Annotated in this window: 23 protein-coding genes; 13 read left to right on the top strand and 10 right to left on the bottom strand. The window is 70.8% G+C overall.

From position 1 onward, the window contains the following. Positions 1-160: 160 nt before the first annotated feature. The 3 genes from EJK15_RS33925 to EJK15_RS73095 are packed head-to-tail and all read right to left on the bottom strand — an operon-like array spanning position 161 to position 3,574. Positions 161-2,101 carry a N,N-dimethylformamidase beta subunit family domain-containing protein gene (locus tag EJK15_RS33925; RefSeq protein WP_138714574.1) on the bottom strand — a complete coding sequence of 647 codons (1,941 nt, stop codon included), beginning with the start codon at positions 2,099-2,101 and terminating at the stop codon, positions 161-163. After that, positions 2,098-3,342 (bottom strand): condensation domain-containing protein, encoded by a 1,245-nt coding sequence (locus tag EJK15_RS33920; RefSeq protein WP_138714573.1) that lies wholly within the window; start codon positions 3,340-3,342, stop codon positions 2,098-2,100. The genes EJK15_RS33925 and EJK15_RS33920 overlap by 4 nt, the downstream gene beginning before the upstream one ends. Next, entirely contained in the window at positions 3,335-3,574 is a 240-nt protein-coding gene (locus EJK15_RS73095; protein ID WP_240777387.1) for an acyl carrier protein, read from the bottom strand. Before EJK15_RS73095 ends, EJK15_RS33920 begins: the two co-directional genes overlap by 8 nt. 143 nt (positions 3,575-3,717) lie before the next feature. Here EJK15_RS73095 and EJK15_RS33910 point away from each other — a divergent pair, with 143 nt between their 5' ends. The 4 genes from EJK15_RS33910 to EJK15_RS33895 are packed head-to-tail and all read left to right on the top strand — an operon-like array spanning position 3,718 to position 18,306. Continuing rightward, complete coding sequence (locus EJK15_RS33910) at positions 3,718-5,157, top strand: class I adenylate-forming enzyme family protein (RefSeq protein WP_240777386.1); 1,440 nt, start codon at positions 3,718-3,720, stop codon at positions 5,155-5,157. A 2-nt stretch (positions 5,158-5,159) separates the two neighbouring features. Beyond that, positions 5,160-6,662 carry a condensation domain-containing protein gene (locus tag EJK15_RS33905; protein ID WP_138714570.1) on the top strand — a complete coding sequence of 501 codons (1,503 nt, stop codon included), beginning with the start codon at positions 5,160-5,162 and terminating at the stop codon, positions 6,660-6,662. Next, on the top strand, positions 6,659-12,859 hold the full coding sequence (locus EJK15_RS33900; RefSeq protein ID WP_138714569.1) for a non-ribosomal peptide synthetase: 6,201 nt from the start codon (positions 6,659-6,661) through the stop codon (positions 12,857-12,859). The genes EJK15_RS33905 and EJK15_RS33900 overlap by 4 nt, the downstream gene beginning before the upstream one ends. Further along, positions 12,856-18,306 carry a non-ribosomal peptide synthetase/MFS transporter gene (locus EJK15_RS33895; RefSeq protein WP_138714568.1) on the top strand — a complete coding sequence of 1,817 codons (5,451 nt, stop codon included), beginning with the start codon at positions 12,856-12,858 and terminating at the stop codon, positions 18,304-18,306. The genes EJK15_RS33900 and EJK15_RS33895 overlap by 4 nt, the downstream gene beginning before the upstream one ends. Here the strand turns inward: EJK15_RS33895 and EJK15_RS33890 are convergent. The 4 genes from EJK15_RS33890 to EJK15_RS33875 form a co-directional block, all read right to left on the bottom strand. Then, the gene (locus EJK15_RS33890) at positions 18,280-19,374 is read right to left on the bottom strand and encodes a 2-oxo acid dehydrogenase subunit E2 (protein ID WP_138714567.1); all 1,095 of its coding nucleotides are present in this window, start codon (positions 19,372-19,374) and stop codon (positions 18,280-18,282) included. The two genes, EJK15_RS33895 and EJK15_RS33890, sit on opposite strands and share 27 nt — an antisense overlap. Continuing rightward, entirely contained in the window at positions 19,367-20,347 is a 981-nt protein-coding gene (locus EJK15_RS33885) for an alpha-ketoacid dehydrogenase subunit beta (RefSeq protein WP_138714566.1), read from the bottom strand. Before EJK15_RS33885 ends, EJK15_RS33890 begins: the two co-directional genes overlap by 8 nt. After that, positions 20,344-21,222: a thiamine pyrophosphate-dependent dehydrogenase E1 component subunit alpha gene (locus tag EJK15_RS33880; RefSeq protein ID WP_138714565.1), complete on the bottom strand. Its 879-nt coding sequence runs from the start codon at positions 21,220-21,222 to the stop codon at positions 20,344-20,346. Before EJK15_RS33880 ends, EJK15_RS33885 begins: the two co-directional genes overlap by 4 nt. 305 nt (positions 21,223-21,527) lie before the next feature. Next, on the bottom strand, positions 21,528-22,442 hold the full coding sequence (locus tag EJK15_RS33875; protein ID WP_138714564.1) for an AraC family transcriptional regulator: 915 nt from the start codon (positions 22,440-22,442) through the stop codon (positions 21,528-21,530). A 102-nt stretch (positions 22,443-22,544) separates the two neighbouring features. On the opposite strand from EJK15_RS33875, the gene EJK15_RS33870 reads away from it, so the two are divergent. Then, positions 22,545-23,336, top strand: coding sequence for a phytanoyl-CoA dioxygenase family protein (locus EJK15_RS33870; RefSeq protein WP_138714563.1), 792 nt, complete (start codon positions 22,545-22,547; stop codon positions 23,334-23,336). 331 nt (positions 23,337-23,667) lie between these two features. Here EJK15_RS33870 and EJK15_RS33865 read toward each other — a convergent pair whose 3' ends face one another. Both EJK15_RS33865 and EJK15_RS33860 read right to left on the bottom strand, forming a co-directional pair. Next, on the bottom strand, positions 23,668-26,466 hold the full coding sequence (locus EJK15_RS33865; protein WP_138714562.1) for a heparinase II/III family protein: 2,799 nt from the start codon (positions 26,464-26,466) through the stop codon (positions 23,668-23,670). A 119-nt stretch (positions 26,467-26,585) separates the two neighbouring features. Beyond that, positions 26,586-27,692 carry an epoxide hydrolase family protein gene (locus EJK15_RS33860; RefSeq protein WP_138714561.1) on the bottom strand — a complete coding sequence of 369 codons (1,107 nt, stop codon included), beginning with the start codon at positions 27,690-27,692 and terminating at the stop codon, positions 26,586-26,588. Between the two features lie 111 nt (positions 27,693-27,803). Between EJK15_RS33860 and EJK15_RS33855 the strand changes: the two genes are divergently transcribed. After that, positions 27,804-28,277 (top strand): MarR family winged helix-turn-helix transcriptional regulator, encoded by a 474-nt coding sequence (locus EJK15_RS33855; RefSeq protein ID WP_138714560.1) that lies wholly within the window; start codon positions 27,804-27,806, stop codon positions 28,275-28,277. Between the two features lie 320 nt (positions 28,278-28,597). Here the strand turns inward: EJK15_RS33855 and EJK15_RS33850 are convergent, their stop codons facing one another. Continuing rightward, positions 28,598-29,620 carry a serine hydrolase domain-containing protein gene (locus tag EJK15_RS33850; RefSeq protein WP_138714559.1) on the bottom strand — a complete coding sequence of 341 codons (1,023 nt, stop codon included), beginning with the start codon at positions 29,618-29,620 and terminating at the stop codon, positions 28,598-28,600. Between the two features lie 583 nt (positions 29,621-30,203). On the opposite strand from EJK15_RS33850, the gene EJK15_RS33845 reads away from it, so the two are divergent. The 7 genes from EJK15_RS33845 to EJK15_RS33815 all read left to right on the top strand — a co-directional run. Then, the gene (locus EJK15_RS33845) at positions 30,204-31,646 is read left to right on the top strand and encodes a thioesterase domain-containing protein (protein WP_171074683.1); all 1,443 of its coding nucleotides are present in this window, start codon (positions 30,204-30,206) and stop codon (positions 31,644-31,646) included. Beyond that, complete coding sequence (locus tag EJK15_RS33840; RefSeq protein WP_138714557.1) at positions 31,643-36,271, top strand: non-ribosomal peptide synthetase; 4,629 nt, start codon at positions 31,643-31,645, stop codon at positions 36,269-36,271. Before EJK15_RS33845 ends, EJK15_RS33840 begins: the two co-directional genes overlap by 4 nt. Further along, positions 36,268-41,637 carry a type I polyketide synthase gene (locus EJK15_RS33835; RefSeq protein ID WP_138714556.1) on the top strand — a complete coding sequence of 1,790 codons (5,370 nt, stop codon included), beginning with the start codon at positions 36,268-36,270 and terminating at the stop codon, positions 41,635-41,637. The genes EJK15_RS33840 and EJK15_RS33835 overlap by 4 nt, the downstream gene beginning before the upstream one ends. Next, the gene (locus EJK15_RS33830; protein ID WP_138714555.1) at positions 41,634-41,825 is read left to right on the top strand and encodes an MbtH family protein; all 192 of its coding nucleotides are present in this window, start codon (positions 41,634-41,636) and stop codon (positions 41,823-41,825) included. The genes EJK15_RS33835 and EJK15_RS33830 overlap by 4 nt, the downstream gene beginning before the upstream one ends. Next, on the top strand, positions 41,818-44,958 hold the full coding sequence (locus tag EJK15_RS33825; RefSeq protein WP_276615450.1) for a non-ribosomal peptide synthetase: 3,141 nt from the start codon (positions 41,818-41,820) through the stop codon (positions 44,956-44,958). Before EJK15_RS33830 ends, EJK15_RS33825 begins: the two co-directional genes overlap by 8 nt. After that, on the top strand, positions 44,955-48,095 hold the full coding sequence (locus tag EJK15_RS33820) for a non-ribosomal peptide synthetase (RefSeq protein WP_138714553.1): 3,141 nt from the start codon (positions 44,955-44,957) through the stop codon (positions 48,093-48,095). The genes EJK15_RS33825 and EJK15_RS33820 overlap by 4 nt, the downstream gene beginning before the upstream one ends. Continuing rightward, positions 48,088-50,765: non-ribosomal peptide synthetase (locus tag EJK15_RS33815; RefSeq protein ID WP_138714552.1), on the top strand; the 2,678-nt coding region annotated here is incomplete at its 3' end. The genes EJK15_RS33820 and EJK15_RS33815, both read left to right, overlap by 8 nt.

The following is a 50,765-nucleotide window of genomic DNA, read 5'->3' as shown; positions in this document are numbered from 1 at the left end:
TGAGCTGCCATCCTTGTAAGTGCAGACATTGGGTATTCTTGGCTTTCTTTTTTCAAGCAGAAGACGGCATACGAGGTGTCTTAGGGTCTCGTGGGCTCGGATATTTATATAAGAGACAGGATCTCGACTACGGCCTGCACACGTGTGCGCAGTGGCTGGCCTACGAGAGCGATCGCCAGTAGAGCCGCCATTGGAGTCGTGCGTCAGGAGCCGCGATGACGAGCCGTCCTGAGGCGGCGGCCAGCGCGACACGGCTCCCGGCGAGAGCCGGTCCGGGGCCGCCGCTCCCGGAGGGTGCCGATGCGGGGACGGTCGTGGTCCAGGCCGGGCCGAGGTCGGTCCACTCGATGTCCTGACGGTCGACCGTTCTCGTCAGGACGCGGTCGCCCGCGATGGCGAACAGGCGCCCGTTCATCGCCGTCAAGCGCGTGGCCCCTCCCCCGCCGCCCATCCGGGCCCAGGCGGCGTCCGCGAGCCGGCGGATGGGGAGGTACCAGAGCTCGTTGTCCGAGGTGAGGGCGAACAGGGCCTCGTCGGCGGCGGCCAGGTCCGTTGTGCGCTCCGGAGCTCGGCTCACGTCCGTCCACGGGGCCGAGGAGAGAACGGGGTCTCGGTAACGGATGGCGCCGTCGGAGGCCAGGCCGTACAGGCCCGCCGGTGGGCCGCCGTGGGCCTCGCGGGGGGCGGCCAGCGCCTGGGCGTCGGTGACGTCGATCGGGCGCCAGGGCAGGTTCTGACCGGACAGGTCGCGCGTGCTCAGCACTCCGCCGGACCCGGCGGCGAAAAGCCGGTTCTCGCACACGACGAGCGCGACCGGCTGGGCTTCCGCGGCCAGGAGCGGCGGGGCTTCCGGTGGGAGCCGCGGGGTTTCCGAGGCCGGGCGCAGTGGGCCGGCCAGGCCGATGTCCTCCCACTGCGGTGGGCCAGGAGGGCGGGAGAGACGGTCCAGGACGTTGCGGGTGACGCGAGCCAGGACCGGGTCGGTGGCCAGGGTGTTGCCCCAGTTGATGGTGCCCGCGTTGAAGATCGTCCCGGCCCCCAGCCGGTGCACGCCCATGGTGGCCGCGCCACCCCTGCCGTATCTGCGCCAGTGCGACAAGTCGGCCGTGGCGAGGACGACGAACGACGGTGGGGTGCCGTCGCGGCCGGTGGCCCGGGGGACGCCGTCCAGCCACTCCAGGTCGGCGGCGTCCGTCTCGTAACCGAGCGCGCCCCTGCCGAACGTGTCGCCGTCCCGCAGGCCGGTGCCCGCGTAGACCCAGTGGTCGGTGAAGCAGGCCGTGTAGGACTCCTGGGACATCACCCGCGAGTCGACCCAGCAGCCGGCGCCGTTGCGAAAGGTCAGCCCGGTGAGGGTGTTCTCGGGACGGTTGACGGGGTCGCTGGGCCACTCGACGGTGGTGCGGCCGGGGTCGGTGCGCGAGAGGGGGTCGGCGACGGCGTCGCGGTAGCAGACCATGGTGCGAAGGTCGTCCTCGAAGCGGACCTGCCACCAGCAGGTGTTGCCAGAGAATATGGCGATATTTCCACCGCCCCGCGCGAACGCCTCCACCGCGTCCCGCATCTCCCACGACCAGTACTCGTCGTGTCCGTTGATCACCAGCAGCCGGTAGCGACTCAGCAGGTCGAGACCGTCGTGCAGGTCCAGCCCCGAGCAGTAGTCGACCGCGTACCCCGACGGCCCGAGCCACCGCAGCAGCCCGAGCTCCCACTCCTCGACCTGCGGCCCCGCCCCCGGCCGGTCGAAGCTGACCTTGACCGCGCGATCGGGCTGCTCGGACTGGTAGAGCCCCTCGCCGGGGACGCCGGGCCGGTTGTACGCCTCCCAGGTGGGAAAAGGAATCGCCACCACCACCGACGAAGCAGGCACACTCCCCCGTACGACGAAATATGCTGACCCGTCGCCCAGGACGGCGCGATAGAGCGAGCTGGGCCAGTCCGAGCCCACCTTGAGCGTCCAGGTGTCGCCGTCGGCCGTGTCCCGGAGCACGACCCGCCCTGACGGCACGTCCTCGACGCTGATCGCGCCCCCGTCCCCGAGCAGGTGGAACCGGAGGGTCTCGCCCTGTGCGCACGACGTGGTCGCCGCGTACAGGCTCATGCGACCGCCGCCTCGACCAGCATCGACTCCATGTCGAGCAGGAACCGCTCGATCCCCGGCGGTGCGAGCAGCGCGGTGTCGGCGTACAGCGACACCTCCATACGCCCCGGCTCGCCGCCGAGGTGCAGCCGGAAGTCGCAGATGTTGCGGTCCATGGTGTCCGTCCAGGCCAGCTCGGTGCGCTCCATCGAGGCGCGGACGGCCCGCTCGTCCAGTCCTGTCGCCCCGTCGCGCTGCACCAGCCGCTGGTCGTTGAAGCAGCCGAACGACCTGATCCCCGGCCCCACGCCCGACACCGCCGCCTCCATCGCGTACGGATCGAACTGGGCCTGCCGGTACGCCCGCAGGGCCACTCGCCAGCCCTGCCGCACCAGCTCCCCGAAGTCCGAGGTGTGCAGGTCGAGGAGCACGAGTCCCTCCTGCGAGATCGTGGAGACCACGTCGCGGCGATCGGCCGCGAACCGGTTGTTGACGATCACCCGCATGCCGCAGAACCGCTGGCCCGTGAGCCGCCCGGCGAGCCGGACCGCGGCCGTGAGCAGCACCGTCGAGGAGCTCACCCGCTCGCGGGCCGCCACGGCCTGCGCCGCCGCGGCGATCGCCGTGGAGGTCATCGTGGCTTCCCAGAGCCGCGGGCGCCGGGGGACGTCCGAAAGGATCACGGGGTCCATGCGACGGTATTCGGACAGCCAGAAGGACAGGGCCTCGTCCGACATACGCCTGCCCTCGGCCGAGCACTGCCACTGGGCGATCTCGCGCGGCGTGGCAGTCTCCACCGGCGGCAGCGAATCGCGCAGCAGGAGCAGCCGGAAGTCCTTCACCAGGAGTTCGGCCGCGTGCCCGTCGGCGGCCAGGTGGCAGAGGACCAGCACGACATGCCGGACATGGTCGCCGGCCACGAGGAACGCCACCCGCAACGGCCACTCCTCCCAATAGTCGAACGGCTTGGCCGACAACCGGTCGCACACCACCTGCGCGGGTTCGTCCGTCACCTCGACGTACGGCCGGGCGATGGGCGAGATCCGCTGCCGGGGGCGGTCTTGGGGCCCGCTGAGCCGGGTACGCAGCGCCTCATGCCTGGCGACGAGCCCGTCCAGGGCTTTGACGGCGCGCTCGACGGTCACGGGCCGCTTCGGCGCGGCGAAGATCCGGCCGATGTTGAGATAGTGCTCCTCCGGCCGCGCCGCCACGACGGCCCGCCAGATGTCCTGCTGCCCCCAGGTGAGCGGCGACTCAAGCATGGAGCCGTAAGTAGTCCACCAGCTCGTCCAGGCTGCCGGCCGACGCCAGGTCGAGTTCGACGCCGAACTCCGCCTCCACCGCGTCGATCAGCCTGAGATAGCCGAGCGAAGTGACGCCGAGATCGGCCAGCCTGGCCTCACCCGTCAGCACCTCGGCCGCCTCGACCTCGCCGTCGGTGGCCTTGGCGACCATGTCGGCGAGCCGTCCGCGTAGCTCCTCGTCCGTCTGCACCTGGAAAAGCCCTCCCGTTTCAGGGAAATCCGGGGCGAGTGTGTCATGCGGGACCTGATGGCGGCAAGCGTCTGCCGGGAAGGGGTTGACGCAATTGTGCATTTTTTCTAGCGTCTTGCGGCAGCCCGATAATAATTTTGGGGGTGGTTCAGTCGGCCCTTCCTGTCCCTGCTCTGCTGAGCTCACGAGCCGCCACCGCCCCCGACCACGAAGCCCTCATCGTCGCCGGAACGGGCGGCCTGACACTCGGCGAGTGGGACGAACGCTCCAACGCCGCCGCGCACGGCCTGCTCGACCATGGCGTACGCCGAGGTGACCGGGTCGCGCTGGTGTTCGGCGGCGGTGACTGGCTCGACTACGCCGTGAGCTGGATGGCCGTGCTGAAGGCGGGTGCCGTCGCGGTCCCGCTGTCGGACCGCTTGGCCGCGCCGGAGCTGGCCCGCCTGATCGAGCACTGCGGCGCGACGACGACCATCCGGCGCGACGACGAGCTCTATGACGCGTCCGGCCCGAGCGCGTCCGGCCCCGTCCAGTCCAACGCGGTCCCGTTCAAGGCCGATCCGCTCGACCTCGCCCAGATCCTCTACACCTCCGGCACCACCGGACAGCCCAAGGGCGTGGCCGCGAGTCACGCGAATCTCACCTCCCCGCCTGTCCACCCCAAACGCCGCCCGTTCTCTCACTCCAGGCATCTCGTGCACGCGTTCCCCATCGGCACGAACGCCGGCCAGGTCATGCTGCTCCACGCGCTGACCGCCGCGCCCACCGTGGTCACCCTGCCGCTGTTCACGCCGGCCCGCTTCGCGGCGCTCATCGAGTCGTACGCGGCGGGGACCGTGTTCGTCGTGCCCGCGATGGCCATCGAACTGCTCGGCGCACGCGTCCAGGACCGCCACGACCTGTCGAGCGTGCTGCTGCTCGGCTCGGCCGCCGCCGCGCTGCCGCCGAAGGTCGCGGCCCAGCTGAGCGAGGCGTTCCCGAACGCGACGGTCGCGAACTACTACACCTCGACCGAGGCGGCCCCGGCCCAGACCATCATGATCTACGACCCCGACCGGCCGAGCGCTCTCGGGCACGCGGCCGGCGGCCTGAAGATCGCGGACGCCGACGGGAACCCGGCCGGGCCGTGCGAGACCGGCGAGGTGTGGCTGCGCACCCCGGCGCACTCCCGTGCCTACTACGGCGAGCAGCGGAACGACACCTTCCGGGACGGCTGGGTACGCATGGGCGACCTCGGCTACCTCGACGACGAGGGCTACCTGTACCTCGTCGACCGGGAGAGCGACGTGATCAAGTCGGGCGCGTTCAAGGTCTCGACGCTCCAGGTCGAGGCCGCGCTGCACGAGCATCCGGCCGTGTCCGAGGCGTCGGTGTTCGGCGTGACGCACCCGGTCATGGGCATGGCGGTGGCGGCGGCCGTCGTGTCACGCGAGCCGGTGACGCTGGCCGGCCTGCGAGCCTTCCTGTCCGAGCGGCTCGCCCAGCACGAACTGCCCACCCGGCTGCTGTGCGTGGAGGCGCTGCCCAGGAACACCGCCGGAAAAGTGATCAAGCGAGAACTGCGCGGTATGGCAGAGGAGTGAACATGGTCCTGGCGTCGCAGGCGCAGCACGGGATGTGGATCACCGAGATGATGCACGGCACCGGCACGGCCTACCACATGCCGTTCGCCATGTGGTTCGACGGCCCGCTGGACCGGGAGGCGATGCTGGCGGCGTGCCGGGCGGTGGTCGCGCGGCACCCGGTGCTGGGCTGCGCCTTCGAGGAGCGTGACGGCTCGCTGCACCTGGTGTCCGCCACGGGCGTCCCACCGATCGCGTTCGTCGTGGAGCCGGACCCGCAGACCCTGATCGAGCGGGAGATCGCGCTGCCGTTCGAGCTGTCCACCGGGCCGCTGGCCCGGTTCACGCTGGTGGAGATTTCGCCGTCCCGGCACCTGCTGCTGTTCGTGGGTCATCACCTCGTCTTCGACGGCATGTCGAAAGACCTGCTCGTACGGGATCTCGCCGCCGGCTACTCCGGAGCCCCCTCTCCGCCCCTGCCCATGCCGTACGGGACTGCGGAGAAGCCCTCGCTGGAGGCGCAGGCGTACTGGCGGGCGCGCTGGCGGGAGGTGCCGCACGTGGTGATCAACGGGGTGACCAGGACACCGCAACTGGCCGAGCGCGGCGAGACCGTGCTGCGCGACCTGACTCACGACATGCCCGACCTGCCCGGCGTGACCAGATTCCAGGTGTTCCTCGCCGCCGTGCACGCCCTTCTTCACCGGTACGGCAACGCCGACACGTCCGTGGCCGTGGCCATGTCGACCAGGACCGCCGAGACCCGGGACCACATCGGCCTGTTCGCCACCGAGCTGCCGGTGTTCTCTTCGTTCCCGTCCGGAGGCTCCTTCCGCGAACTGGCCCTGGGCATCAGGAACGAGGTACGCGAGCTGAACGCTTTCCGCGAGGTGCCGGTGGCCAGGGCGGTGGGCGGCATCAAGCCGAGGGTGGCGCTCGCACCGGTGTCCATCAGCTTCCGGCGGCGCGCGCCCGACCAGGTCTTCCCCGGGCTGAGGCTGTCGGTGGAGTGGAAGATGTCCAACCACATGGTGAGGAACGCCCTCCATCTCCAAGCCGTCGACGGCGCCGACGGCCTGCGCCTTACGCTGCACTACAGCCCGGACGTCATCTCCCGGCAGGACGTCGAGCTGGCCGCGGACCACCTCGCCGCGGTGCTGCGCGCGGTCTCCGCCGATCCAGAGGTGCGACTCGCCGACCTGTCGCTCCCCGTCGCCCACCTGGACGCCACCCTGGACTCCACAGGGGCCACGCCGGAGGCCGGGCCCGCGCACGCCGAAGCCGGCGCCGAGCCGATCGAGGAAGAGCTGATCGAGCAGGTGCGGCTGATCTGGATGGAGGTCCTGCGGATGGACCACATCGCGCCGGACGAGGACCTCTACGACCTCGGCGGACATTCCCTGACCATCACGCAGATCAGCGCGCGGATCAGGAAACGGCTCGGGGTGGAGGTGCCCTTCGACGTGTTCCTCGACGATCCGACGATCACCGGGGTGGCCGCGGCCATCGACGGGCTGCGGCCATGATCTCTTTAGGCCAGGAGCGGCTCTGGTTCCTGCAGCGGCTCGACCCGTCCGACGCGGCTTACCGGGTGGCGGTGGTACGGCGGTTGCGGGGGACACTCGACGTCGAGGCGCTGACGAGGGCGTTCGGGGATGTCGTGGAGCGGCACGAATCGTTGCGCACGAGGTTCCCTGACCAGGACGGGCTGCCGGTCGCGGTGACCGACCCGCCGGGGGTGGTCCCGGTGGAGCTCGTCGCGTTCGAGCGGGCGGGCCCGGAGGGGCCCGTGCTCGATCAGGTCGTGCGGCTGCTCGGTGAGCGCGCCAACACGCCCTTCGATCTGGCCTCCGCCCCACCCCTGCGGATCACGCTGGTCCGGCTGGCAGACGACGACCACGTGTTGTGCGTGGTGCTCCACCACATCATCGGCGACGGCTGGTCCCTGAACGTGCTGATGAACGATCTGGCCGCCTTTTACCTCGCCCGCACGGAAGGCGTACCGGTCTCCCTTCCCGACCTGCCCGTCCGCTACGCCGAGTACGCCGACGCCCAGCGGACCTCCGACGCCGGCGCCGACATCGACTACTGGACGAGCCGGCTCGCCGGGGCGACGCCGCTGGAGTTGCCCACGGACCGGCCGCGTCCCGCCCAGCGGAGCAGCGCGGGCGACGACGTGGGCTTCGACCTGCCGCCCGAACTCGCCGACGCGCTCTCCCTGCTGGCCAGGGCCGAGCGCTCGACGCTGTTCATGGTGCTGCTGGCCGCGTACCAGGTGCTGCTGGCCAGGCATGCCGGTCAGGACGACATCGTGGTCGGCTCGCCCACCGCCGGTCGCGATCGACCGGAGCTGGAGCCGATGGTCGGGCTGTTCGCCTCCACACTGGTGCTCCGGGGGGATCTGTCAGGGGATCCGCCGTTCGCCGAGCTGCTGCGCCGTACCCGCCGTACGGTGCTGGAGGCGATGGCGCACCGCGAGGTGCCGATCGAGCGGGTGCTGTCCGCGCTCGACATCGAGCGCGACCTGTCACGTACGCCGCTGTTCCAGGCGATGCTGGCGCTGCACAACTCCGCGGTCGGCTACGGCGAGGCGGAGTCGTTCGCCGGGATGGAGAGCCTGCCGTTCGCGCACGGGGCCCCTCCGGCCATGGTGGACCTGCGGATGGATCTCTGGCCGTCGGACAAGGGCTGGCACGGGGCGTTCTTCTACAGCACCGAGCTGTTCGACCGGGAGACGGTGACCCGGCTCGCGGCCCGCTTCCTGACCTTGCTCGCCTCGATCGTCGCCTCTCCCGAGGCTCGGCTGTCGGAGCTCGACCTGCTTCCCGCCGCCGAACGCGCGCTGCTCGACCGGGCCTCGAACGGCCCGCCCCTGGAGGTGCCGGCCGCGACCGTGGTGGACCTGGTCATGCGGCAGGCCCGGCTGCGTCCGGACGCGACCGCCGTCTCGTGCGGCGACCACCACCTCTCCTACGCCGAACTCGCCGCCCAGGCCCTGCGGGTCGGGGGCGAACTGCGGGAGCGGGGCGCGGGGCCCGGAGCCGTGGTGGCCGTCCGCCTGCGGCGGTCGGTGGAACTGCCCGGGACGCTGCTCGGCGTGATGCTGACGGGAGCCGCCTACCTGCCGATCGACCCGGCGCTTCCGGCGAGCCGGATCGCCTACGTGCTGGCGGACTCGGGAGCCCGGTTCACCCTGGGCGACGACGTCCCACCCTCGGCCGTCACCTCTGCACCCGCCACCGCCGGGTCCGACGGCGGGGCTGCCGCCTATGTGCTCTACACCTCCGGCTCGACCGGCCGCCCGAAGGGGGTGGCCGTGCCCCACTCGGCGCTGGTGAACCTGCTGGCCGGGATGGAGCACCTGCTCGGGGCCCGACCGGCGGATGTGTGGCTGGGCAGCACCTCCCTCTCCTTCGACATCGCGGGGCTGGAGCTCTATCTGCCCCTGGTGACCGGCGGGCGGCTGGTGCTGGCCGGCGACGAGACCGTGCGCGACGGCACCGCGCTGGCCGGGCTGATCTCCGCGGCGGGCGTCACCCACGTACAGGCCACCCCGTCGGGCTGGAACATGCTGCTGTCCGCCGGACTCGACGCGTCCGGGCTGGTGGCGCTGACGGGTGGCGAAGCGCTGCCGCTCGCGCTGGCCAGGCGGTTGCGACGGAGGGTGGCGCGGCTGTTCAACATGTACGGCCCGACGGAGACCACGATCTGGTCCACCGCCTGGGAGGTCCCCGCCGAGCCCGGCCGGGTGAGCATCGGACGGCCGATCGCCAACACCCACATCCACGTGCTCGACGGCGCCGGCGCGACGGCGCCGGTCGGCGTGCCCGGCGAGCTGGCGATCGGCGGGGCCGGACTCGCGCTCGGCTACCTGGGCAGGCCGGAGCTGACCGCCGAACGCTTCGCGAACGGGCTCTACCGGACCGGCGACCGGGTCAGGTGGCTCGGCGACGGCAACCTGGAGTTCCTCGGGCGGGGCGACGGCCAGGTGAAGCTGCGCGGGCACCGGATCGAGCTGGGCGAGATCGAGACCGCCCTGGAGTCGCATCCGGAGGTGCGGCAGGCGGCCGTCGTCGTCCGCGAGGACGAACTGGTCGCCTACGTGGTGACCACGCCTCCCGCCCGGACCGCCGGTCACCTGGGCCACCCGGCGGACCTGCTCCAACACGCGGCCGGATGGTTGCCCTCGTACATGGTGCCCCGTGTCGTGGTGGCGCTCGACGCGCTGCCGATGACGCCCAACGGCAAGGTCGATCGGCTGTCGCTGCCCGCGCCGGATGGGCCGGTGGCGGGCAGGGGAGGCAGGCCGCGCACCGCCCGCGAGCGGCAGGTGGCCAAGATCTTCGGCGACGTGCTCAGGATCGGCGACATCGGCGCGGACGACGACTTCTTCGCCCTCGGCGGGCACTCGCTGCTGGCCACCCAGGTCATCGCCAGGCTGGAGGCCGCGGGGGCGACGGTGCCGCTGCGGACGTTGTTCGGGCAGCCGACCGTGGCCGGGTTCGCGGCCACGCTGGAGGGTCTGCCCGACGAACCGGGCCGTCCCCCCGCCCCGCGCCCGCCCGGCACGCTGCCTCCGCTCTCGGCCGCCCAGGAACGGCTGTGGTTCCTGCACCGGCTCGATCCGGGCGACGCCTCGTACAACATGTACATCGTGCGCAGGCTTCGCGGCCCACTCGACCCCGAGGCGCTGCGACGGGCGCTGACCGCGCTGCTCGCCAGGCACGAGTCGCTGCGCACGCGCTTTCCCGAGGTGGACGGGCGGCCGGTCGCCGTCGTCGAGCACGCCGCGCCCGCCGCCGTCGAACGGCTCGACGCGCGTGACGAGGCGGAGGCCCGCACGTGGGTCGCCGCCCGCACCAATGCCCCCATGGACCTCGGTACGGCGCCGCCGCTCCGGATCACGCTGATCCGTCTGGGTGGCGACGATCACGTGCTGTGCGTGGTGCTCCACCACATCATCGCCGACGGCTGGTCGATCACCGTCCTCCTGAACGACCTGGCCGCCCTGTACGCCGAGGCCCTGTCGAGCGAGTCCCTGGCCAGCGGGGCGGGGGGCCTGGCGCCGCTGGTCGTCCAGCACGGGGATGTCGCGCGGTGGCAGCGGGAGCAGGACGGGACCGCGGCGCTGGAGTACTGGCGGGAACGGCTCGCCGACCCGCCCACGCTGGCGCTGCACACCGACCGGCCGCACGCACCAGGTCCGACGCGGGGTGACTTCCACCTGCTGGACATCCCCGACGATCTGGCCAAGGCGCTGGACGCGACGGCGCGGAGGCAGCGCAGCACGCTGTTCATGGTGCTGCTGACGGCGTACCAAGTGCTGCTGGCGCGGCACACCGGTCAGACGGACGTCCTGGTCGGCTCGCCCACCGCCGGGCGGGACCGGGTGGAACTGGAGCCGATCGTCGGCTATCTCAGCACCACGCTGGTGCTGCGCGGTGACCTGTCGGGCGACCCCACGCTGGACGAGCTGCTGGCCAGGACGCGGAGAACGGTGCTGGACGCGATGGCGCATCAGGACGTGCCGTTCGAGCGGCTGCTGGCGGATCTGGATATCGAGCGGGACATCACCAGGAAGCCGATGTTCCAGACCATGCTGACGCTGAACAGCCAGACAGCGGACGGGGAGCAGGATCGGCTCGGTGACGAGCTGGAGATGTCGTACTTCGACGATGGCTTTCGTCAGGCCAAGTTCGATCTGGTGGTGGAGGCTTGGCGGGCGCCGGGGCGGCTGCGGGTGGCGTTCGGGTACGACGCGGGGCTGTTCGACCCGGAGACGGTGGCGGGGCTGGCCGAACGGTTCGCGGTGCTGTTACGCGGAATAGCCGACCCGGACAACCGGCATGCCCGCCTGTCGAGCCTGCCGATGCTCACCGCCGCCGACTCGGAGCTGATCGCTTCGGCGGGTGGCGACGGGAACGCCGTACCGGGTGCCGACGTGCCGGAGATGATCGCGGAAGCCGTCGCCGCCCACTCCCATGAGCCGGCCGTCGTCTGCGGGTCCGAGAGCGTGACCTACGGCGAGCTGGCCGAGCGGGTGTCCCGGCTGGCCACCGAACTGACGCGGCGCGGCGCGGGGCGTGGTGACGTGGTCGGCCTCCGTCTCGGCCGGTCGATCGACGCCGTGGTGGCGATGCTGGCTATCTGGCGCACCGGAGCCGCCTACCTGCCCCTCGACCCCGCCTATCCCGCCGCACGCCATCAGCACATGATCACCACGAGCGGCGCCCGCCTGATCGTCTCCGACGGCCTGCGCATCTCAGGCGGCCTTTCCGCCTCCGGCACGAACCGGGATCCCCACGATCGGCCTGTCCCGAACGGTCCCCACATCGGCCAGGACCCCGGCGAAGGCCTCGCGTACGTCATCTACACCTCCGGCTCCACCGGCACCCCCAAGGGGGTGGCGGTCGAGCACGCCGGCCTGGCCGCCCGGGTCCGGTGGATGCGCCGCGAGTACGGCCTGCGTCCCCGAGATCAGGTGGTCCAGCTGGCCTCCTTGAGCTTCGACACCCACGCCGAAGAGCTCTACCCGGCGCTGACCACAGGCGCCACGGTCGTGCTCGTCCCCGACGGCGGCGCCACCCTCCCCGATCTGCTCGCCGAACGTCCCGGCATCACCGTGCTCGATCTCCCGACGGCGTACTTCCACCAGCTCGTGGACCTGATCGACGAGATCGCCTGGCCGGCTGCCCTGCGCCTGGTCGTCATCGGCGGCGAACAGGTGCACGCCACCGCGCTGGCCCGTTGGCGGCGGCGTTTCGGCGATCGGGTGCGGCTGGTCAACACGTACGGCCCCACCGAGACCACGATCGTCGCGACCGCCGCCGACCTGGCGGGCGGCCCCGGCGGCGCGTCGGCACGGACGACCTACGGCGACGATCCGCACCCGCCGATCGGCCGCCCGATCCAGGCCACCACGATCCGCGTCCTCGACGCCCACGGCGCGCCCACACCGCCCGGCGCGCCCGGTGAGCTGTACATCGGCGGGCCGGGTGTCGCCCGCGGCTATCTCGGACTGCCGGAGCTCACGGCCCAGCGCTTCGTCCGGCTCCCCGACGGCGGCCGGTACTTCCGCACCGGCGACCGGGTCCGGCTGCGCCCCAACGGTCTGCTGGAGTTCCTCGGGCGGATGGACGAGCAGGTCAAGGTGCGGGGCTTCCGCATCGAACCGGGTGAGGTCGAGCACTGCCTGCGCACGCATCCGGACGTGCGGCAGGCCGCGGTGGTCGCCAGGGACGGCGAGCTCGTCGCCTATGTGGTGGGCGAGGTGGCCGAACTGGCCCACCATGTGGCCGGGCGGCTTCCGCCGTACATGGTCCCCACTCGCTGGGTCGTACTCGACGCGCTGCCGCTCACCGCGAACGGCAAGCTCGACCGCGGCGCGCTGCCGGAGCCGGGCCGCGCCGCGGGCCAGGAGGCCACGCCGCCGCGTTCGGACGCGGAGGAGCTGGTCGCCGACGTCTGGGCCGAGGTGCTCGGCGCGGACAAGGTGGGCGCGTTCGACGACTTCTTCACGCTCGGCGGGCACTCGCTGCTCGCCATCAGAGTGGCGGCCCGGCTCCGGGCGATCGCGGGTGTGGACCTGCCGATCCGTACGCTGTTCGCCCGCCGGACCGTCGCCGAACTGGCGCGCGCCGTCGAGGAGGCGTTGCTGACGGAGGTGGCCGGGCTGTCCGACGAACAGGCGCTGAGCATGCTGGATCCGGAGGACACGGCGTGACCGAGCTGACCGAGGCCCAGCGGGCGCTGCTGACCCAGCGGTTGCGGCGGCGCAAGAGCACAGCGACGATTCCGGCGCTGCGGGAAGGGCAGGCGCCGCCGCTGTCCTACGCCCAGGAGCGGCTGTGGTTCATGGAGCAGTACGCGCCGGGCAACCCCGCGCACACGATCCCGTTCGTACGGCGCCTGCGCGGCCCGCTCTCCGCAGACCTGCTGGGCGACGCACTGAACCGGGTCGCCGCCCGCCACCAGCCGTTGAGGACCCGCTTCCCGGTCGGTGACGACGGGCAGCCCGCGGTGACGGTCTCGGCCGCCGTCACGGTCCCGCTCACCATCGCCGACCTCACCTGCCCCGCTGGGGGCTCCACCGACGAGGCGCGGGCTCTGGCCGACCGCTTCCTCGCCGAGCCGTTCGACCTGGTGACCGGGCCGGTGATCAAAGCCCTGCTGGTACGGCTGGCGGCCGACGATCACGTGCTGGCCATCGCCGTACACCACATCGCAGCCGACGGCTGGTCCGCGAACATCCTGCTCCGCGAGATCCTGACCTGCTACGACCGGGATCCGCTGCCCGAACTGCCCATCACCTACGGGGACTTCGCCGCCTGGCAGCGCGAGCGGCCCGGCGACGCGGACGACGTGGCCTACTGGCGGGAGCGGCTGGCCGGCCTGCCACCACTCGAGCTGCCCACGGACTTCCCCCGGCCGCCCGAGCTGACCTACCGCGGTGCGGCACACCATTTCGCCGTGAACCCCGCTCTGGTCACGCGGCTGGAGCGGCTCGGGCGGGAGCACGGCGCCACGCCGTACATGGTGCTGCTGGCAGCTTTCGCGGCGCTGCTCGGCCGCTACGCCGGGCAGGAGGACGTGGCGGTGGGCTCCCCCGTGGCCGGGCGGTCGCTGCCGGAGCTGGACGGGCTCGTCGGCTGCTTCATCAACATGCTCGCCATGCGGGTGGATCTGTCGGGCGATCCGTCGTTCCTGGAGTTGACGCACCGGGTGCGGGACATGTCCATGGACGCCTACGCGCATCAGGAGCTGTCGTTCGAGCGGCTGGTCTCGAAGCTGAACGTGCCGCGGGAGGTGTCACGATCGCCGCTGTTCCAGGTCCTGTTCGCGATGCAGAACTACGGCGGCGAGCCGTCATCCCCCGGCGAGCTGGCCGTCGAAGGTTTCTCGCCGGGAGTGTGGGCCACCCGATTCGATCTGGAGCTGTACACCGGCGGCGATGGTTCGTTCCTGTTCGTCTACAACGTCGCACTGTTCTCGGCCGAGCGGATCTCGCGCATGGCCGGGCATCTCAGCGCCATGCTCGACGGGATCGCGGCCGACCCGTCGGCCCCCGTCTCCACGATCGAGCTGCTCACGGCTCCGGAACGGGCGGAACGGGAGCGGTGGAACGACACAGGGCTCGACCTCGGCGCGGCCGACCTGTTGCACCGCCCGTTCGAAGAGCGGGTGCCGTACGCGCCTGATGCTGTCGCGGTGACCCACCCGGGCGGCGAGATCACGTACGCGGAGCTGGACCGGCGGGCCGGGCTGCTGGCCGCCGAGCTGACGTCAGCGGGCGTGGGCCGTGGAGAACTGGTCGCGGTCGTGATGGAGCGAGGGTGGGAGCAGGTGGTCGCGGTGCTGGCCATCGGCAAGGCCGGAGCGGCGTACCTGCCGATCGACGCGGATCTGCCGGACCAGCGACGCTTCGAGCTGATGGCACGCGGCGAGTGCCGCGTCGCGGTGACCCAGCCGCGGCTGGACCTGACCTGGCCCGCCGACGTGACCCGCGTGACAGTGACCTGCCCCACCGCATCCCCGGCGGACAGCGCGCACCCCGAGTGTCCGGCGTCGCCCGACGACCTCGCCTACGTGATCTTCACGTCGGGCTCGACCGGCGCGCCGAAAGGCGTGATGATCGAGCACCAAGCCGCACTCAACACCATCCGCGACATCAACCACAGGTTCCGCGTCGGACCCGCCGACCGGGTCCTCGCCTTGTCGGCCCTGAGCTTCGACCTCTCCGTGTACGACATCTACGGCGCCCTGGCAGCCGGGGCGACCCTCGTCATGGGCGAGCCGTCGGCCGACAAGGACCCCGCCGCCTGGGCCCGCCTGGTCACCGAGCACCGCGTCACCGTGTGGAACTCGGTCCCCGCCCTCATGGAGCTCCTGGTCGACCACGCCGAGCACGAAGGCACCGACCTGAGCTCGCTGCGCCTGGTGATGATGTCAGGCGACTGGATCCCGCTGACCCTCCCCGACCGGATCCGCGCCCTGGCCCCGGAGGCGGAGATCATCAGTCTGGGCGGCGCCACCGAAGGTTCGATCTGGTCCATCTTCCACCCGATCGGCGAGGTGGACCCGGGGTGGTCGTCCATCCCCTATGGCCGCCCGCTGGCCAACCAGTCCTTCCACATCCTGGACCGCGGCCTGTGCGACGTGCCCGTGGGCGTGCCCGGCGACCTCTACATCGGCGGAGCGGGCGTGGCCACCGGCTACTGGCGCGAACCAGACCGAACCGCCGCCGCCTTCATCCCCCACCCGCGCACCGGCGAGCACCTCTACCGGACGGGGGATCTGGGCCGCTACGCCCCGGACGGCACGATCGAGTTCCTCGGCCGCGCCGACGCACAGGTGAAGATTCGCGGCTACCGCATCGAACTGGGTGAGATCGAGACCCACCTCTCCCGTCACCCGGACGTGACCGAGTGCGTGGTCACCACCCACGGCTCCGGCACCCAGACCCAGCTGGTGGCGTACGTGGTCGGCGAGCCGGATCCGGTACGCCTGCGCGCCCATCTCGCCGAAACCCTGCCCGCGTACATGATCCCCAGCCTCTTCGTCCCCCTCCCCCAGCTGCCTTTGACGGCCAACGGCAAGGTGGACCGGCGCCGCCTCCCCGCCCCCACGTCATCGGTGGAACGGGCGGAAGCGGGCGAGCGCATCGCGCCGGCCACGGAGGCGGAGCGCCTGGTCGCCGCGGTCTGGGCCGAGGTACTCGACGTGGCCACCCCTGACGGCGCGGCCATCGGGGTCGATGACGACTTCTTCGACGTCGGCGGACACTCCCTGCTGGCGATCAAGGTGGTGGCCAGGCTACGCAGGGTGTTGCCACCCGACGCGGCGCCCATCGCCGTGGTGGACCTGTTCAAGCACCCGACCATCCGCGAGTTGGCCGCGCTGGTCGACGGCACCGCTACCGCGTCGCGGGGGCTCCTGCACGAGCTGACGCCTCGCCGTGCCGCTCCTCCTGAGCTCACGTATGTGTGCGTGCCGTACGGCGGAGGCGCGGCGGTGGTCTATCAGCCGCTGGCAGATGCCCTGCCGGAGACGTACGCCCTGTGGTCGCTCGCCATCCCTGGGCATGATGTCGGCCTGGATGAGGAGCGGCTGCCGCTGGACGAGGTGGCGAGCAGGTGCGTGAGCGAGATCCAGGAGAAGGTGCACGGGCCCGTCGCGTTGTACGGGCACTGCGGCGTGGGGTCGGCCCTGATCGTCGAGATCGCGCGGCGGCTGGAGGCAGCGGGGCGCGAGCTCGAAGCGGTGTACATCGGGGCGATCTTCCCGTTCGCCCGCCCGGGGAACGGGCCCATGGCGGCGCTGTCCAAGCTGGCCAGGCGCGAGTTCCTGCGGAGCGACCGCAGCTATGTCAACTGGCTGACGTCCATGGGTCTCGACATGGGCGACCTGGAGCCGGGGCAAGCTCGGCACATCATCAAGAACATGCGGCGCGACAGCGAGGCCGCGGAGGAGTATTTCACCGGGCTGTTCGAGAGCTCGGTGGAGCGGTTGCGGGCGCCGATCATCAGTGTGGCGGGAGAGCACGACCCGGCGACCGAGTACTTCGAAGAGCGGTATCGCGAGTGGCACTTCCTCACGCCTACGGCCGCCGTGGTGGAGTTGGACGAGGCTGGGCACTTTTTCGTGAAATATCGAGCGGCTGAGCTCGCCGAGATCGTCACCCGCACTCACCCCGCCATCGAACACCTCGCCGTCGAACCGAGTGAGCCGGACTCAGACCCGGTCACAGACCCGGTCACAGCACCAGAGGCGGGTCCAGAGGCCATAGGTGGGGTCAGTTGGCGGGTGCGGGAGGTGTCGCGGGCCGGGGCGCGGGCCGCCGCGACCGGGCCGCAGCCGAGCATGAAGCGGTTCATGGCCGTCGCCACCGGTCAGTTGGTGTCTCTCCTGGGGTCAGCGCTGACCGGGTTCGCCATCCCCATCTGGATCTATCTGACCACGGGCTCGTTGGCGCAGTTCGCCTTGCTCTCCGTGATCGGGCTGGTCCCGGGGATGGTGGCGGCCCCGCTGGCGGGCGCGATCGTCGACCGGGGGAACCGGCGGGCCGTCATGCTCGGCAGTGACGCCGCCGCCGTCGGCACCCAGCTCGTCTTCGGGACACTTCTCTGGACGGGGAACCTGCAGACCTGGCACGTCTACCCCCTCCTCGCGGTTCTGTCCGTGGCGCTCACGTTCCAGCGGCTGGCCTACACCTCGGCCGTGCCACAACTCGTCCCCAAGCGTTATCTCGGGCACGCCAACGGCATCGTCCAGATGGCCGGTGGCATGACGCAGCTGCTCGTCCCCCTCGCAGCCGTCGGGCTGATGGCCGCGATCGGGCTGGAGGGGATACTCGTGCTCGACGTGGCCAGTTACGCGTTCGCGATCGTGGTGACGTCGCTGGTGCGCTTCCCCGCCGCGATGGCCTGGCGCCGGAAGGAGCCGGTGCTGGCGGAGATGACAGCCGGGTTCCGCTACTCCTGGCGGAACCAGGGGTTCCGCCAGATGCTCCTGTACTTCGCGGTGCTGAACATCTTCCTGTCGCCCCTGTTCCTGCTGATCTCGCCGTTGGTGCTCTCCTTCGGCACGCTGGCGGACGTGGGCCGGATCTCGTTCGTGTCCGGCCTGGGGGTCTTCCTCGGCGGTCTGACCATGACGGCCTGGGGCGGCCCGAGGCGGGGACGGATGCGGGCGGTGCTGTGGTGCACGCTGGCGCTGGCGGTGTTCTGCCTGGTGACGGGGTTGCGGGCGGACCTGGTGACGATCGGGATCGGGGCGTTCGGGATGTCGCTCTGGGTGACGCTGCTGAACGGCATCTATGCCACGATCGTGCAGGTCAAGGTACCGCAGCGGTTCCATGGGCGGGTGTTCGCGCTGAACACGCTGATCGCCTGGTCCACACTGCCGCTCGGCTTCGGGCTCGTGGCGCCGTACGGCGCTGCGGTGTTCGATCCGCTGCTCGCCCCTGACGGGTCGCTCGCGCCGACCGTCGGAGCGCTCATCGGGACGGGCGCCGGGCGCGGGGTGGGGCTGATGTACCTGCTGTTCGCCATGGCGATGGCGGTGCTGGCGGTGGTGGCGCTGCGGTCGAGGCTGCCCGGGCTGCTCGACAGGAGCGCCGACGCGACCCCGGACGACCTCGTCGGGCTACAGGCCCTCGGACGGACGCTCTAGGGTCTCCTTCAGCGCCTGAAGGAACAGGACGACCTCCCTGCCATTGATCATCCTGTGGTCGTAGGCCAGGCCGATCGCCGCCACCGTGCGCTCGCCTTCGGGCTGTGGTGAGGTGAGGGCGATGGCGCAGGCCTGGCCGGGGAAGATGATCGGGATGGCCATGATGATGTCGGCGTCGTGATGGAGGGTGACGACGATGTTCCCGCCCGTGAGGTGCTCTTCGCTGAAGCCGCCGTGCTGAGCGAGCTTGCGGAATTCGGCCAGGCGCTCGGCGATGTCCGGCACGGCCAGGCGGTCACGGATCACCGGCACGTAGAGGCCGGTTCCCATGTCGATCGTCACGCCTACGCGTGGCTGATCGGGGATGCGGACGGTCCGGTCGTCGATGAGCTCGGCGAAGAACATCGGGAAGTCGTCGTGCAGTTGAGCGACGGCGGCGATGAGCAGGTCAGGGAGGCCGACCAGCCTGCGTAGTCGTCTGGTCAGGGTCCGGGCCGTCGTCAGAGCGGGCGTGACGTCCACCTTTATTGCGGTGTATCCGGCGGGGATGGTCTGGTGCGAAAGGGTCACGGTCCGGCCGACCGCGCGCTGGTGGTGGGACAGCGTACGGGGCTGCCCACTGCCGGTGGACATTTCGGCGGCGGCGAGCCGTTCCACGTCGGTTCGCCGTACCACCTTGACGTCCAGCCCGGCCACCAGCGCGGGGTCGAGGCCGAGCTCGTCCAGCAACGCGCGCGCCGGCGCCGTGATGATCGGCCCGTCGACGGCGGGCACCGGCCCTGGGTCGGGGTCCGGATCGGGGTCAGGATCGGGGTCAGGCTCCGGCCGGGCGGCGGGCACCGGGCCGACTCGGGCGATCAGCTGGCCCGGAGTGCACGTCGCGCCCGTCCGCAACAACTGGGTGAGCACCCCGTCCTGCTCGCTGACCAGCTCGTCCACCGTCTTCGACGTCTCCAGCGTCACCAGCGGGTCATCCCGCCGCACCGGCGCGCCGTCCTCCGCCAGCCACTCCAGCAGCGTGTACTCCGAGTCGTTGTTGTTCAGTTTCGGGACCCGGATCTCACCCATCGAGCGCCTCCAGTACGGCCCTGCAGATCATGCTGTCCTGCAGCACCACGTCACGCTCCAGGTGAGCGGCCGTGGGGATCACGCTGTCGGCCGAGCTCACCAGGCGGATCGGCCGCCGGAGTGAGCCCCACAGCCGGGTGTGCAGGTCGGCGGCGAGGTGGCCGCCCCAGGTGCCGCCCGCGCTGCCGTCCTCCGCCACGCAGATCAGTCCCACCTGACCGAGCAGTGGCAGCAGCGCGGCGGGGTCGAACGGGTACAGGCGCGACGGGACGAGCACGGCGCCGGCGAGGTCATGGGAGAGCAGCAGCGTCCGCATGGCGGCGATGGCCCGGTGCGCCACGCCACCGGGGGCGATCAGCGCGTAGTCGAGGTCGCCGTCGTACCGCACCACGGCGACGTCTTCTATGAAGTCCCGGATGAACAACTCGTCCACGTCGTACATCCGGCGGGTGTAGAGGACCTTGTCCTCGAAGAGCAGGCAGGGCTCTTCCAGTGCGAGCATGCGGTCGAGGACGGCGCGGTTGTCGTGGAACGGCGACATCTCGAAGAGGGAGAGGCCGGGCACGCCGATGAAGTGCTTCTGCAGGTTCTGGCTGTGCGTGGGGCCGTAGCCGCGGTTGCCTCCGGAGGGGCAACGGATGATCAGTGGCATGGGGACGCGCCGGCCGTACATGGAGACGGACTTGCTGGCGAAGTTCACGATCTGGTCGAAGGCGAGCGCGGCGAAGTCGCCGAACATGATCTCGACGATGGCCTTCTCCCCCGCCAGCGCGAGGCCGGAGGCGGCGCCGACGATCGCGCCCTCGCTGAGCGGCGTCGTCAGGACCCGGTCGGGGAAGCGGGTGGAAAGGCCACGGGTGATCTTGAAGGCGCCGCCGTAGGGGTCCAGGAGGTCCTCGCCGAGCACGTACACGGCGGGGTCGTCGCCGAGCAGGCCGTGCAGGGCCTGGTTGAGGTTCTCGCCCACCCTCACGCGGCGGTCCAGGCGGCCGGGGGCCGGGCGGCCACCTCTTCGGCGATCGCGTCCATGCGGGAGCGGGCCGCCGCTTCGATCCGGGCCGACTGCTCGGGGTGTTCGGCCTGGTAAGACGCGTACCAGTCGAGGCGAACGGCATCCGGCGGGCGCGTGTCGTCACCCTTGCTGTGCGGGCCGAGGCGGTGCGTGGCGAATTCCACCACCAACGGCGAGCCATCCCTGACGGTCTCCACCAAAGGCGCCAGATGCCGTCTTATTTCGGCAATATCCAAGCTCGACACCCGCGTGTACCCGATCCCGAAGGCGGCCGCCCGCCCCGCGACCGTGCCCGCCATCTGGAGCTCGGTCGGCGTGGACTGGGCGATGCCGTTGTGCTCGACCACCACGAGCAGCGGCAACCGCCAGAGCTGCGCCATGTTCAACGCCTCGTACACCGCACCCTCGCCCCACGTCCCGTCACCGATGTACACGCAGGCGAGTGCGCCGGGCTCGTGCCGCTTCAGGTGCAGGGCGACCCCGGCGGCCACCGGCAGGCTCTGCCCCTGCACCCCGGTCGACAGGTAGCGGTCGCGGCGCAGATGCTGGCTGCCCCCCACCCCATCGCACACGGCGCCCTTCCGCCCCATGATCTCGGCGAGCAGCCCTTCGGGGTCCTCGAACCGGGCCAGGTAGTGGCCGTGACCGCGATGGTTGCTGAACACCCAGTCACCATCACTCAGCAGCGGGCGCAGGGAGACGGGGACGTACTCCTGCCCGAGGCAGGTGTGAGTGGTGCCGTTGAGCTCGCCCCGCTCGAAGAGCGCGAGCAGCTTCCGTTCGAAGGACCGGATCAGCAGCAGCAGCGCCAAGTCCTCATCAGCCAGCCTGTTCATAGGCCCCTTGAGTTCCGGGAGAACCTTGAGAAAGGCTATACAACACCGACTTATCACGTCTACGGCTGATCATCGGAACGAGTCCCGGAGCGCGTCTTCGCTCCCACCGACACCGTCAGCGGGTGTCGTGTCCGGCGACCATGTCCTTCCTACGAAACGGTATGCCCACGCAACCGTCGAGACCCTCATTGCCAAGAGCGACCTGGAGGTCGGCATCTAGGCCATGGATCCGCCACAGATCCGCCCCCACCGGGTCGAGCACACCGTGACGTCCGAGCATGATTCCCGCAGCCCTGCAGAACGAGTCAGGAGCTCTTCTGCTCGCCCGTCGCCTCGGCCGGGGCGCTGAGCTGATTATGGGCTGCTGATCGGCTACGTCTCCGGTACTCGGTGGGCGTCAGCCCGACCAGCGTCCGGAAGCGGCGGGCGAAGTACGTCGGGTCGTCCCAGCCGACGGCGGCGCCGACCCGAGCAGCCGGCAGGGCCGAGTGTGCCAGCAACGTGGCGGCGCGCTCGGCCCGCAGCCGGGCCAGGAAGCCCAGCGGCGTCAGCCCGACGTTGCGCCTGAACAGCCGGCCGAGATAGGCGGGATCCAGGTTGACCGCCCGGGCGAGATCATCCAGCCGCCACGGATGGGCGGGCGCTGCCTCGAGCCGGGCGACGGTGGCGGCGACCGCGGGGTGGATGGTGGACTCAAGCGTCTGCCGTTCGGGGTCACGGCCGTCGGCCAGGACGCCGAGCACGGTGATCAGCCGGCCCAGCATCCGGCCCGGCCGGCGCTGATCGGCTCCGAGGTCGCGTTCGAGCAAGCCGATCTCCGCGATGGCCTCCTCGGCGGCGGCCGGATCGACGGTCGTGACCGCCACGCCATGCGTGCCGGATGCCACCGGATCGGTCCACAACAGCCGGCGCAGCATCGGGATGTCGTGCAGCGCCGCCAGTTCGGCTCGTAGCGCCTGGGCGGACAGGCAGCAGTTGGCGACGGTCAGGCCGGCGCAGTCCCGGAACCCGTGCCAGGCACCGGGGCGAAGCACGATGACCTGCCCGCGCCGCAGCGGGTGCTCGCCCTGGCTGGTCACGTGCCGGCCGTAACCGGTTCCGATCACGGCGATCTCGAGGAAGTCGTGCGCGTGCGGCTCGATGTCGAGATCCAAGCGGTGGACACCTGCCAAGACCGGGTCCCCGGCGAACAGCGCGTGCTCGTGCAGCGTGGCAGGCATATCGGGATCGTACGACTACTCGCCGAGATAGGCCTAGCCCATAGCGGCACACCACGACGACGCTTGCAGTATCCCAAACGGCAAGAACCTCGGAGGTCAGTGATGACAACGACCACGACCGGGCAGTCCGGCAGCGACGTCGGTTCCGACGGCCGGGTGCCGAACGAGCTTGTGGCGGCGTATCGCGAATACGGTTTCGTTCGAGTACGAGGCGTTCTCGAACCCGACCAGATCGAGCGCTTCCGGGCCAGCGCCGAGGCGTTCCTGGAAGCGCATCGCGCGGAGAGCCTGGAGAAGCAAGGCGTCTTCAGCCAGCTGGTCAACGTCTGGCAACATGACCAGACGCTGCGGGAGCTCACGTTCGACCTGCGGCTCGGCCGGATCGCCGAACAGCTCGCCGGGTTCTCGCTGCGGCTCTGGCACGACCAGATGCTGGTCAAGGAGCCGCACAACAACGCCGCCACCGAGTTCCACCAGGACCGCCCGTACTGGCCGCATGCGGGCGACCGGCTCCCGCTGTCGGCGTGGATAGCACTGGTCGACGTTCCTCCGGAGCGGGGCTGCATGACCTTCCTGCCGGGCACCCAGCATCGGACCGGCCTGCGCCCGCAGGACCTTCACCACGAGGAAGACCTGTTCGCGATGGACCCGTCCCTGCGCTGGATTCCCCGCGTCACCGTGCCGCTCCGCGCCGGCGACTGCATCTTCCACAGCGGCTACACCGGCCACATGGCCCTGCCCAACCGCACCGACCAGGCCCGGCTCGCGCACGTCAACATCTACATGGACGAGGCGACCCGCTACAGCGGGACCGAGCACATCGTGACCGATCCTCTCGGACTCGCCGTGGGCGACCGGTTGGACGGCGACACCTTCCCCCGCCCCTGGGCTTAGACGGCTGGGGGTCAAGCGGGTCTCGCGAGTGGCAGCGTCAGCGTGAGCGCGAGTCTGGGCCAAGCACCCGGCGGCGAAGCACATCAGCCGGCGCGTCTATGTCGCCGCCAGTGCCGATTCGATGCTGGGAACGCGCTCGTGAAGCCAGTCCCCGCCGCATTCGTACTCCCACACGAGTGCCAGCAGCATGGAGAGCAGTCGGTGGTTCGCCATGTGCAGTGGTGCGTCGGCTGGAATGCCCGCGGGGAAATACGCGTCGAGCACCGCACGCTGCAAGCGGGGCTCACGGAGCTCCATTCTGGCCAGGTCCAGCCATGGGCCGGCTGCCGCCTCAGGGGGTGGCCACCGCATATATCAACACGCCTTCGCGCTTGAAGGGGACTGATGCGCCGTTGAGGACGACCTTGGTCGCCTGCGGCGCCGCGATCGCGATCGCCTTCGCCGGATCGACGCTCGCCACCAGGCTGCTGCCGTCGACGCGTACCGTGCCATCCTTGCCGATCTCCACGGCAAGGTCCTTCACCGGGCTGGGCGACTTGACCAGGATCGCGCCGTCACGCTCGACGACGGCGCCATCGACTACAACGATCGACTCGGCCGCGGCGCCGGTCTGGACATAGAGCAGCTTGCCGTCGAAGGTGTAGGCGCCGAACGTGCGCGGCGCCTTCGTGGTCCAGGACTTGTAGTAGACCCCCGCGCCACCGTTCAGACTCAGGGCTGTCGCAAGGTAGGACGGGGTGGTGCCGACGGGGAGCCGCTCCACCGTCACCGATGTGTCGGCCGCCCCTCTGGACGGCAGCAGGAGGGTGTCGAAGGTCGTCTGGCCGTCGGCCGTCTTGACGTAGCAAGCGTACTTGGCGCTCTCCACCGAGTAGAACTGTGGCGCGTAGGAGCCGTCGCACAGCGCTTCGGTGATCTTGCCCGGGTCGGCGGGCACGACGCTGATGTTCGCGCCGGTGTCGAAGGCCGTGGTCACCGCCTTCGACCCGGGGTGAAGGGAGGGCTTGGCGTCCGAGGCGAAGTGCCAGTTCTGCTCGTAGCGGTGCGTCGCGGTGTTCGTGGGCTTCAGCCGGTCGGAGACCAGCCACAGGCCCGAGTGCAGGGACAGGACGGAACGCTCGTGGCGCGTGCCCGCGGAGCCCTCGGTGTTCGCACCGATCAGGTCGAAGGCCGGGTTGGCGATCAGATGCGTGATCCCGCCGGCCGCGGTCGAGGTCTGCGGGTGGTCGTCGATCTCGATCGTGTTGTGCGCCTCCGTGGTAAGCCGCAGCCACTCCGCGCGGGCGTCCGTGCTGTAGGTGAAGGTGCCCATGTCGGGCAGGAGCGGCCGGCCGTACGCGTAAGCGGTGATCGCCAGCTCGTCCGGGTGGCTGTGGTTGCCGCGGTCGGCGTTGATCCGGAGGTAGGAGTCGTCGGCGGTCCAGCCGGAGCGGGAGACCGCGACCCTGGTGTCCGGGTAGAGGGCGGAGGTGTGCGCCGGCTTCTCGCCCGACTTGCCGGAGGTGCCGACGTAGAGAAGTTCGGGGTCATTGAGCAGCTCGCCCAGCTTCCCGAGGGTGCTGCGCAGGTCTTGGGAATCGCTGTCTCCGTAGGCCGGGCCGTACCCGCTGGGATAGCTCTGGTCCATGAGGAAGCGGCCCAACTGCCGCAGCTTGGCGGTGGCGGTGAACGTGATGCCGTTGCGCTGCATGTAGGCGACGACGTCCACGTACTGTCTGAGGTAGCCCCGCAGGTAGCCGTCCGTGGACTCCTTGTAGCCGCCGTCGGGGTAGGTCGAGTCGTTGAGCTGGTCCGAGAGGAAGTCGGCGGCGTCGGTCCGCCACGCGGGCGCGACGCGGAACTCCGGGAAGTAGACGGAGGCGTGCAGCAGCGTGATCTTCTGTGACTGCATCTTGTTCGGCGTGCCGTTGACGTTCTCCTGCAGGTACAGGCCGGCTCGGTTCATCGTCTTGAGGATCGCGGTGTTGGCCTCGGGGGTCAGCGACGGGCTCTTGCGCAGGATCTCGTAGGCCGCGATCCAGTTGTGCAGGCGGCGCGCGGCGTGCAGGTTGCCCGGATAGGAACCGGCGCCATAGTCGGCGCCCTGCTCGGCGTCGTAGGTGTCGGCGTCTTTGATGAAGTCGGTCATCAGGCCGATGAGCGTACGGGCGTACTGCTCGTTGCCGGTCTTCTGGTACTCCAGGGCCAGCGGGCCGGCGAAGGAGAAGCGGGGCAGCTGGTAGAGATACTCCATGTCGGCGATGAGATACTCCTTGTCGGCACCGCCGGGGAGCTTCCAGTCGAAGCCGCCGGGGTCACCCTCCCAGGAGAACGTGTTCTGCACGGTGTTGGACCAGGTGCGGGTGGCCTCGTCGAAGGTCTCGGCGTTGCCGTACAGCATGACGTCCTTCTTCGCGTTCGCCTGGCCGGTCAGCGTCAGCTCGGCTTTCTTCACCCCGGAGACGCCGGAGAGATCGAACTGCAGGTACGCCTTGCGCGTCTCCCCGGTGAACGGTCCTGTGCCCTGGTCGCTGACCTGCATGAAGTATTTGCTGCCATACACGTTGCCGGGGTTGGCCTGCCAGATGTAGGTGTCGTGCGACGGGTGGAAGGTCTTCACCGAGCCGTCGGCCAGGGTCACCCGGAGCGTGGGCTTGCCCGAGCCCTTGCTCCTGCTGTTGACGAGCGCGATGACGGCATCCTTCCGCCGACTCATCAGGAAAAATCCGGACTTGCCGCTGGTGATGATGCTCGTGACGTCAGCCGTGACCGTCGACTCGCCCGGGCCGAACGTCACCGTCTTGACGTACACCTCCCCGTGTCCGAGCGTCCAGATGTGGCTGGCGGTCAGCTCGAGCGCGCCCGGCCAGGTCGCGTGCGAGAAGCCGCCCGCCTCGATGGTCGGGCGGGCGCGGTAGTAGTCGAGCAGCTTCTGCTTGGCCAGCCCGTAATCGCCAGCCTTGACCGCGCTCTGCACGGATGCCAGGCCTGCCTGGTTGTAGGACAGCCGCGGGCCCACCGTCCAGGCGCCGTTGCTCCATCTCCCGAAGAAGCCGGCATCCGAGAGGGACGCCGCAGAGGCGTGAGGTCCGGGCACCAGACCCACAGCGACCAGCGTCAGTACGGCGATCCACCGCCAATGGCGAGACATGTGCGAAAGGTAGAGGTTCGCGGTATAGCGCTGGTATGTCAGCGTCTCCGGCGGTCCCGTCGTGGCCGTTTTGTCACCTGGTTCAACCAGACGATCGCGCACGACTCCGGCTGTCAGCCTTAGCGGGTGGCGGCCCGGTGGTCGTCCTTGATGCGGGTGAGGAAGAAGTCCCGGACGTCCTCGGCGAGCAGCTCCGGCACTTCCATCGCGGCGAAGTGGCCGCCGCGCTCGAACTCCGACCAGTGCCTGATGTCGTACAGCCGCTCGGCCAGCGGTCGCACCGACTGCGTGATGTCGTGCGCGAACACCGCCACGCCAACCGGTACCGGGCACGGCTCGCTCCGCCGCGGAGCATCGTGATGCAGCCGCGCCGAGGAAGCCGCGGTGGCGGTCAGCCAGTACAGCGAGATGTCGGTGAGCATCCGCTCGTCGCTGATCGGCGAGCGAGGGTCCGTCCACTGTGCGAAGCGCTCGGCGATCCAGACCAGCTGGCCGACCGGCGAGTCGGTCAGCGCATAGCCGATGGTCTGCGGGGTGAGGGCCTGCAGAGCCTGGTACGGCGGACGGTTCGCCATCAGCTGCCTGACCTTGTCCAGCCGAGCTTCATCCGTTTCGGACAGATCGATGTCGGCGTCCGGGACCGGCCGGGTCGGCAGGAAGTTGACGTGCACCCCGACGATCTGCTCGGATGCCACCGCACCGAGCGCCATTGAGATGCCAGAGCCGAAGTCGCCGCCCTGCGCGCCATAGCGCTCGTACCCGAGCCGGCGCATCAGCTCAGCCCAGGCCCGCGCGACCCGGACGACATCCCAGCCACGCTCGTGGGTCGGCCCGGAGAAGCCGTAACCCGGAATGGACGGAATCACCAGGTGGAAGTCGCGCGACAGCGGCTCGATCACGTCGAGGAACTCCAGGAACGAACCGGGCCAGCCGTGGGTGAGAACCAGCGCGAGCGCGTCCGGCTTCGAAGACCGGACGTGGACGAAGTGGATGTTCTGGCCCTCGATCTCGGTGGTGAAGTGCGGAAGCTCGTTGAGCTTGGCCTCGTGCTCGCGCCAGTCGTAGCCGGTGCGCCAGTATTCGGCCAGTTCCTTGAGCCGCGCCAGCGGGAAGCCGTAGTCCCACCCGGCGTCGGCGACCTCGTTGGGCCAGCGGGTGCGGGCGAGCCGGTCGGTCAGGTCGTCGAGGTCGGCTTGGGGGATGTCGATGCGGAACGGCTTGATCATGGTCTCAGCTCCAGGGGATTCATTCGGCGCACTAATGTTTGGCAAGCTAACGTTTACTCGGCGAACGCTAGCACATCATTAGTGCGCCAAACGACTCGATAGACTTGTCACATGGAGACCGAGGAGACGCCCGCCCGGTGGGAGGGCCTGCCCAGCTGGCTGCTCGGCCAGACCGCCAACCACGCGCACCGCCTGGTGGGCGACGGGTTCTCGTCCGTCGGCGCCCGCGGCTACCACTACCGCCTGCTGGCGACGCTGGAGGAGTCCGGCCCGGCCAGCCAGGCCGCGCTGGGCCGCCGCAGTGGCATCCACCTCAGCGACATGGTCGCGACGATCAACGAACTCGCCGATCGCGGACTGGTCGAGCGCGCCCCGGACCCCTCCGACCGGCGGCGCAACATCATCTCGCTGACCCCAGCGGGCAAGCAGCAGCTGCGGCGACTGGAGAAGCGGCTGGCCGAATGCCAGGACGAACTGCTGGCTCCACTGTCACCCGAGGAGCGGCAGGGGTTGACCGAGCTGCTGTCCAGGCTGTTGGATCACCACAACCGGCGAACCGGCACCCCCGAAGAGCCGTGGCACTGACCGGCCCCGAAGTCCTGGCCCAGCCACCGACTCCGTTGCCCTCTTCGGCCTCGGCTCCGACAGCCGCTCCGCGGCCGCGAAGAACGCCCTGGTCGGTCGGTCGGCGATCCCACGTCCAACTCATCGTCGCGCTCACCCAGACCAGGTCGTAAGCACGAGGTGGTGGTATCGATCCACCACAACCGGGTGTCGGAGATGTCGGCGTGCCAGAGCGCGAGCTGATGGCCTGTGCCGCTCGAAAACGCGATCTCGCTGCTCAAGGCAGCGCACCCACGCAGTTCCACTGCCAAGAGATCATGGATGGATGATCCTCTCGACTGTCATTCCGTCGTGCGTCGTCTGCTGTCTGTGCTAGCGGTGCACATGAGCCGTTCGGCTGCGGCGATGGCGTCGGCCGGTTGGCCGGAAGCCAGCTGGACGACCACCTCCGTCTCGCCGTCCGCACTGCTCATCGCCATCCCGCTGTAGCCGAAGATCCATCCGGAATGGCTGAACACGCGCCGCCCGCAGCTGAGCGTCTCGGCGAAGATTCCGAAGCCGCCGGTCTGCAGTTGCCTGCCCACCTCCTGGGCGAACACCCAGTGGTAGAAGCTCGACACGTTGGCCGCGGTCGAGATCAGCCCGCCCGCGGTCCAGAAGATCGACGAGTCCAGCTCGGCGTTGTCCACTCCGTCGGTGTGGTTTCCGTGCGCGAGATCCTTGGGCAGGTCGTCGGTGGGCAGCTCGGTCGCGGTCAAGCCCTGCGGGCCCGTGATGCGCTCGCTCAGCAGTTCCCTGTACGGCTTGCGGGACACCTTCTCCAGAATCATGCCGAGCAGGATGAAGTTGGTGTTGGAATAGCCCTGCGCCTCTTTGTCCGCATATTTCAGCAGTTCTCGGGGCGGCCAGTGACGGAGGTGGGCGCCGTTGGCCAAGTCCTTGACGAATCGCTCGTCGCGCAGATAGTCGGAGATGCCGCTGGTGTGCCTGAGCAGGTCCGCCACGGTCGCCTTCGTCTTGATGACACCAGGCAGCACTTTGTCCACCCGGTCGGTGAGCGCCAGCCGCCCCTCCTCGACCTGCTGCAGAACGAGCGTCGCGGTGAACGTCTTGGTGATGCTCGCGATCCTGAACCGATGATTCGTCCGCATCGGCACCCCGGTGTCCGCCTGCCCTGCCGCCGCTTGCCACGTCTGATCCCCCTTCCTGACGTGCACCACCGCGCCCGACGATCCGGCCTCGACCAGCCGCGTGGCCTCCGCCTGCACCCCTGGCGCCGGGGAGGGCCGTACGGACGGCGTCCGGGGGGCGGGAGAGCTGCACGCGACCGCGCAGAGCAGGGCGAGGATGGCTGTGATCCGCATGACTTTATATTGATGCCAAAGGCAGGCCCGAGTCACTGACAGGCAGTGTCAGCGATATACGCGCTTCTCGGGGTTCCCCCCTATCCCGCTCGGAAACACGGCTGTCAACGCCCCGCAGTGCTACTGCCAGCAAGATCGCCAACAACCTGACCGATACGTCAGAATAAACTCGACTCTATTTGTCAATATGGTCAAATGTCTCATCGATACGAAGACCGAAACCCTGATTACGGGCATTCCGTAGATCGACAAGATTCCACGCAGCGTGACGGACGCCCCCGACGCAGGGGTGAGGTAGAGATCATCCGCCCAGCTGGAGAGGTTCACCACCCGCCGACGCGCCCACAGGCAGCGATATTTCCCGATGCCCGAAACCTCCATTCCGTCATTGGTTGAAACTTCACCGCTTGACTGACTTTCGGACAAAATAATAGGAATGGCGTGGCTGTAGGCTTTAACCGATCTTCGCCAGGACGAACCCCTGACGAGCGGTCCATACTTTCTGCTGCCCGCGCGACGATCTCGCACGGAGCGGTGGACCCGTCTGGGGGGGTGACTTCGCGTAGCAATGCGAGAGGAACACGTGCTACCCGAGACACCCTTCGCCTCGCTGAGGCGATGCCCGCCCGGCGCTCCGCTCCTCTTCTGCCTTCCCTACGCCGGTGGAGACGTCTCCGCCTTCTGGGCGTGGAGGCAGGCGTTCGACGGTGTCTTCGACGTACGGGTGGTGATGCTCCCCGGTCGTGAAGGCCGGGTGGCTGAACCAGGGGCCCTCTCCCCGGAGCTGATCGCACGGTCCATCGCCGCGCACCACCGCACGCCGTACTCGATCTATGGGCACAGCATGGGCGGCCGGGTCGCCTTCGAGGTGGTGCGCGAGCTGCGGCGGCTGGGCGTGCGAGCGCCCGAATGCCTCTACGTCGGCGCCGCGCACCCGCCGGAGCGCCAGGAGACGCTGGGGCGGTGGACGGGCCTGGGTGACGAGGACCTGATCGAAGAGCTGATCCACCGGCTGGGCGCGCCCGCGGAGTTACGGACGCAGCCCGAGGTCAAGGCTCTGCTCATCCCCGCCCTGCGGACGGACATGGAGTGGCTGCGCCGTTACCGCTTCACCAGGCAGGAGCCGCTCGACGTCCCCATCGTCGCCTTCGCCGGCGCTCATGACCGAGAGGTCACCCACCCCATCATGCTCGGCTGGGCTCGCCACACCTCCTCGACCTTCCGCCTGCACACGCTCGACGCCGCGCACCTCTTCCTCGCCACGCACGGCGATCAGGTGGCGCGGACGATCGCAGCGGGCCCCCAGCAGCGCCTGGCCTCGGACGAGGTGCACGTGTGGCTGGCCGACCTCGAGGAACTGCCCGAGATGTGCGCGGCCGTCGACGAGCTGTCGCCCAGAGAGGCGGCACGAGCGGCCAGGTTCCGGCAGGAGGACCACCGGCGCTGGTTCGTCGGCAGGTCGGTGCTGCTGCGGCGGCTGCTCAGGGAGTATGGGGTCGAGCCGGGCGTCGGCGAGCTGCGTACCCGGCCCGGCGGCAAGCCGTACACCGGGACCGAGCTCACCTACAGCCTCAGCCAATCGGGCGGGCTCGTGCTGGTCGCGCTGGCGACGGGCCGGGAGGTGGGCGCCGACCTCGAGCGCTTCCACCCGCTGGCCAACGAGCAGGCCTTCTTCGAGGGGGCGCTGGACGAGCGGGAGCGCGATGAGTTCGCCGCGCTGCCCGAGGAGCTGCGGTTGAACAGCGCGCTGCGCACGTGGACGGCGAAGGAAGCGGTGCTGAAGGCGACCGGTGACGGGCTGCGGGTGGATCCGGCGCTGTTCGGGTTCGCCGGGCAGCGGCCGGGCGCGACCTGGGTGCCCGAGGCGGCGCCCGAGGTGGCGCGGCTGGCGGAGTGGCGGGTGACGCACCTGCCGCTGGGCCGGGCGATCGCCGCGATCGCCGTCCGCGCGCCGCGCTTCCTGCTGCGTTTCGAGACGGTACGGCAAGGCCGGCTGGTACGGCAGGGCGTGGAGGCCGCAGGATGACGCTCCTCAGCAGTCTGATCACGGCCCAGGCCGCGAAGACCCCGGATGCCCCGGCGGTCCGGCAATGGGAGAACGTGCTGACCTACGCCCAGCTGGTCGAGCAAGCCCGGGCGCTGGCCGGCCGGCTGCGCGAGCTCGGCGTCGGACCGGAGACGCGGGTGGGCCTGTGCGCCCGCCGTACCCCGCTGATGCCGGTGGCGGTGCTGGGCATCATGCTCGCCGGCGGCGCCTACGTGCCGCTGGATCCCGGTCATCCGCGCAAGCGCCTGGAAGAGGTGCTGGGGGACGCCGGGATCGCGGTGGTCGTCGTGGACGGGCGCGGCCGCGAGCTCCTGGACGGCTGCGGCCGTACCCTCGTCTCGGCTTCGGCCGGCACCGCGGCACCGCAGGAGAGCGACGCCGTACCGGGCAATGCCGCCTACGTCATCTACACCTCTGGCTCCACCGGCCGTCCCAAGGGCGTGGTGGTCAGCCATCGCAGCGCGGTCGCCTTCGCCACCTCAACGGCCGCGCACTTCGGCCTGGACGCGAGCTGCCGCTCGGTCGCCTTCTCCGCGCTGGGCTTCGACGTTTCGGTGCTGGACATGCTGGCCCCGCTGACCGCCGGCGGCTGCGTGCAGCTGGTACCGGACGAGGACCGTGTGGATCCGGCCCGGTTACAGCGCTTCCTGGAGGAGCACGACGTCACCTGGGGATTCATCCCGCCTGCGTTGCTGCCGCTGGTGGATCCGGCGCGCCTGCCGTGCCTGAAGGACGTGGTGACGGCGGGCGAGCCGCCCGGGCCCGAGCAGGTGGCGCGGTGGTCGGCGCACGCGCGCTTCCACAACTGGTACGGCCCGACCGAGTCGACCGTCTGCGTGGTGGGCGGCGAGTTCGACGGCGTGTGGGAGCGGCCGCTGCCGATCGGGCGGCCGCTGCGCGGCTGTCGGGCGCACATCCTCGACGAGGAAATGAACGAGTGCCCGCCCGGTGTGCCCGGTGAGCTGTTCATCGGTGGGCCGCAGGTCAGCCGCGGGTACCTGGGCCGGCCCGGGCTGACGGCCGAGCGTTTCGTGCCCGACCCGTTCTCGGCGGAGCCGGGCGCGCGGTTGTACCGGACCGGCGATCACGTGGCGTGGGAGGAGGACGGCCAGATCTCGTTCATGGGCCGCCTCGACCGCCAGGTGAAGGTCCAGGGGCAGCGGGTGGAGATCGGCGAGGTGGAGTCGGCGCTGCGCGCGCATCCCGGGGTGCTGCAGGCGGTGGTGGACTTCGCGGGCGAGCTGGTGGCCTACGTGACGCCCGAGGCCGCGCCCGGCCTGGCCGAGCTGCGCGAGGATCTGGCGCTGCGGCTGCCGCCGTACATGCTGCCGAGCAGGCTGGTACGGCTGGCCATCCTCCCGCTGAACGCCTCGGGCAAGGTCGACCTTGCCACGCTCCGGGCGCAGTCCCAGCCGGAGCGGGGAAGCGGCACGGGACTGGCCGGGATCTGGGCGCGGGTGCTGGAGGCGCCCGCCCCGGACGACGGAGACGACTTCTTCCAGCGCGGCGGGCACTCGCTGCGGGCGATGCGGCTGGTGGCCTCGGTACGCGCGGAGCTGGGCCGGGCGGTGTCGGTCGAGGACGTGTACGCGGCCAGGACCTTCGGCGAGCTGCGTGCGCTGGTGGACCGCGCGCCGCGGGAGACCGCTGCAGCGCCGCCTACCGGGAGCCCTGCCGGGCTCTCCCCCGCCCAGCGCCGGATGTGGTTCGTCGAGCAGCTGACGCCGGCGTCCACCGCGCACAACATCGCGATGGCCGAGCGGATCCGCGGCCCGCTCGACACCGCCGCGCTCCAGCGCGCGCTCACGGCCGTGGTGGCGGTCCACGAGGCGTTGCGCTGGCGGGTGGGCGCGCGCGAAGGGATCCCCGAGGTGACGGTCGCGCCGCCGGGCGAGGTGCCGCTGCCGATCGACGACCGCTCCCCCGAGGAACTGGCCGAGGCGTTGCAGGCGGAGGCGCGGGAGCGTTTCGACCTGGCCGCCGGGCCGCTGTTCCGGGCGCGGCTCATCCGGCTCGGCCCGGACGAGCACGTGCTCTGCCTGACCGCGCACCATCTGGTGTTCGACGGCTGGTCGCAGGATGTGCTCTACCGGGACCTGGCCGTCGCCTATCGCGGCGAGCAGGTCGAGGTGCCAGGGCACGGGTTCGCCGACTACGTGCGCTGGCTGCGCGGGCACGGCGCCGGCCAGGCGCTGAGCTGGTGGCGAGAGCACCTGCGCGATGCCCCGCTGGTGCTGGATCTGCCGAGGGATGGGGCCAGGCCGCCGGCGCAGACCTTGCACGGCGCCTCCTGCCGGGGCGCGCTGGATGCGACGCTCGCCAAGCGGGTGGCCGAGCTTGCTGCGAGATTGGGGGCCACGCCGTACGCGGTGCTGCTGGCGGCCTTCGGCCGGCAGCTGTCCAGGCTGTCGGGGCGGGACGACCTGGTGGTGGGAGCGGCGTACGCGGACCGGCCGCACGTGGCGTTCGAGTCGTTGGTGGGGATGTGCGTGCAGGTCCTGCCGCTGCGGCTGCGCCCTCAAGGGGACTTCGCGGAGCAGGTGACGGCGTGCGCGGCCGAGCTGGGTGCGGCGATCAGGCACCGGGACGTGCCGCTCGGGCAGCTGCTGGAATCGCTGCGGCTGCCGCGCGACCTGAGCCGCAACCCGATCACGCAGGTCATGTTCAACATGTACAACTTCGCCCAGGCCCGGCTGGAGCTGGCTGGTTGCGCGAGCGAGCCGTTGCGGCCCGGGCTGCCGGGGGCTCTGTTCGACCTGACCATGTACGTGAGCGACCAGCACGACGGTTACGCCCTGGAGCTGGTCTACAACCCCGACCTCTATACGGCCGAGCGCATGGCGGCGCTGGTCGACGGCTACGTCGAGCTGCTCGACGAGCTGCTGACGGGGCGGGTGGGACACGACTCCCCCGACGTGGAGCTCCCGGGCTGGGCCGGGCCCGGGCTGCTGGAGCTGGTCGGCGACGCGCATGCGCGGGCGCGGCGGCGGACCGAGGCGGCGCTTCGAAAGGCGGGTGTCGAGCCAGGGGCCGTGGTGGCCGTCGTCGCCTCTCGGGTGCCCGAGCTGCCGGGGATCCTGCTCGGCGTGCTGGCGGCGGGGGCACGGTGGGTGGTGATCGACTCGGCTTATCCTCCTGCCGTACAGGAGAGACAGATCACCGCCGCGGGAGCCCGGGCGGTCCTCAGGGACCACGAGATCGAGCTGCGCGAGGGCAGCGCTGATCTGCCGGGGCCCGGTTATCTCTCGATGACCTCAGGCACCACAGGCGATCCCAAGCCGGTCGTCACCGCCGAGAGGCCGCTGGCCCATTTCATCTCCTGGTATGTCCGCACCTTTACCATCGAGCCGCACGATCGGTTCGCGCTCCTGTCCGGGCTGGCCCACGATCCGGCGCTGCGCGACATGTTCGTCCCGGCCGCGGCGGGCGCCGAGCTGTTCGTGCCCGAGCAGGAGCTGACCCGCGATCCCGCCAAGCTCGTCACCTGGCTGCGCGAGCACGCGATCACCGTCCTCCACCTGACGCCACAGCTCGCGGCGATGCTGGCGGGCACCGGCGCCACGCTGCCCGACGTGCGGCTGGCCGGCGTGGGTGGCGACCGGTTCACCGGTGCCGAGGCGGGCAGGCTGCGCACGCTCGTGCCCCATGCCCGGCTCGTCGCCTTCTACGGCACGACCGAGACGCCACAGGTGCACGCGTGGCACGAGCTCGCGGAGCCGTACCCGGAGATCGTGCCGATCGGGCGGCCCGTCGAGGGCAGCGAGATCATCGTGGTGGCGCCGGACGGCAGGCGGGCCGGTGTGGGCGAGCTCGGCGAGGTGGTCGTCCGCAGCCGCCACCTGGCCACCGGCTACCTGGATCCGGCGCTGACCAGCCGGCGCTTCGTCGGCGACCGCTTCCGCACAGGGGACCTCGGCCGGCGCAACCCCGACGGCACGATCACCCCGGCGGGGCGCGCCGACGACCAGGTGAAGGTGCGCGGGTTCCGGGTCGAGCTGGGCGAGGTGGAAGCGGCGCTCGCCGCCTGCCGGGACGTGCGTGCCGCCGCGGCCAGGGTCGAGGGCGGCACGCTCATCGGCTACGTGGTGCCCGCCCGGCCGGGGCTGGCGGCGCATCGAATCCTGGAGGAACTGCGCCGCCTGCTGCCCGAGCACGCCGTACCCACCGAGGTGGTGGCGCTGCCCGCGCTGCCGCTGACGCCCAACGGCAAGGTGGACCGCGCCGCGCTGCGCGGACGGCCGGTCGAGCAGCCGAAGGCCAACGGCCGCCTCGACGGTCCCACGCCGGAGGTCGACGGCCCCACGCAGAAGACGGTCGCCCAGGTGTGGCACGCCGTGCTGGGCATACCGCGGCTCGGCCCCGACGACAACTTCTTCGAGATCGGCGGCCACTCGCTGGCCATGGCCGCCGTGCAGGCGCGGCTGAAGGCGGCGACCGACCGCGAGATCCCGATCGTGGAGCTGTTCAGGCATCCCACGATCCGGACACTCGCCGCTCATCTCGATGGCGCGGGCGGCAGTCCGGGGCTGGACCGGGCGGCGCGCCGCCTGGCCGTACGACGAGACAGGTTGAAGAACCGTAACGAGAAGGGGACTACCCCATGACGGACGAGCCCACGGCTGAGCCGATCGCGATCATCGGCTTGTCGTGCCGGGTCCCGGGAGCGGGTGACGCGCAGCAGTTCTGGCGCAACCTCGCCGACGGCGTCGAGTCGCTGAGCACCTACACCTTGGAGGAGCAACGGGCGCTGGGCGTGGCGGAAGGTGTGCTGGCCGACCCGAATTTCGTGCCGGCGGCGATGGTGTTGGAAAACCATCAGGACTTCGACGCGGCGTTCTTCGGCATGTCGATCAGGGAAGCAGAGGTCCGCGATCCGCAGCATCGGATGTTCCTCGAGCTGTCGCACACGGCGTTGGAGGATGCGGGCTACGACCCGTTCCGCTATCCGGGCGACATCGGGGTCTACGCCGGGACCGGGACGGACGCCTACCAGTGGCGGAACATTCGCAGCAACGCCCAGGCCCACAAGAACGCCGGCTGGCTGGCGATCATGGTGGGCAACCACGTCGACTACTGCGCGACCCTCACCTCCTACAAGCTCGACCTGCGCGGCCCCAGCTACACCGTGCACACCGCGTGCTCGAGCGCGCTGGTGGCGGTACACATCGCGTGCGAGGCGCTGCGCAACGGCGAATGCGACATGGCGCTGGCCGGCGCGGCCATGCTGGACCTGCCGCAGGGCGAGGGGTACGTCTACGACCAGGACGGCATCGTCTCGCCCGACGGGCACACCCGCTCCTTCGACGCCGACGCCGGCGGCACCATCTGGGGCAGCGGCGGCGGCGTCCTCGTGCTGAAGCGGCTGTCTGAGGCGATCGACGACCGCGACAACATCCGCGCGGTGGTCCTGGGCAACGCGATCAACAACGACGGCGCGGGCAAGGTGGGCTTCTCCGCGCCGAGCCTGGACGGGCAGTCCGCGGTGATCGCGCAGGCGCTGGGTGTGGGCGGCGTGGAACCTCGTACGGTCACCTACGTCGAGGCGCACGGCACCGGCACGGGGCTCGGCGACCCGATCGAGGTGGCCGCGCTGTCCAGCGTGTTCGCGCAGGATACGACCGACACCCAGTGGTGCGGCATCGGCTCGGTCAAGAGCAACATCGGCCACCTCGGCCAGTCGGCCGGCATTCCCAGCGTGATCAAGACAGTGCTGGCGCTGGAGAACAAGCTGATCCCGCCGACGCTGCACTACACGAGCCCCAACCCGAAGATCGACTTCCCGGCGAGCCCGTTCTACGTCGTCTCCTCGCCGACGAAGTGGGAGCGCAACGGCTTCCCGCGCCGCGCCGGGGTCAGCTCGTTCGGTATCGGCGGCACGAACGCGCATGCCGTACTGGAAGAGGCGCCGCCGCGCCCGCCGCTCCCCCGCGAGCGGCCCGCGCACCTGCTGAGGCTGTCGGCCAGGACGGAGTCGGCGCTGGCCGCCGCGCGGGAACGGCTGGCGGCGCACCTGGCCGCGCACCCCGAGACGGACCTGGCCGACGTGGCCTTCACGCTGCGTGTGGGCCGCCGCGAGCTCAAGCACCGGGCCGCCGTCGTCACCACGTCACCGGCCGACGCGGTGGCCGCGCTGGCCGACCCGAAGCGGATCGTCGCCGGTGCCAAGCCGAAGCGACCTCCGCAGGTGGCCTTCCTCTTCTCCGGTCAGGGCTCTCAGTACGGCGGCATGGCCGCGGAGCTGTACCGGAACGAGCCGGTCTTCCGCGAGGCGATCGACGAGTGCGCGGCCATCCTGGACGTGCGTGAGCAGATCTTCGCCACCGGCGAGGAGGCGGACGAGGCGCTGAGGCAGACCTCGCTCACCCAGCCCGCCCTGTTCACGGTCGAGTACGCGCTGGCCAGGCTCTGGCTCTCGCTGGGCGTCGAACCGGCCGCGATGATCGGCCACAGCATCGGCGAGTACGCAGCGGCCACCATCGCCGGCGTCTTCACGCTGCCCGACGCATTGCGGCTGGTCGCGGCGCGCGGGCGGCTGATCCAGGGCATGCCGCCGGGCTCCATGCTGGCCGTGCAGCTCATGCCCGACGAGATCGCGCCGATGCTGCCCGACGACGTCTCCGTGGCCACCATCAACGGCCCCGGCACGTGCGTGGTGTCCGGCCCGTCCGAGTCGATCAGGGAACTGGCCGAGATGCTGGAGGAGGAGGGCATCGGCTGCACCCCGCTGCGCACCTCGCACGCCTTCCACTCGGCGATGATGGAGCCGATGCTCGGCGAGTTCCGCGAGCTGGTCGCGGCCACCGAGCCGGCTGCGCCGAGCCTGCCGTTCCTGTCCAACGTGACCGGCACCTGGATCACCGCCGCGGAGGCCACCGACCCGTCCTACTGGGCCAGGCACGTGCGCGAACCGGTCCGCTTCGGCGACTGCGTCTCGACGCTCCTGGCCGATGGCGAATGGATCATGATCGAGTGCGGGCCGGGACGGCAACTGTCCGGCCTGGCAGACACCCAACTGCCCGCCGGTGCGATCGCCCCGGTGCCGTCGCTGCCCAGCCCGCGCGATCGGGCCGGTGACGTCGCGGTCTTCTCGCAGGCCGTGGGCACGCTCTGGGCCCACGGCATCGAGCTGAACGACTTCGGCGCCCCCGGCTTCCGCATCTCGCTGCCGGGTTACCCGTGGGAGCGGCAGCGCGCCTGGATCGACCCCGACCCGCAGGGCGCCTTCGCCGGCGGCGCCGCCCGCCCGCAGCAGGCCGACGGGCCCCTGCCGCCCGAGCAGTGGTACGGCGTGCCCGTCTGGCACCAGGCACCCGCCCGTCCGGCGACGCGGTCGCCGATCACGCGCTGCCTGGCCTTCGTGGACGAGGACTCGGCCGCGCTGGCTGACGCACTGCGCGCTTCCGGGGCCGAGGTTCTGGAGGTACGGCCGGGCACCGCGTTCGGCGCTTTCGACGGATATTTCACGGTACGGCCGGCCGTACGGGCGGACTACGACGCGCTGCTCGAAGCGGTCGGCGAGATTCCCGAGCGGATCGTGCACGCCTGGGCCCTCACCGGCGGCGAGCAGACGTGGCCGGCACAGGACCGCGGCTTCTTCGGTGTCTTGGGTCTCGTGCAAGCGCTGTCGGCGGCCCAGCCTCCGGGTGGTGTGCAGCTCGATCTGGTGACCGCGGGCACGATGGACGTCGTCGGCGACGATCTGACCAGGCCGGAGCACGCGACGCTGGCCGCCTTCGCCCGGGTCGTCCCCCTGGAGACGCCGTGGCTGCGTGTCCGCCACATCGACGCGCCGGATCGGGATGCGGTGCGTGGCGTCGCCGCCGAGCTGGGCCGCGAGGCGGAGCCCGGCGAGGCCGGGCTGCTGGCCCCGGTCGCCCTGCGCGGCGGGAAGCGGTGGCTGCTCGGATACGAGCAGGTGGAGGTGGCGAGCGAGCCGGGTGAGCCGCGCGACGGCCAGGTGTATGTGATCACCGGCGGTCTGGGCGGCATCGGCATCTCGCTGGCCGAGGATCTGGCGGCGCGCGCCCGTGTCAACCTCGTCCTGCTGTCCAGGAGCGGGCTGCCCGACGGCCCGCCTCGGTCGGCCCGCGCGGCGCGCGCCGTCGAGGCGATCCGCCGGATGGAGGCCGCCGGGGCGCGGGTGCTGACCCTCGCCGCCGACGTGACGGATCCGGCGGACATGCGCCGGGTCAGGGACGAGACGCTCGCCGCCTTCGGCCGGGTGGACGTGCTCGTGCACGCGGCCGGCCTGCCCGGCGGGGGCATGGCCCAGATCAAGGAGAGGGAGGCGGCGGAGGCCGTGCTCCGCCCCAAGGTGCTCGGCACGCTGGCGCTCCGGGAGGCCTTCGGCGACCTGGAGCTGGAGGCCGTGGTGCTCTGCTCGTCGATCACCGCGGTGGCCGGCGGGTTCGGGCAGATCGACTACTGCGCGGCCAACAACTTCCTCGACGCGCACGCCCGCGCCGGACGAGGCTGGAACGCGGCCCAGATCGTCAGCGTCAACTGGGGCAGGTGGCTGGAAGTCGGCATGGCGGCGGAGACCGCGGCGCCCGCCGGATTCGTCGCGTTGCAGCGCGGCGACCGGATCAAGGCGATCGACCACCCGGTCCTCACCGCCCGGCACGCCGGCGAAGGACTCGACTGGTGCAGCGGCACGCTCTCGCCGAGCACGCACTGGGTGCTGGACGAACACCGCATCGCCGACGTACCGGTGCTGCCGGGCACCGGTCACCTCGAGCTGGCCAGGACGGCCGCCGAGGCGGTGCTGCCCGGCAGCGGGCTCGTCGAGCTGCGAGACGTGGTGTTCGTCGAACCGCTGTCGGTGGCCGACGGGGCGACCGCCGAGGTACGGGTGATCTTCACACCGGAGGCGGACGGCGCGGAGTTCCAGGTGCAGAGCATCATCGGCGGGTCACACCGTATCCATGCCAGAGGCATGGCGGCCAAGGTGAACCCGCCACCGGCTGACCGCGTGGACCTACGCGCGATCATGGATCGCTGCGTGCCTTCGGCGGATGGGCAGGGCGGCGTCCCGCTGTCGGGTCTGCTCACGCTGGGCGGGCATTGGAGCAGGACTCTGGCCGCCACGCATACCGGCCGGCAGGAGGCGCTCGGCCTGTTCGAAGCCAACGACGTGCTGCTGGTCGATCTCGACCGCTGGGGGCTGCACCCGGCCCTGCTCGACGCCGCCACCACCTTCAGCTGGATCCAGATCGAGGGTCACTACCTGCCGCTCGGCTACGGCCGCATCACCGTGCGCGGGAGTTTGCCCGACGCGTTCTGGAGCCACCTGCGCATCACCAGCACCGACACCGATGAGGTGCTGGTCGTCGACGTCACGTTGATCGCGCCCGACGGCACGGTGCTGGTGCAGGTCTCCGACTACATCCTCCGGAGGATCGACACCGATGCCGTGGTGACCGGGGTCGTCGCCAGCGCCGGCTCTCAGCGCGCCGCCCCGGCCGCGGCCGACGATGCGGTCGGCATCAGGCCGGCCGAGGGGGCCGTCTCCCTGCGCCGGCTGCTCGCCGCCCCGCTCGGCCCCCAGGTCGTGGTGGCAGCCAGTACGGTGGCCGAGCTCGTCGCCGGCGTCGGCTCGCTGACCCAGGAGACCGTCGAAACCGAACTTGATCCGGCAGCGGTCGCCGACCGGCAGGACAAGGCGCCTGCCGAGGGTTACCTCCCCCCGCGCAACGACGCCGAGGCCACGATCGCCCGCCTGTGGGGCGAGGTGCTCGGCGGCGACCACATCGGCATCGACGACGACTTCTTCGAGCTGGGCGGCAACTCGCTCATCGCGGTCCAGCTCATCGCCCTCATCCGCAAGGAGCTGGGGGTGCGGCTGCCGATGCGCAGCCTCTTCGAGGAGCCGACCGTGGCCCGGGTCGCAGCCCTGATCGACGCCGCCGCTCAGCCCACTCCTGGGCCCGCCACCCAGACCATCCCCCGCCTCCCCCGGAGTTCCGCATGAGCGCAGAGACCAAGGTCGTTCTCAACGACGAGGAGCAGTACTCCATCTGGCCCGCCGACCGGGACAACCCCTCCGGCTGGTACGACGCCGGCTTCTCCGGCACCAAGGACGAATGCCTGGAACACATCGAGCAGGTGTGGACCGACATGCGGCCGAAGAGCCTGCGAGAGGCGATGGCCAGTGAGTGATGCCTTCCCCGCATCCTCCGGCCAGGAGCGGATGTGGTTTCTTTCGCGCTTCGAGCCCGACCTGGCCGTCTACAACATCGGGATGCTCATGCCGATGGCGGCCAGGCAGCCGGTGGACCCGCGCCGGCTGGAGCGGGCGATCGATCTGGTGGTGCGGCGCCATGAGGCGTTGCGCACCACGTTCGAGTTCCGGGACGGGCAGGTGGTGCAGATCGTCAGCCCCGACGCGCCTCCCACGGCGCTGACGGAGACGGACCTGACCCACCTTCCGCTGGCCGGTGCCGAGGCGGAGCTGGCCCGCCTGGCCAGGGCGGACGCGGTCCTGCCGTTCGACATGGAGCGGGCGCCGCTGTTCCGTGCCAGGCAGGTCAAGCTGGCCGAGGACGATCTGCGGCTGGTCATCGTCTTCGATCACACGATCTTCGACGGCGTCTCCTCCATGATCTTCATGGAGGAGGTGGGGGAGTGTTACGACGCGCTCGGCGAGGACCGGGCGCCGAAGCTGCCTGAGCTGTCGATCCAGTTCGCCGACTTCGCCGTGTGGCAGCGCGGCAGGTTGTCCGGCGAGTTCCTGGAGACCGAGCTGGCGCACTGGCGCGAACGGCTGGCCGGGGTGCCCGTCGACCTCGCTCTGCCGGGCGATCGGCAGCGGCCGGCTCGCCGTACCTATCGGGGCGAGATGCGGCTCGGCGCCTACTCCCCCGAGCTCTCGGCGGGCGTGGAGCGGCTGGCCAAGGAGCTCAACACGACGTTGTTCACGGTGATGCTCACCGCGTACGCGGCCGTGCTGTCGCGCTGGTCCGGGATCGACGACATCGTGGTGGGCACGCCGATCGCGGGACGGCTGCTGCCCGAGACCGAGCCGGTCATCGGCATGTTCGTCAACGCGGTGCCGCTGCGCGTGGATCTGTCGGGCGCGCCCACCTTCCGCGAGGCCGCCGCCCGCGTGCGGGCGACGGTGGCCGAGGCGCTGGACCATCAGGAGCTGCCGTTCGAGCGGCTCGTGGAGGACCTGCAGCCGGCCCGGGATCTGAGCGTGCCGCCCCTCTATCAGGTGATGTTCAACCTGGCCGTCCTCACCAACGAGGGGCAGATCGCCAACGGCACCGCGAAGGTGGACATCCAGCTCGACCTCAACATGCGCGACGGGCAGCTGCACACCCGGCTGGAGTACGCCACCGACCTGTTCGATCCGGAGACGATCGAACGCTTCGAGACGAACCTGCGGACGCTGGTCGAGTCGGCCGTCGCCGACCCCGACCGGACGGTTTCCGCGCTCCCGGTGCTCGCGGGGGAAGAGCGTGAGCGGGTGTTGGCCCTCGGGGTCGGTGCGCCCCAGGCTGCGCCCGGGACTCTGCACACGTTGATCGAGACCCAGGCCGCCGCGACTCCCGACGCTCCCGCGGTGCTCTTCGGCGATGTCACGCTCACCTACGCCGAGCTCAACGGCCGCGCCAACCGGCTCGCCCGGTGGTTGCGGCACATCGGCGTCGAACGTGGCCGGCCTGTCGCGGTCTGCGCGGAACGCTCGCCCGAGCTGGTCGTCGCGCTTCTCGCCGTCCTCAAGGCGGGCGGGGCGTACGTGCCGCTGGATCCCGAATACCCGCGGGACCGGCTGGAGTTCATGCTCTCCGACTGCGGCGCACGGGTGCTGCTCACCCAGCGCCACCTGCTGCCCGGCCGGTCGATCAAGGCGGTGCTGCTGGAGGACGACTACGACCTCGACTCCGGCGATCTCGAGCCGGTGACCGGACCGGACGACGCCGCGTATCTGATCTACACCTCGGGCTCGACCGGCCGGCCGAAGGCCGTGGTCAACACCCACCGCGGCATCGTCAACCGCCTCGCCTGGATGCAGGAGACGTTCGGCCTGACGGCCGGCGACGTGGTGATGCAGAAGACCCCGACCAGCTTCGACGTGTCGGTGTGGGAGTTCTTCTGGCCGCTGCTGCAGGGCGCCTGCCTCGTCCCGGTACGGCCGGGCGGCCACCGCGACCCCAGCCACCAGCGCGACCTGATCAAGCGGCACGCGGTCACCACGATGCACTTCGTGCCGTCGATGCTCGCCCTCTTCCTGGAGGAGGCGAACATCGAGTCGTGCACGTCCCTGCGGCGCGTGGTGTGCAGCGGCGAGGAGCTGCCCCCCAGGATGGTGGCCCGCTTCTTCGACCGCCTGCCCGGCGTGGAGCTGCACAACCTCTATGGCCCCACCGAGGCGGCCGTCGACGTCTCCTGGCACGCCTGCCGGCCGGGCGAGACGGTGATCCCCATCGGCCGCCCGATGCCCGGCTGCCGCCTGCACGTCCTCGACGAGCACCTGGAGCCGATGCCCGTCGGCGTCCCCGGTCACCTGCACATCGGCGGCGTCCAGGTGGCCCGCGGCTACGCGGGACGGCCGGGGCTGACGGCCGAGCGCTTCGTCCCCGACCCGTACGGCCCGCCGGGCGCGCGCCTGTACGCCACCGGCGACCTGGCCAGGCTGCGCGCCGACGGGGAGCTGGAGTTCCTCGGCCGCATCGACGACCAGGTGAAGGTGCACGGCTGGCGAGTCGAGCTGGGCGAGATCGAGGCGGCGCTGGCCGAGGACACCCGGGTGCGCAGGGCCGTTGTGGCCCTGCGCGATGACGCCCCGGGCGGCCGCGGGCTGGTGGCCTATGTGGACTGGACGGGCGAGGCGAACCAGCTGTCGCACGAGATGCGGACAGGGCTGGCGCGCAAGGTGCCGCCGGCGCTGATGCCGCAGGCGTTCGTGCAGGTCACCGAGTTCCCCTTGGGCCCGAGCGGGAAGCTCGACCGCGCCGCGCTGCCGCCGCCCACCGGGCCCGGCCGCAGCGATCTGGGCACCACCTATGTCGCGCCGGAGACGCCGCTGGAGAAGGAGCTGTGCGTGCTCTGGGGCGAGCTGCTCGGCCGTGACCGGGTGGGCATCGAGGACGACTTCTTCGCGCTCGGCGGGCACTCGCTGCTGGCCGTCCTGCTGATCACCAGGTACCGGGAGGCGTACGGGATCGAGATGGACCTGCGGGTCTGCTTCGAGCTCACCACGGTGGCCGAGCACGCGCTGGCCGTACTGGAACTCCAGCTCGGCGACGTCGAGCTGGACGATCTCCTGGCGGAGGATGCGGACGGATGAGTGAGGTGAGAGGGCGGCTGGCCCGGCTCAGCCCGGAACAGCGTGCGGCGCTGGAGCGCAAGCTCCTGCGGCAGCCGAAGGCGCGGCCCACCGGCATTCCCGCGCGCAGCGATCCGGACGCGCCGGCGCCGCTCTCCTACGGACAGGAGCGGCTCTGGTTCCTGCAGCGGCTCGACCCTGCCGATGCCTCCTACAACATGTACATGGTGCAGCGGCTGCGCGGTGAGTTGTCCACCCAGGACCTCGCCAGGGCGCTGACCACGGTGGCGGCGCGGCACCCGATGTTGCGGGCCCGCTTCCCCGCCGTGGAGGGCAGTCCGGTCCAGGTCGTCGAGCCAGAGCTGAAGCTCGATCCGGTGCTGGTGGACCTCGCGGACCTGCCCGCGTCCGAACGCGAGGCACGCGCCACGGCGATCGTGGCCGAGCTGACCAATGCGCCGTTCGACCTTGCCACGGGCCCGCTGGTGCGGGTGCACCTGATCACGCTGTCGGCAACCGATCACGTGCTCTGCCTGGTCCTGCATCACCTGGTGGCCGACGGCTGGTCCCTTAAGATCATCTTTTCCGAGCTGGCCGCCTGCTACACCGGGAATGCGGCCGGGCTGAGCGCTCCCTCGGTCGACTACCGCGACTATGCGGCCTGGCAGCGTGGCCGCGAGCCGTCGCAGGAGTCTCTGGACTACTGGCGGGCCCAGCTCGACGGCGTGGAGCCGCTCGACCTGCCTACAGATCGGCCCCGGCCGGCCGTACGCGGAACCAGTGGCGACTACTGCGCGCGCCGCATCGGCCCCGAGCTGACGGCCCGCCTGGAGCAGCTGGCCAGGGACGAGCGCGGCACGCTCTTCATGGTCCTGCTGGCCGCCTACCAGCTCCTGCTGGCGGCGCACTGCGGCACGGACGACCTCACGGTCGGCTCGGTCATCGCCGGGCGCGATCGCCCGGAACTCCAGGACGTCGTCGGCTTCTTCCCCGAGACGCTCGTGCTGCGCGGTGATCTGTCCGGCGACCCGTCCTTCCGCACGCTGCTCGCGCGGACCAGGGCAACGGTCCTGGACGCCTTCGCGCACCAGGACATCCCCTTCGAACGCCTGCTCAACGACCTCGGCATCCGCCGCGACCTGAGCACGACGCCGCTGTTCCAGGCGATGTTCGTGATCCAGGACAAGGAGGCCTCCGCCCTTCCGCTGCCCGGCATCGAAGTGGAGATGTTCGACCCGGGGGCGACACAGGCGAAGTTCGACCTGATGCTGGACATCACCCAGTTCGACGGCTCCCTCTGGGCGATGCTGTCCTACGCCAGCGACCTGTTCGAGGAGGAGACCGCGACGCGGTTGCTGCGGCGGTGGGAGCGGGTGCTGGAGACGGTCGCGGGCGATCCGGGCGCGCCCCTGTCCGCGCTGCGCGCGGCGATGATGCTGCCCGAGGACAGGCTGCCGGTCCTCGACACCCCGCAGCCGCCCGCGCGCGACGTGCTCGACCTTTTCCAGGAGCGCGTACGGCTGGCGCCCGGCGCGCCGGCGGTGAGCCACGGCACCCGCCGGGTCACCTACGCCGAGCTGGACGCCATGGCCGCCGCGCTGGCGGGGCGCCTGTCCGAGGCCGGAGTCGGCCCGGACACGGTCGTGGGCCTGCGCGCCAGGCGCTCGGTGGCGCTGATCGCCGGGATGCTCGCCGTCGGCAAGGCAGGCGGCGCCTACCTGCCGCTCGACCCGGCTTACCCGCCGGAGCGGCTGCGATGGATGGCGGCGGACGCGGGCGCGGCCCTGGTGCTGGACGAGGACGATCTACACGAGTCGGAACAATCACCGTATTTCGAAAAATCGCCCTATGTCACAGTGCCGGGCTCGCTGGCCTACGTGATCTACACCTCGGGTTCGACCGGGCGCCCCAAAGGCGTGGAGGTACCACGCGAAGCGCTCGCGTCGCGGGTGAGCTGGATGCGCAAGCACTACGAGCTCGGGCCGGGCGACCGCGTCCTGCAGTTCGCCTCGCCGAGCTTCGACACGCACGCCGAGGAGATCTACCCGGCGCTGGCCGCCGGAGCCGAGCTCGTCCTGTGCCCGGACGACCCGCTGCCCGACTTCCTGAAGACTCCGGAGGGTTCCGCGCTCACCGTGCTGGACCTGCCCACGTCGTACTGGCAGGAACTGCTGGCCATGGGCGTCGCCTGGCCGCCCGGTCTCCGGCTGCTCATCCTGGGCGCCGACCCGCTGCCCGGCCCCGCCCTGGCCACCTGGTACGAGACCGGGCCCCCGGGCGTCCGCCTGATCAACAGCTATGGCCCCACCGAGACCACGATCATCGCCGCCACCGCCGAGATGGACCCCGCCGAGGCGCTGCGCCGCCCGACCGTGGGCGTCGCCCTGCCCGGCACCACGCTCCAGGTGCTGGCCCCCGACGGGCTCCCGGTTCCGCCCGGTGTCGCGGGCGAGCTCCACATCGGCGGCAGCGGCCTGGCTCGCGGTTACCGGGGCGCGCCCGCCCTCACGGCCGAGCGCTTCGTCCCCGGCCCTGACGGCTCGCGCCGCTACCGCAGCGGCGATCGGGCCCGCTTCCGCCTGGACGGCACGCTGGAGATCCTCGGCCGCCTGGACCGGCAGGTGAAGGTGCGCGGTTACCGCGTGGAGCCGGGCGAGGTGGAATCCGTGCTGCTCGCCCACCCGTCAGTACGGCAAGCCACCGTGGTGGTCCGCGACGACCGCCTGATCGCCTACGCCGTCCACGACGCCGGAGACGCGTTACGCGATCACCTCGCCGCCGAGCTCCCCCCGCACATGGTGCCCAGCGCGATCGTCTCGCTCGATCGCATCCCGCTGACCCCCGGCGGCAAGGTCGACCAGGATGCCCTGCCCGCACCGGGCCAGCCGCCGAGCGCGACGTACGAGCCGCCGGCCGGCGCGGCCGAGGAGCTCGTCTGCCTGGTCTGGTCCGAGGTGCTGGGGCTGGAGCGGGTGGGCGTGCTGGACGACTTCTTCCAGCTCGGCGGCCACTCGCTGCTGGCCACCAGGACCACGGCCCGCATCGCCGCGGCCACCGAGCTGGAGGTGCCGCTCAAACTGGCCTTCACCCACTCGACGCCACGCCTGCTGGCCGCGGCGCTGGAGCACCTGGCCGAGGAGGCCGACGAGCGTGGATGAGCGGAGTGCGCGCGTGGAGGCCCGCTTCCGCAAGGCGGTGGCGGGCCTGGGCGCTGCGGAGGAGATCCCGCGACGTGCCGAGGGCAGCGATCCGCCGCTGTCGTTCGCACAGGAGCGGCTGTGGTTCATGGAGCAGTTCGCCCCCGGGACGAGCGCCTACGTGCTGCCCGTGTCGGCCAGGCTCCGCGGCCCGCTCGACACCGAACGGCTGCGGCAGTCGCTCGACGCCGTGGTCGCCCGGCACGAGAGCCTGCGCATGACCTTCCCCGCCGGCGCGGATGGGCGGCCGGAGGTGCGGGTGGCAGATCGGGTACGTGTCCCGCTGCGCGTCGTGGACGTGACGACGGAGGCGGCGGCCAGACAGGTGCTCAGCACCGACGCCGCGCTCCCCTTCGAGCTGGCGACCGGACCGCTGCTGCGCGCCACCCTGGTACGGCTGGCGCCCGACGACCACGCGCTGCTCGTCGCCGTCCATCACATCGTCGCCGACGGCTGGTCGGCCGACCTCATCCTCCGGGAACTCCTGGCGCCGCCGGAGAGCGGACCGCGGCTGGGTTTCGGCGACTACGCGTTGTGGCAGCGAGAGCGGCTGAGCGGCGCGCGTTTGGCCGATGACCTGGCGTTCTGGCGCGGCGAGCTGGACGGGTTGCAGGTGCTTGAGCTGCCCCTGGATCGGCCACGCCCGCCTCGGCAGGGCTTCCGGGGCGGCTGGCACGACCTCGAGCTGGACGTGGCGGCGTTCCGCGAGTTGTGCCGGGCCGAGGGGGCAACGCTCTACATGGGGCTGCTCGCCGCCTTCCAGGTGCTGCTGGCCCGCTGGTCCGGCATGACCGGCTTCGCAGTGGGATCGCCGGTGGCCGGGCGGACCAGGCCGGAGTTCGAGGAGATGGTGGGGCTGTTCGTCAACCTGCTCCCGTTGCGGGCGCGGCTGGCGGGCGATCCCGGATTCGCCGAGTTGCTTCGCCGTACGCGGGATGGGGCGCTCGAGGCCTACGACCACCAGGAGCTGCCCTTCGAGAAGCTGGTCGCCGAGCTGGACCCCGAACGCGATGTCAGCCGCCCGCCGCTGGTACAGGTGCTGTTCGCGCTGCAGAGCTATCGCGACGGCGGCGAGGGCTTCGAGCCGGACAGCACGACCACCCGGTTCGACCTGGAGCTCTACGCCGCCGAGCGGGGTGAGCTGCTGGAGGGGCGCTTCGTCTACAACGGCGAGTTGTTCCAGCCGGAGACGATCGAGAGACTGGCGCGGCGGTTCGCCGCACTCCTGCGTGCGGTGGTGGCGGCGCCCGACGTGCCAGTGGGGCGCCTGGACATCCTGCCGGCCGAAGAGCGAGAGCAGATCTCGCGGTGGAACGCCACTGCCCGGGAGCATCCGGGCGGGACCCTGCACGAGCTGGTCTTCGAGCAGGCCGAGCGGACACCGGACAAGACAGCGCTGGTCTTCGAGGGCGACCGGCTGACCTACCGCGAGCTGGCCGAGCGGGCACGCGAAGTGGCGGCAGGGCTGGGTCCTCGGGTGGACCAGCCGGTCGGCGTGTGCATGGAGCGCGGGCTGGATCTCCCGGTTGTGCTCCTCGGGGTGCTGGCGGCCGGTGGCGCCTACCTGCCGCTCGATCCGGGCCACCCGGCGGAGCGGACGCGCGGCATGCTCGCCGACGCGGGCGCCGACCTGGTGCTCACGGCAGCGGACGTGCATGCGGCCCCGGCACCCGTCGTGCGGGTGCACGAGGACAACCTGGCCTACGTCATCTTCACCTCGGGATCCACAGGGCGGCCGAAGGGTGTGGGCGTCTCCCACCGGGCGATCGTCAACCGGCTGCGCTGGATGCAGGACACCTTCCAGCTCACCCCGGAAGACCGCGTCCTGCACAAGACGCCCATCACCTTTGATGTCTCGGTCTGGGAGCTCTTCTGGCCGCTCATCACCGGCGCCACCATGGTCATCGCCCGGCCCGGCGGCCACCGCGACACCGCCTACCTGCGCGACCTCATCAAGGCCGAGCGGGTCACCACCGCGCACTTCGTGCCCTCGATGCTCCAGGCGTTCCTGGAAGAGGAGGGCATCCGGCCGCCGAGGAGGATCATCTGCTCCGGCGAAGCCCTCCCGCCGGGCATCGAGCTGCCCGGCCTGCACAACCTGTACGGTCCGACCGAGGCGGCCGTCGACGTCTCCTGGCACCCCTGCCGTCCGGGTGAGCCGATCGTGCCCATCGGCAGGCCGGTGGACAACACCACCCTGCACGTCCTGGACGAGCACCTCGGCCCGGTGCCCGTCGGCACACCGGGTGAGCTCTACATCGGCGGCGTCCAGCTCGCCCGCGGCTACCTCAACCGGCCCGGCCTGACCGCTGAGCGATTCCTGCCCGCGCCCGGAGGCGGGCGGCTCTACCGGACCGGTGACCTGGCCCGCTGGCTGCCCTCGGGCGAGCTCGAATATCTCGGCCGCACCGACCACCAGGTCAAGATCCGCGGCATGCGCGTGGAGCTCGGCGAGATAGAAGCCGTCCTGCGCGAACAGCCCGGCGTCACGGGAGCGGCGGCCAAGCTCGTGGACGGCCGCCTGGTCGGATACGTCATCGGCTACATCCCCGATTTATCCGATTTGCTGCCAGATTTCATGATCCCGACGGCGTGGGTGCGGCTGGACCGCCTGCCCATCACCCCCAACGG

It is taken from the genome of Nonomuraea basaltis, from assembly GCF_005893125.1.
In the GTDB taxonomy this organism is placed as follows: Bacteria; Actinomycetota; Actinomycetes; order Streptosporangiales; family Streptosporangiaceae; genus Nonomuraea; species Nonomuraea basaltis.
Note: the sequence above shows the minus strand (reverse complement) of the source record. Positions and strands in the feature narration are given on the sequence as shown.

What these genes read in the sequence shown, in the direction of transcription:
- EJK15_RS33890 (WP_138714567.1), bottom strand. Translation starts at nt 19,374, where the DNA reads ATGGGTGAGATCCGGGTCCCGAAACTGAACAACAACGACTCGGAGTAC.
- EJK15_RS33905 (WP_138714570.1), top strand. Translation starts at nt 5,160, where the DNA reads ATGGTCCTGGCGTCGCAGGCGCAGCACGGGATGTGGATCACCGAGATG.
- EJK15_RS33865 (WP_138714562.1), bottom strand. Translation starts at nt 26,466, where the DNA reads ATGTCTCGCCATTGGCGGTGGATCGCCGTACTGACGCTGGTCGCTGTG.
- EJK15_RS33855 (WP_138714560.1), top strand. Translation starts at nt 27,804, where the DNA reads ATGGAGACCGAGGAGACGCCCGCCCGGTGGGAGGGCCTGCCCAGCTGG.
- EJK15_RS33840 (WP_138714557.1), top strand. Translation starts at nt 31,643, where the DNA reads ATGACGCTCCTCAGCAGTCTGATCACGGCCCAGGCCGCGAAGACCCCG.
- EJK15_RS33870 (WP_138714563.1), top strand. Translation starts at nt 22,545, where the DNA reads ATGACAACGACCACGACCGGGCAGTCCGGCAGCGACGTCGGTTCCGAC.
- EJK15_RS33920 (WP_138714573.1), bottom strand. Translation starts at nt 3,342, where the DNA reads ATGCTTGAGTCGCCGCTCACCTGGGGGCAGCAGGACATCTGGCGGGCC.
- EJK15_RS33820 (WP_138714553.1), top strand. Translation starts at nt 44,955, where the DNA reads ATGAGTGAGGTGAGAGGGCGGCTGGCCCGGCTCAGCCCGGAACAGCGT.
- EJK15_RS33875 (WP_138714564.1), bottom strand. Translation starts at nt 22,442, where the DNA reads ATGCCTGCCACGCTGCACGAGCACGCGCTGTTCGCCGGGGACCCGGTC.
- EJK15_RS33860 (WP_138714561.1), bottom strand. Translation starts at nt 27,692, where the DNA reads ATGATCAAGCCGTTCCGCATCGACATCCCCCAAGCCGACCTCGACGAC.
- EJK15_RS33850 (WP_138714559.1), bottom strand. Translation starts at nt 29,620, where the DNA reads ATGCGGATCACAGCCATCCTCGCCCTGCTCTGCGCGGTCGCGTGCAGC.
- EJK15_RS33835 (WP_138714556.1), top strand. Translation starts at nt 36,268, where the DNA reads ATGACGGACGAGCCCACGGCTGAGCCGATCGCGATCATCGGCTTGTCG.
- EJK15_RS33900 (WP_138714569.1), top strand. Translation starts at nt 6,659, where the DNA reads ATGATCTCTTTAGGCCAGGAGCGGCTCTGGTTCCTGCAGCGGCTCGAC.
- EJK15_RS33880 (WP_138714565.1), bottom strand. Translation starts at nt 21,222, where the DNA reads ATGAACAGGCTGGCTGATGAGGACTTGGCGCTGCTGCTGCTGATCCGG.
- EJK15_RS33925 (WP_138714574.1), bottom strand. Translation starts at nt 2,101, where the DNA reads ATGAGCCTGTACGCGGCGACCACGTCGTGCGCACAGGGCGAGACCCTC.
- EJK15_RS33830 (WP_138714555.1), top strand. Translation starts at nt 41,634, where the DNA reads ATGAGCGCAGAGACCAAGGTCGTTCTCAACGACGAGGAGCAGTACTCC.